This window comes from Segetibacter koreensis DSM 18137, assembly GCF_000374045.1.
Classification (GTDB): domain Bacteria; phylum Bacteroidota; class Bacteroidia; order Chitinophagales; family Chitinophagaceae; genus Segetibacter; species Segetibacter koreensis.
This window is the reverse complement of the sequence record NZ_KB893317.1, coordinates 115,343-173,013: the sequence shown is the minus strand read 5'-3', so window position 1 is coordinate 173,013 and position 57,671 is coordinate 115,343. Positions and strand designations below refer to the sequence as shown.

Sequence of the window (57,671 nt, the reverse complement as noted above, 5' to 3'; positions counted from 1 at the left end):
TTACCCTTCCCTGTCTGTCGGTGGTAATCTTGTATCAAATTACAACATTGGGGAACAAGATACCAATGGCGGGAAAATACCGTTAAAAACGCAATTAAATGATAATCTCGGCCAGAACATATACATAAGTCTTAGTATTCCTATTTTTTCGCAAATGCAAAATGCAAACAAGGTAAAAAAAGAAAAGATAAACATTTCCAATGCAGAACTTGCAATGCAGGATGCAAAAAATACTATTGCGACAAACACACTTCAAATAATTAATGATTTCAATGGAGCTAAGCAAAAATTTACTGCAATTTTATCGGCTTGGGAAGAAAACAAATTATCGTACAATTTATACAAAGAAAAGTACAGGCTTGGCCAAATAAGTTCAGTTGAATTGTTAGCTGCCAGGGACATTTTAAACACTTCAACTTCAAAATATCTCCAGGCTAAACTTCAATTATTTTTTCAATATCAGCTTTTGGAGTTATTAAAAGCGTTTTAATACAACTACCATTAAAAATCCTTAAAATATTTTCACCTCCCTTTACTTTCTTTAAAAATTGCAAGGGCCTTTTTGTTGAATTTCTCTAAAGGAGGCTCTATTTAAAACATCTAAGGTAAAATTATTTTTGTATGTGTTTCCTTTTGACGAACCTCTTGCTTAAAATGATATAACCTCGAAATTAAAAAAAATATTTGCTGAAATATCTTGAAACCCTATTTTTGCACTCCAATTAAACGGATTGCCCGATAGTATAACGGTAGTACGACAGTTTTTGGTACTGTTTGTCGTGGTTCGAATCCATGTCGGGCAACAGCTTTAAAAAGAAGACCTTCATTATCAATAGATTTTGGAGGTTTTTTATTTATGGAAAACAGTTTGTGGTGTAGTTTTTTAAAAGATTATTGGCACTAATTAATATAATTTTTTACTATTATTATGTGCAACCTGTAAAAGAAGTGCTTTTTTAATGGCTTGTTTCTAAGATCAACTTCAATAACGCAAGTGACTGGAGCTATATGTTTAATGAATGGCTATTTAAAGTTACAGTGTAAGATGCAGTCTTTGTAGCTCCACCACCCTATTCATCTTTCTTAATTCCCTTATCGGGGAAAGAAGGCAGGTTCCAGTGAAAATGCAAGCCCAAAAAGCGTAAACCAAAACAAAACACGATTGCTATTGTCGATACGGTTTCTTTTGGATATCCCAAATAATCTCCCGCTACAACAATCATTGCGCCTGCCATTGCAGCCGATGCATAAATTTCCTTTTTTAATATAACCGGAATCCGGGCAAGCAATACATCGCGAATGACGCCACCACCAACGGCAGTAACGATTCCGAGAAGGATGGCAACCTCATAATTATGGCCGAACGCAATTGCTTTGCGTGCGCCGGTAACAGCAAAAACAGATAGTCCCAAAGCGTCGAATAATAACACAGGATGATTTAAAATATTTACGATGCGATAAAAACCGATACTAATAATGGTTGCGGCAAACACCGTTACTAGGTAAAGCCAATTGGTTAAACCGGCAGGTGGAACAGCACCAATGCATAAGTCGCGAATAATGCCTCCACCACAAGCTACAGTAAAAGCTATTGAAAAAATCCCGAATATATCAAGACCCTTTTGTTTGGCTGCAACAGCACCGCTAAGCGCAAATACAAATGTTCCTGCGAGATCCAGGAAAGTATAAATATTATTTACCGTATTAATCATCTATCATGCATTTAGCCAAACAGCGGCGGCAGTTATCATCGTTGCAAAACCTGTTTTTAAGGTAGGATGCAGAACTGGCGCAAACTTAGGTCAATGATTGTTGGGAAAGGTATTGCGGGCTTTGTTTTTTTCGCTTCCACAAATTTTTTTTATCGGTGCCGCCTACAAACCAAGTCGCTAGAAGAAGCGTTATTCACAGTTGCATATTCTTCTAATCGCAAAAGATCGCCTTCATTGTAAACCTGGACGTGATGCTGAAATTGCATCCGCTAATTTTCTAGATGACAACAAAACAAAAACCTAACTTTACTGTAACATTCCTTCCTACATGCAGGAATTTGTAAAAGCCGCTCTGGCAGGTAATACTTCCGCCTGGAATATGTTATACCGGCATAACTACGCCCGCCTCTATGCTAAGGCCTTAAGCATTTGCAGTAACACCGCTGCTGCAAAAGATGCAGTACAGGATACCTTCATACAAGCATACCTGAAACTGAATCAACTAAAAGACCCTGCCGCATTTCCCGGTTGGTTAATGACCATCTTGATGCGCTCCTGCTACCACACTAAACAGGACAATTTTTTGATTAACTATAATAATGTCTTTCCCCTTCCTAAGGAAAAGTATTGGGAGGATGAAATAAACAATAAGATTGAACTATTTGCCCGGCAAGCCAAGCTATATAGTACCCTTTGCTATTTACCTGACACACTGCAAAGCGTCTTACTCCTGCGCTATTTCTCTAACTGGAAATCTTATGAACAAATGGCAAAAATACTCAGCATACCTGTGGGAACCGTTCGTAGCCGGCTTAACCAGGCCAAACAAAAATTAAGGGAACATTGGTTAAAAGACAGTGTTGACAATGAAAAGGCTTTTCAGGAATCTAATGAGTGGAATCACTTTTACAGTAATTACTTTGAAACGGTTCATTTTTCATTAAACAATCGCGAAAAATTTATACAGCATTTTGATAAAAATTTGGAACTTATTTTCACGAGCGGAAAAACTGCATTTGGCCGTAAACTGATAGAAAAGGAGATAGAAGAAGATTTATTGCATGGAAGCGTTTTCGCTGATGTACAAGTAATGACTGCCGGAACCCTTTCAATAGTAGAAGTTCGAAACATTCATTCAAAAGAATATCCTGATCGTTGCCCTGATAGCGGCATATTTGTTTTATACCGCAGGCAGAATAAGGTTAACCGGCTAAACTTTCATAATTCCAAATAATTTTTTTGTTCTTCGAACTTTTCACCTTTTCTACTCCTCCTATATATAAAAGAGAGGGGTGAACTATGATTGCAAAATTGCCATATTACTTCATTGCACTGGTTCTGTCCTCTGCATTGTACGCATGCTACAGCATACATCAACAAAATAATACTGCTATGAATGCCGAAAAAGACGCTTTATTAATTGAACAAACAGAAACTGCCGCATGGCGTGACCTGATAGATGCCGCTCCTGATTCATTCCGCCAGGCAAAAGGATTGAGATATCAAAATATTGGGGAAGGTCTGGCAATTAACTTTCAAAAAGAGCCTATTCCGCTTTTTAACCGGGTCATTGGGTTAGGACTAGCCAAACCATTCAGCCAGGACTTGATAGAGACTATAAAAGCTTTTTACACACACCATGAAAAGTTTATTGTTCATTATTCATTACCAATGAGACCACCACATGTAGATTCATTATTAAAACAAAATGGCTTTTACCTTGCTGGTTCCTGGGAAAGGATTGTAAGAAATAATAAGCCTATAAATGAACGACCCGATACCATTGAAGTTAAACAGGTAGACGAATCATTAAAAGAAAGCTGGGTGAAATTTTTAATAGAGACTTATGGCTTTGATTTTTATGAATGGCCCAGGTCTTTTGCTGAACGTAAAGGATGGAAGCATTATGTTGCTCTCCGAAACGGCAAAATAATTGCGTGCCGTTCATTTTTTATGACAAAAGAAAAGACAGTTTTTTCTGGGGTAGATGCACCTGTACCTGGCGTCATGATTGCTGACCATGCACCTGATTTTGCAATTTGGCAAAAAGCTATAAAGGATGGTTTAAAAGAAAAGGCAATATTGTTTGTTGCAGATATCGAGATGCCCGATAGGGAAAAGAACAAGGAGGCTTATGAGGGTTTTAAACAATTGGGATTTAATATTCCTTATACACGGTATCATTACAGGCTGAATAAATAATTTTACTCACAGCTTAAAAACAAATTTTCTTAAGCTATAGATCGTATACGAGTGGAAAATTAATTTTAGCAATAGTTGGTGGATTAGTTGCTTTCGTAGAATGGGCAGGCCGATTATTACTGGCAACACATATTTAAACCATGCATAAAAAAAAATTATATAGCAATCTTAGATGCAGCAATACTATATCAAGTTATACTTTGCTTTGCAATACTCTAAAAATAGAACCAGTGTGCTGTTGCCATGAAAAGCAAAACGGTTCAAAAACTTATTTTCGGTTATAAAGATTAGCTGAAGCCATATGCGCTTTTGTTAATTCTGTTCTTATAGAGTCTTAAACTGCTGCCGGAAGCTCTATTATAAATGTAGTTCCTCTGCCGGGCTCACTTTCAACATATATTATTCCATTATGTATATTAATTATTTTTTTACAGATGGCGAGACCTATTCCCGCCCCTTCGAACTGGCCTCTTGAATGAAGCCGTTTAAAAGCAATAAATATGCTTTTACTATCTTCCTTATTCATACCAATTCCATTATCGGCAACATAAATAAAAACCCTCTCCCCTTTTTGTTCGCCTCGTATATTGATAATTGGCTGACCAACACAAAATTTTATAGCGTTACTAAGCAAGTTTGAAAAAAGCTGGGTTAAAAATGCCGGATTACCTTTTACCATTGGCAAAGGTCCGCAATGTATAACTGCATTTTTTTCCAGTAATTTTATTTCAAGATCTTCCTTCGCACTATCTATCACATCTACTGTCTGTACGCTAACCATCTCTACTTCTTCATTTATAGTAGAAAGGGTCAAAACATCATGAATCATATTTTGCATCCTTTGAGTCGAACTATTAATTTTTTGTGCAAGTTCTTTACTTCTCTCATCAAATGTATTTTCATTAGCCTTTTGCAATAAAGAGGAAAAGGTGCGAATCTTTCTCAACGGTTCCTGCAAATCGTGTGAAGCTATATAAGCAAATGCCTCCAGCCCTTTGTTTACTTCGCCCAGTTTTTTTTCCGCTTCTTGTCTTTTGGCAATTTCCTTCTCCAGTTCTGCATTTGTTTTTTGCTTAAAGACTTCGGGGAGTATTTTGATTAAATAAAAAAGGGTGGCTAAACTTACCACGCCTGTTACAAACCTGACTACTGCATTTAAGCGATAAACAGGAACCCAAAACATAAGAGCATCGAGGAAATGTGTCGAGCCACACAGTACAATGAAAGCCGCAAAAAGTAAGTAAGCTTTGTGAAATTTAAGACCAGTTCTTTTTTCAGAAGCGTAACGTATTATAATAATGGGCATAAGAAAGTAAGCTGCCCAAACCATCATATCACTAATAATGTATAACCAACCATGAAAGTCAGACCAATAGCCACAATGCCACCGAGCTGGCCAAAGGCTAGTATCGAAAAGTCCACTAAAAAAATCTATAATTTGATTCATACAGTTCATTCAGTCGCTTTCAAAATCAATATTAGTACAGCAGTAATACAAAACTTGATATCAATAAAACTAACAGAATTACTATTTTGTTTAATCAATCTTACATGACCAGCCTATTACTATAAACGCTTTTGTTTTGAAAAAATTGTTGTTACAACACTAGAAGTTTAGAAATAATTATCTGACCAAAACAACTGACCCCATCACAAGTATTTTCAATACAGTAGTAGTAAGATGAAAGAGATATTTTGAAAAATAAAAAGGCAGCAATAATGCCGCCTTGTCTAAAAAAGTTTGTTTCTAAATTAAGATCTTACATATGGGAAATTACGTGATACTTTTCTCATCATTCTTTCCATAACCTCATTAGCTGAACTGGTAATATCTTCGTTCATTTCTTTGTAAAAACGCCAAAGCAGATCTCCATCTTTTCCATTGTAAATCTGCATGGTCAGCGAGCCACTTCCTGTTTTTCCAAAAGATGAACCCAACAAAACAGTTTTTACAATCGCACCGCCTTCGCTTCCTGTTTTTTCGTAGGCGAAGGAACATTTTACTACCGCATCTACACCCAGTGCCTTACAAATAGAGTCCTGGGTTACTTCATTTAGCCTGTCGTACAAACCTTTTTGCTTTAAAAGTGCATTTGTCCTTTCCACATCCTGAAAACTTACTGTGTAGTCAGACGTCTTACGCAAAAGATAAGTGTACATGCCTTGTTGCAGATTAGCCGCCATTGTATTTTGTTCTGCTTTGTTGGCCGTCTCGTCAAAGTTTTTTGGAAGTCTCCTGTAAGAAATAGTCGCGGTAAAAGGTAGTATAGCTACTGTTTTATGAGCCGATATCTCAGCTTTTAGTTTCGGCGATGAGTATACCTGCTTACTACCTTCAAATTGTGCTACAGATGATTTGCATATAACTGCAGCGATAAAAATTGCCAGAATGTTTTTAATTTTCATTTTATTTTTAGATTTAAAATTCTATGCAAAGAGAATATATATCCGGCAATGTTTTGGTACCGCTCATCAACGAAAAGTACTGCTTATCAAAAAATAAGACATAAAAAAAGAGGCTCATGAAAGCCTCTTCAAAAAACCCGGTTTTTATCATCTACAACTTTATTCCTAAAGATAGGCTGAGGACCCTGTTTTTCCCTTTATCGTTTGCGGTGTTATCAGAGCCTGAATTTATTTTTACTAAACCATACCCATAATTAGCACCGATAGAAAACTTAGGAAACTCAATACCTGCAAGAGCATTAACGCCGTAATCAAATCTTTTAAGTTTTCCGTATCCGTAGTTTTCCTCCTGTGAGGTGGTAGGGTTGTCATTGCTGTAAACAATGTTTTTGCTGGAATTGGAAACAAGACCGACAGTGTGTGTTTCTACTTTGTTTTTACCAGCGATACCCGCAGCGGCGTACGGACCCGCTCCTATAAAAAATTTACTGTATTCACCAATAGGGATTTTAGCTACAAAATTTACCGGCAATTCGAGGTACATAGGGTTTGAGGATGCCTTGTAATAAAAATTATCACTTTCCTTACCTAATTGTGTTTTAGCTCCTTTGCCTGTAAATATAAGCCCTGGTTGCAAAGAGAAATAATCACAAAAAGGAATGTCATAACCAAGACCGGCGTGAAAACTGGTTAGATTATTGGCTTTATCAACTCTGCCATTATCAGTAACAGAGATGTTGGAAAAATTAACACCGCCTCTTATTATAAATCCACCTTTATTTGGTGATGTTTTTGACTGAGCCATCGCTCCAAATGACATAACCGCAATTACTGCTGCACTTAAAAAAAGTTTCTTCATATTCATTCATTTTTAATTACTTCCATATGTCCATTTTTATGCCATTGAAGAAAAAAGTTGAGCAATGTGAGTAAATGAAAGTGATTGCTTATGTTATTAACAGCGTTCATAAAAAAGTGCCCTTTCGTTGTTTTCGAAACCGTTATTATTTTCTTCCTGATTCTTTTAATACTCCTTCTCTTTTCGCTGGTTCAATTCTTGTAGCTTTCAAAATAATGGAATATTAAATTTTATAAAAATGGCAAGTAAAAAAACAGTAGTACTAGGAGCTTCTGCTAATCCGTCAAGATATAGCAACATTGCAATTAACCGTTTAAGTGCATACAGGCATCCTGTTGTTGCAGTGGGGCTTAGAGAGGGTAAAGTCGGAGATGTAGAAATTGTAAAAGGTCAACCCGAAGAAGAAAATGTTGATACAATAACATTATATCTTAATTCAAAAAATCAAAAGCAGTATTACGATTACATTTTATCACTTCGCCCCAAGCGGATTATATTTAATCCGGGTGCAGAAAATGACGAATTAGAAGAATTAGCGCATCAAAATGGCATAAAGACTATGGAGGCATGTACCCTGGTAATGTTGAGTACCGGACAATATTAGAACTTTGAATTAATTGTAAAAGCAGGGATGCCGGGAGAATGGACTACCGGCATCTTTATTAAAAGTACAAATGCATAGTTGCCTCTGATTTCATTTTTGTTTGGCTCTTATTAGAGATCCTTCAGTTTGAAAGTATCCTTAACCCTTACCCCTTTTTCAGTCGTTTGAAGTGTACAGCATTCGCTTGCGGGATCATGTTCAAAAAAGAGTACATAATCGTTTTCAAAAGCTTCCTGCAAAAAGCTTTTTCTTTCCTGCAAGGTTTTTAAAGGAAACATATCGTAACTCATAATATAAGGCAAAGGCAGGTGTGCCACGGAAGGAAACAAGTCAGCGACATATACTACTGTTTTGCCCTTGTATTGTATTGTCGGCAGCATCATAGCATCAGTGTGACCATATACAAATTTTACAGTAATCTCCTTATTAAATATCGATATACCTTCCTTCACATCAACAAATTGCAACTGTCCGCTTTCTTTTATAGGTAAAATATTTTCTTTTAAAAACGAAGCTTTTTCACGCTCATTTGGTTCTGTTGCCCATTTCCAATGTTGTTGATTGCTCCAATAAGTAGCGTTCTTAAAAGCAGGCACCAGTTTTTCGCCTTCCCTTAGAATAGCGCCTCCACAATGATCAAAATGAAGATGAGTAAGAAAAACATCTGTAATGTCATCTTTCGTCAAACTTAGTTCAGCAAGTGAGCTACCTATAGTTTCATTTCCATGAAGATAATAATGGCTGAAAAACTTTACATCCTGCTTATCGCCAATACCTGTATCAATTAAAATTCTTTTATCATCCACTTCGATCAACAAGCAACGCATGGCCCATGTACATAGGTTGTTTTCATCCGCAGGGTTTAATTTGTTCCATATGCTTTTCGGAACTACACCAAACATTGCGCCTCCATCTAATTTAAAATACCCGGTATTTATCGTGTAAAGTTTCATTTTGCTATATTTAGTAGCTGTTCCCTTTTATCTTTTTGCAACGTTATAAATAATGTAACCAGGCCTGCTATAAAAAACACGATTAATGCGATAACCGAGTTTCGCATATTGCCCGTTAATTGTTGTACAAAACCAAAGCTAAACATTCCTATAACAATCGCTATTTTCTCCGTCACATCATAAAAGCTAAAAAAAGATGCAGTATCATTTGTTTCAGGCATTATTTTACTATATGTAGACCTGCTCAAAGACTGTATACCACCCATTACCAATCCAACAGAAACAGCGATTATGTAAAATTCTAATTCAGTTGTAATAAAATATGCGCCAAGGCAAATTGCTATCCATATAAACACTACCAGCATTAACACATGAAAATTTCCAAAACGTTGAGATAATTTAGCCATGATGTAAGCTCCGGCAATTGCAACAATTTGTATTATAAGAAGAGAAATAATAAGTTTTGCAGTTGGCAGACCTATTACCTGGCTTGCAAATAAAGTTGCGGCCAGCATAACAGTTTGCACTCCCATGCTATAGAAAAAAAACGATAACAAATACCTTTTCAGCACAGGCATACACTTTACCTTGTTCCAGACTTTATTCAATTCTTTAAAACCATTTGTAAAAATATTATTGTTTGTATTTTCAAAGGCGGGTGTTCCTTTTGGTAAATGGGCAAATGTTATCTGCGCAAAACCCATCCACCACAGGCCTACCAACAGGAATGACAAACGGGGGGCGAAGGTTGTATCTTTTATTCCAAAAAGTTCAGGCTTTAATACAAATACAAAACATATCAATTGCAGCAAAACGCTTCCTATATATCCATAAGCAAATCCTTTTGCACTAACCCTATCCTGATCCGGGCCTGAAGCAATCTCAGGCAAATAAGAATTGTAAAAAACAAGACTTCCGCAATAGCCTATTGCCGCAAGCACACAGCAAATAATACCCAAAGAAAGCCACTCTTTTGTAAACCAATATAAGGCACAGCACGCAAGACTACCAGAATAACAGAAAAATTGCAGAAACTTTTTTTTGTTGCCTTTGTAATCTGCAATAGAAGACAGAATCGGTGAAATAACAGCGATTACCAGGTAAGCAAATGCTATAGCATAATTGTACAAGGAAGCACTTTCAAACGTGCCACCCGAAAATTGAACTTTATGCCGCACTATCCCTCCAATTTTAGTGGTGGTAATAGCATCATAATAAGCAGGAAATATTGTTGTCGTAATTACAAGATTATAAGCGCTGTTTGCCCAGTCGTACATAGCCCAGGCGTTGATAACTTTCTTTTCGGCAGTTTGCATAAAATGCTTTTGTAATGTAAAGTTAGAAGTAGAAAATTATAAATGTAACAGCAGAAATGTCTTAAGGGCTCGGGAAGCCAAGGTTATTATACTTTGAGCCTTTGCTCTAAAAAATCAGACATGTAAGGATATCAGTTTTAAAGACTGACATTGCAAGAAATGAATGTAACCTGTTTTAATACGATTTTCTAAAAGGAATGTCAGATGTCTTGTACATTACACAAGGTAACCCGTAAAAATTAATACAAGCAGCACCGCACCAACAATTATGCGGTACCATCCAAAAAGTCTGAAACCATAGCGCTGTAAAAAAGATATGAAAAATTTAATAGCAATAAGCGCCACTACAAATGCCGCAAGATTTCCAACACCAAGAACTGTAAGGTTGTGAGTATCTTTAACGACTTCGGGGTGCTCTTTAAACGTTTTTAATAGTTTGTAGCCAGTGGCAGCGGCCATTGTAGGTACAGCAAGAAAAAATGAAAACTCTGCTGCCAGCCTTCGCGTAAGTTTTTGTTGCATACCGCCTATAATTGTGGCTGCGCTGCGGCTGACACCCGGTATCATAGCTATACATTGCCATAAACCAATAACAAACGCTTTTCCATAAGTTATATTTCTTTCTTTATCAACTAGCGGCCTGTCAAATACCTTATCGATAAACAATAAAATAAAACCTCCTGCTAATAAACTTACAGCAACGGTTGTGGGACTGTCAAGCAATTCATCAATGCGGTCAGAAAGCAGAAAACCAAAGCCTAATGCGGGTATAACTGCAATTATAAGTTTTACATAAAACTGCCATCTTGCCAAATCAAAAAATCTTTTCCAGTACAAAACAACAACACTTAAAATCGCTCCTAATTGAATGGCTATGGTAAAAAGCTGTGTAAAAGGATCTTCTTTAGGCAACATCAATAGTCGTTCTGCTATAATCATATGTCCCGTTGATGAGATAGGCAAAAATTCGGTAATGCCTTCCACAATCGCAATAATAATGCTTTGGATTAACGTCATAGCAGGTAAAAATAGATGGTTTTATTAGACGGGAACAATTAACTTAGAAAAGGCAATGAGAAGCATCGCCCGACAGACAACAAAAACAGTTATTGGTGAACTTTAGGTCTTTTGAAAATTGCATAGATCTCAATCATCAAACCTGCCAATATTAAAATAGGGGCAATAGTGATACGTGTAGTGCTGTATACTAATTTATAATCAAACTGGTTAGGATTTTGGTTTTTCCCTCCTGCCATTATCAACATACCTATAGCTACAACCGCCGCGCCAATTCCCATCCACATATAATTCTCTTTTTCAAAAAGAGGTAGTCTATGTTTTGGCTTGTTTATATTAGTATTTCTTATAGAAGAAGGTTGGGTAGAAGTGTAAACTTTCTTTTCAGCCATTATTTGTTATTTTAAAAGTGCAAAGTAAAACAATTAAATATATAGTAAGCTCTTTAGCTGGGGTTAAGCATTAATAAAGGTCATCGAGGCTCATTTTTAGATACTTTATAACACTACGGTGTGTACTAAACAATGATATGCCTACACCAACTACTACCATACCTATAATTAAAATGAGGGTAAGTTTCGTATCACGAATAGTTGCTAACGCCGGAAACTGTCGCTCTGCCCATTGTATTAAAATAAATAGTAAAAAAATGGCTATTCCCGCGCTGATAAGTCCATTTAATACAGCCCGGAAATCCATCGGGCGGGCTATAAAACCACGGGTAGCTCCTACCATTTGCATCGTTTTAATTAAAAACCGGTTGCTAAACATCGCCAGGCGTATGGTATTATCAATGCTGACAATTACAATAGTGCACAGCACGACCGCTACTACAATAAATATTAATCCAAGCCGGCTTGCCCGTTCGTTGAGGTTATTTACCAGCAATTTAGGATAAGTGATCTGATCAAGTTGACCGCCCCATTTACTAAGAATATCATCAGAAATTTTTGTAAGGCTGTCCTGGTTCACATATATTGACCTGGCATAAAAATCCACGCTTTCAGGCAAAGGATTATAATCGAGTATTTTTGCCCAGTCCTCATTATTTCCCTCTTTACTCCAGATTGCCTTTGCGCCTTCTTTATTTATATACGCCACATTTTTTGCATAGGGTTGCTTCGAGATATATTGCTGAATCATATTGATCGTGTCCCTGTTGGTGGTTCGCAGGTACGCGCTGATCCGTATGTCTTCTTTAAATGAATTGCCCGCAAAATTGAAATTGAGAAATATCCAACCTAATATTCCCATTATTAAAAGTACGAGCGCCACGCCTACAATACTATATATGTAACTTGGCTTACTCCGTTTGCTCGAGGCTTTTCCGAATTGCGACATGTTGGTTGTTTAAGTTTTTACTATGGCTGCAAATGTAGTGGATTGAGGTCTAAAACCTTAATTTTGCACCTTTCAGATTATTTTGATTATGCTGGTAAATTACACACTTGCTGCATCAAAGGAGTTAAAGAATTGTTAGCATTTTTTGCAGCACGCATAAGAATATCATTTAGCTTCTGTTGCGTCGCACCCTTCAACTGCAGATCACTTTGTACTGGTTATAAATGAGCCGCCGGATGTGTGATAAGGAAAATCAGAAACGATAAGATAAGCAAAGAGATGACAAGTTGATAAAGTACTGTACTTTGCGTTGCCATAACCGTCTATTTTATAGAAGAAAAAGCTGAAAAAAGTTTTACAGTACAAGTGAGTGACACAACGAAAGCAGAATAGAGAGAACAAGCTGGTAACATAAAAATTTAATTATACCAGCTTAAGTTATAAGCCAGAAAAACAGGAATTTTTAAATTTCAGATTAAAACAAATTAAAGAGTTGGGGAAGGTGCTATCGTAAAACATTGCACCGGATACCCTAAACCTATACCCAGAATTTACAACAAAATGGAATACAACTTCAGAGATATTGAAAAGAAATGGCAGCAGTATTGGAAAGAAAGCAATGCTTATAAAGTAAGTAACAATAGCACTAAGCCAAAGTTTTATGTGCTCGACATGTTTCCTTACCCAAGTGGTGCCGGTCTGCACGTTGGTCATCCACTTGGTTATATAGCAAGTGATATTTATGCCCGCTTTAAAAGGCTCAAAGGTTTTAATGTACTGCACCCAATGGGCTTTGATAGCTTTGGATTGCCGGCAGAACAATATGCAATGGAAACCGGTCAGCACCCTGCGGTAACAACTGAAAAGAATATACGGCGATATCACGAACAGTTAGATAATATTGGTTTTTGCTACGATTGGAGCCGTGAAGTAAAAACCAGTGACCCTTCTTATTACAAATGGACCCAATGGATTTTTTTGCAATTGTTTGATACTTGGTACAATCGGCATAGCCAAAAGGCAGAACGAATACCTAACCTGGTTTCAATTTTTGAACAGGAAGGTAATGCAAACCATTACTGCCCAGGAAATGAAAGACTAATATTTACAGCGCAAGACTGGATAAACTATGATGAGAAAAGCAAGGAAGATATTTTAATGCATTATCGCATTGCCTATTCTGCCTTTGGAGAAGTAAACTGGTGCGAAGCGCTGGGAACAGTACTTGCCAATGACGAGGTGGTAAATGGAGTAAGTGAACGCGGGGGACACCCGGTTGTAAAAAAGAAAATGCGCCAGTGGTATTTGCGCATAACCGAGTATGCAGACCGATTGCTGCAGGGATTGGAGCAGGTTGACTTTAGCGAGTCAATGAAGGACATGCAGAGGAACTGGATTGGAAAGAGCCAGGGAGCGGAGATAACGTTTCACCTTACAATCAAGCAACAGAAGGAGTTAACTGATGAACCCACTCTAACAGTTTATACCACAAGACCAGATACCATATTTGGGGTTGATTTTATGGTCTTGGCACCCGAACACGAACTGGTTGCGAAAATTACTTCTGATGAACAAAAAGCAGAAATTGATAAATATCTTGAATATGTAAAAAGCCGGAGCGAAAGAGAACGCTTAGCAGAAGTGAAACAAATTACAGGGGCATTTACAGGGGCGTATGCCATTAACCCTTTTAATGGCAGGGAAATTCCAGTTTGGATCAGTGAATATGTTTTAGCTGGCTACGGTACAGGTGCAATTATGGCTGTCCCTTGTGGTGACCAACGCGATTATGCTTTTGCAAAATATTTTAATATTCCAATCACTAACATTATTGGTGATGCTTATAATGGCGATGAAGCCAACCCAACCAAGGATGCCATACTACAAAACAGCGGGTTTATTGACGGAATGGTAATGCGCAATGCAATTGGTGTCGTCATTGATGAATTGGAAAAAATGGGTATTGGCAAACGAAAGGTAAATTACAAAATGCGCGATGCAGGTTTTAGTCGGCAACGGTATTGGGGTGAGCCTTTTCCTATTGTATACAAAGGAGGAATTGCCTTTCCTTTGAATGAAAATCAACTTCCTTTAGAATTGCCGTATGTAGATACTTACAGCGCCGGACCAGAAGGAGAAGGGCCGTTGGCTAACCTGGCAGACTGGATAGCAGCACCGGGAGGTGGCACAAGAGAAACCAATACAATGCCTGGTTATGCCGGGTCATCATGGTATTTTCTTCGCTATATGGACCCCAACAATGATAAAGTATTTGTTGACCGGAAAGCAGCAGATTACTGGGGACAAGTTGATTTATATATAGGTGGAACAGAGCATGCAGTAGGTCACTTGCTGTACAGCCGCATGTGGACGAAAGCTTTATATGATTTGGGATTCATTTGTTTTGACGAGCCTTATAAGAAGTTGGTTAACCAGGGAATGATACAAGGCGCAAGCAGATTTATTTATAGGATTACGCCAAATTTAAGCGGCGAACAACAATTTGAGACACCGGGAACCACAAATAAAGTTCTTGAGGCCCACCCGCTGTACATTTCGAAAAGTTATAGAGACAAAATTGTCGCAGGCGAAATAAACATAAAAGACCTGTTTTATAAAATATCAGCTTTTTCTAAAAACAATCTAGAAATAATAGAACTATTGGGAGAACGTTTAGAATGCAAATTAAATGAATTACATGTTGATGTAAGCTTTGTGGATGGTGTTGAATTGCATGTTGATTCATTAAGAAATTCACGACCCGAATATGAAAATGCACTTTTTTTATTAGAAGATGGTAAAGTAATCTCGCAAGGAGTTGATTTTGACGAAGTCAATGACAAATACATTTGTGGTGCAGAAACTGAAAAAATGAGCAAAAGCAAATATAATGTTGTCAATCCTGATGAGATTGTTGAACGCTTTGGTGCAGACACCTTCCGTATGTATGAAATGTTTCTTGGACCGGTAGAGCAAAGCAAACCGTGGGATACAAAAGGCATTGAAGGTGTTCACCGCTTCTTGCGCAAGTTCTGGAGATTGTATGTTGACGAACTAAAAGGACTCATTCTAACAAATGATGCAGCAACACCAGCAGAATTAAAAGTGCTTCACAGGGCTATAAAAAAGATTGAAGATGATACAGAACGTTTTAGCTTTAATACTGCCGTAAGTGCTTTTATGGTTTGTGTAAATGAACTAAACGACTTGAAGTGTCATAAAAGAGAAGTACTTGAGCCTCTTGTTATATTACTGGCTCCATACGCACCGCACATTTCCGAAGAATTATACCAACTTCTGCAAGCGTCTTCTACAGAAAAGTTAGAAGCTTCTTCTGTTCTTGATGCCGCTTTTCCAAAATATGAAGAAAAATACCTGGTTGAAAGCAGTAAAGAATACCCGATAAGTATCAATGGGAAAGTAAGGGCTAATATGAATATTTCATTAGATGCAATGCAGCCCGAAGTTGAACAAATCGTTCTTCAAAATGAGATTGTACAAAAGTGGCTTGATGGAAAACCACCCAAAAAGATAATTTTTGTAAAGGGCAAAATGATAAATGTGGTAATCTGATCCTGAATTAATTATAACTTTAGATTTCTTCAAAATGTAACCGCGGCCAACTTTGCCGCGGTTTTTTTTCTCAATCATTTTTAACCTTTTTTGAAGAAATATAGTTAACAGCTATAAAGATAAAAAGTATATAAAACCTTTAAAAGGTTGTACTGTTAGTATAACAAACCATTAATATGTCTAAAGTCTATTCTCTAAAAACCGTTCAGAATATTCCTGTTACTTTAAATGAAGCCTGGGACTACTTCAGCACGCCCGATAATCTTAAAGATATCACTCCCGGCACACTGGGGTTTGTTATCAGAAGCAAACATCACGGAGAAAGAATGTATGCTGGGCAAATAATAGAATATACTGTAAAGCCTTTGTTCGGTATTCCTTTGTACTGGATGACAGAAATAACGCACGTAGAGAGAGGAAAATACTTTGTAGACGAACAGCGTTTTGGCCCTTATAGTTTGTGGCATCACCAGCATCATTTTAAAGAAATACCACAAGGTGTAGAGATGACAGATATCGTTCATTATAAAGTGCCTTATATGTTTTTGGGTGACATCGCAAACACGATTCTCGTAAAGCAGCAGTTAAAAAAAATATTTGATTACAGGTTTAAAGTGATTGAAAACAAATTTGGAAAATGGGAGCAAAAAAAATCAAAAGTATAAGGAAAAATACACAAACCTTGATTAATACATTTTTAGATAGTAACTTTCATTATCATTTTTTTACTAAAACCATTCTATGTGTAAAAATCATCATTCACCTGTTCAGTGCATTATTCCTCCATACATAACCGATAAATTAGCAACAGCCGCAGATAAGGATATTGCAAGAATTGCTGTTAATACAAAATTTCGCAGTTTCCGTTTTCGAAGTGACCGGGTATTTTTTAAAAATGCAAGTCCCGCAGAAAAAGCGATGCTAGGTCTGGTTGGCAAAAAAAAGATTGCAACCACTCCTCAAATGGAAGTGTATAATTGCAAGAAGGGAACGAGCCTTTCTGCTGCTGTTCTTGTATGGAAAGATACTGATACTAAACTTCCAGCTGATAAGGATGCTAAGAATGTCATAAATGCGGGCAAAGACACATGGCAATTCTATTATGATCTCTTTGGCCGCAACTCCATCGATAACCTTGGTATGATCATTCAGCAATACATACACTACGATAAAAAATATGATAATGCTTTTTGGGATGGAAGAAGAATGATTTATGGTGACGGCGATGGAAAAATTTTTGGCAGCTTTACAACTGATATAGACGTTATTGGTCATGAGCTGACACACGGAGTAACGCAGTATGAGGTGAATCTTGACTACCATACACAGGCAGGAGCGCTAAACGAATCATTTTCAGACGTATTTGGTATTATGATAAAACAAAAAGCGCTTAACCTCGACGTAAATCAGTCAGACTGGCTTATTGGAGAAAATGTATTGTTAGGCGATGAATATGCTTTACGAAGCCTGAAAGCACCTGGTACTGCCTATAAAAATCACCCCGAGCTTGGTGATGATCCACAGCCTGCCACCATGGATAATTATGTAAAACTTCCCGATACTGCTGACGGCGATTGGGGTGGTGTTCATTACAATTCTGGCATTCCAAACTTTGCTTTTTATGTTACAGCTTTTAATATGGGCGGGTATGCCTGGGAGAAAGCAGGTAAAATATGGTATGGCGCACTCACTGACACTACAAACCTTAAGCAAAATGCAACTTTCAGTGATATGAGAAAAGTTACAATAAATGTTGCAGGCAAATTATTTGGAGTAAAAAGCGCTGAAGTGAAAGCAGTGAAAGATGGGTGGGACGCTGCAAAAGTTAAATAAACATATATGAAGATCACTCTTCAAAGGACAGGTGGAATTATTCCCTTAAAAAAAATCGCTGATACAGAAGTTGACTGGACTGAGAAGGAAATAGATGAACTGATTAAGTCAGTAAGTACAGTTGATGAACCTGGAAAGATGAGAGATAGTACCCAGTATCATTTAATATATAAAGGGCAACCGGTTTCAATAGATTTAGAAAAAATCCCAATAAAATACCGGGATGTATTTGAAAGATTAAAAGATAACCTGCAGATAGTAAAGCCGGGATGAGTTATCCCGGCATTCTTGATATATACTTTTCAATCTCTTTTATTTGTTCCACAACTTGTTTAGTAGTAGGTTTTAAAGCTTTCGCCTTACGGAAATAATCTTTTGCGGCTCTGAATTCTCTTTTATTCATAAATATCTGGCACATGCTTAAGAAAGCTACGGCCTGGCTTTCCTTATCGGGAATGCCTGCACGTATCGCCTGGCGTACGTAGCTTTCTCCTGTCTTCATATCTCCCTTTTGCAAGGCCATCATCCCCAGTTGCAACTTGTTGGCGCCTTCTGCTTCAGCCATTGGCGAGCCGAGATCAAGACTTTTTTTCATGTGCTTTTCGGCAGCATCATAGTCTTGGTTCATCATCGCAAGGTTTCCTTTCAAAGTGTAATAAGTAGAGCGGATGGGGGTATACAACAGGTTAGGAAACCAGATAGAATCCATTATTTTTTTAACTTCCTCCATATTTCCCTGCTCCATTGGCTCCTGGATCAAACGCATTGGCCCAATAAAAAAATGGCTCGCGAAACCTATAACGGCCAGGAAATACAATATAAAAGAAGCCCAAAAGCCTGCATTTATATTTACTATGATGGCTAGAATAAGGGCAACTATACTTAAGTAAAAACGATATTTTATGAGAAGATTATAAAACTTCATATTTTTAAAAATTGGGTTGCAAAGATACAATGCCGGAAGCAGAAAGAATATTTTAGCAGTAACTTTTGCAAAATGATACATGAATCCTCTATTTTTGCGGCCGGAAAAGGAAAATGTCAGATTAGCCTTTCCAGCAATTCTTTTTTGGCCCCGTAGTTCAATGGATAGAATAGAAGTTTCCTAAACTTTAGATACAGGTTCGATTCCTGTCGGGGCTACTTTTAGTATTGATAATCAGTTACTTATGTAAATGGGGCACAGTTGGGGGTACAGTTTTATTTGTACTTTGGGGTATATTTAAAAAAGGTGGTCTATTATATTTAAGATGAAAAATTGGTTAATACTTAGTTATCTCTACAATTTCAATCCCTCTCTGTATAATTACATACTCTTTAAATTTTATCACTTTCAATTCTGCAGCAAAGACGATCCTACTATTACTGCCTCCTTGTATCTTGATAATCTTGCCGCCGAAATAAAAAATGAAATAGCGGAACAAAAAACAGTCAATAAAAAATCTTTGACTCTTACAGTTGTAGAAAGAGTTCTGGAAAACAAAGAGGCGAAACAGCAAATGATTGTGCTGTTTGAAAAGAAATACAATATTAATAAAGAGGAAATAAAGCATTTATTAATTCAAATAAACGCTTTGCTCAATCCTCCTAATCAGCAGGAGCAAATAAGTTCGTCTGAATTAATTGATCAATCATTACAAGTTACTAGTTCAAATGAGCCTGTGAGTGTTCCAGACTTTCCAGTCCGCGCTTATGTTATTGCTACGCATATTTACTTAGAAATAAATAACAATGAACTGCATTATGAAACGCTTATACGAGACACCAGTGCATTGAAAGAATTTATTTCAGCCAAATTTAAGCTTAGCAGAATACCAGGCAGGATTGAGGAGATGAAGAACTTTTCTTATAAAAAGATTTTGCAAAGCAAAAGTGCGGTTAGTGCAAAAGGACAATTAATACCACAAATCCGACTGATTGCACTAAATCCTGAAATTTTCGGAAAGGATGTTTCAGCATTCGCTGAAAATATTCTTAGGGAGCATTCTCCCCTCAAAAAATAATAACGCTGCGGGTTTATTCCTGAAAAGGTATACCCTTGACCTTTATTAGGGTATACCTTCCTTTTATTTTACTTGATTTTGTTAGCAGATTTGCTTTCTAAAATCAAGTATATGTCTACCACCATTTTATTTAGTGATACTCCAGAGCATTTTTACGAGCAGCTCCGTGATTGCATTCAACAAACCATTAAGCAGGAACTCTCAACGTTCAAAAAAGAGGATAACGATGTTTATCTCAAAAAACACGAAGTGTGTAAGATGCTAAAGGTATCCAAACCGACAGTTGACAGTCATGTTACGCAAGGCTATTATAAGAAGCATTATATAGGGTCAAGGGTGTTTTTTAATAAACAGGAAATACTCGCCTACCTCACCAGAGGTAATAAAAATGTATAGAGAGATTGATCATTGAACATATTAATTATTTTTTATGGAATATGTGCGTATTGGTACTACCTATTACAAGAAGGTACGTAAACCTTTGGCTTCAGGTGATGCCGTTGAATTCTTAGTTCCATGGTCGACAGAATGCATAAAGCAGGATCACGGGAAACATTTTCTATCAACCGTAACCCGCTTTGATGGATTTTGTCTTGTACCCAGTCACCTGGAATACAAAAGAGAGATTGAGAATTTTTATAACCGTTACCACCCGTTCTTACATGAACCCTCGCCAGGTTATCCCAAAAAGATACTTGTATTTCTTAATCACGTCTTTGGTGAACAGCTGGATATCGGTCTGGATTATTTGAAAATCCTCCTCATGCATCCCATGCAGATACTGCCAATACTTTGCCTGGTCAGTACGGAGCGCAATACCGGTAAGACAACCTTCCTGAATTTTCTCAAAGCCATCTTTGGAGACAACATGACCATTAACAGTAATGAAGACTTCAGAAGCAACTTCAATGCAGAGTGGGCACACAAATTAATTATCGGCGTTGATGAAACGTTTCTTGACAGAAAGGAAGATTCGGAAAGGATAAAAAGTCTGAGCACCTCAAAGTATTATAAGATGGAAGCCAAGGGACAAGACAGGCAGGAAATAGAATTCTTCGGCAAGTTTGTTCTCTGCAGTAACAATGAAGATAATTTTATCATGATTGATCCGGGAGAAATCAGGTATTGGATAAGAAGATTACCTATACTGCAACAAGAAAATAAAAACCTACTGGATGAACTCAAACAGGAAATTCCGTATTTCATAAATTATCTGATACAAAGACCTTTTACCACCCACCCAGTTTCCCGAATGTGGTTTCGATCTGAACAGCTTTCTACACCAGCACTTAAAAGAGTAAAAAGATATAACCGGAACAAACTGGAAGTAGAAATGGCTCAGCTGCTTCTATCAATTATCGATATTAAGGAAGAAGTCGAAGAACTTCAATTCACCTTATCGGACATCCAGGATTGGTTAATCAAAAAAGGGTTTAGAGGGTATGATAGCGGAGCGATCAGAAATGTCCTGCAAAACACTTGGAATTTGAAGCCTGAGAACAACTCAATTGCTTACCTGCAATACAGGTTTGGAACTGATGGAAACATTTATGAATTTAATATAAAAGGAAGGTTTTACAGTATCAATAAAAAAAATGTTTTTGACCTCAATAATCTTGATGATTTTGATGCGGTTAGTATAACTTCTTCTTAATCAGAAAGATGTACGCATCAAAAGTCGCATCAAGAGCGCATCAGAAAAATAGGGTTGATGCCGATTTTTAAAGGTTGATGCGGCTTTGATGCTACAATAAACAATTAAAGGACAAGCAGTTATAAAGGTTTTTATCACCGCATCAAAAAAACAACCATATGGCCACCCGTTTTTTAGACCCAAAGGAAGTGAAGCAGATAGACATTGTAGAGTACCTGGAAAAACTAGGATACCAACCAGAGAAAATCAGGAACAATGATTACTGGTATTTATCACCATTAAGAGACGAAAAAGAAGCATCTTTTAAAGTAAACCGAAAACTAAATCTATGGTATGACCATGGTTTAGGCAAAGGCGGAAGTATAATAGACTTTGGGATGTTATACTACAAATGCTCTATTCCCGCATTTATTCAAAAACTATCCCAATCTTTTTCTTTTCATTGTAACCCAAAACTGCTTCAACAGCCGGAGGCAAATGCACCACAACCTGACGAGGCACTTGAACCTGTGATAAAAGTGATAGCCGCAAAACCGATTACCAATCCTATCCTTTGCCGCTATCTCAGTGAAAGAAAAATACCAGTAGCAGTTGCAAAGAAGTATTGTAAAGAAGTCTACTTCGAGCTAAGAGGAAGGAGAAACTTTGCTATCGGATTTGAGAACAATTCAGGGGGATTTGAGCTTAGAAATTCTCTTTTTAAAGGTAGCAGTTCGCCAAAAGATGTTACACTTATAAACACTTCCGCTTCTAACGAAGTTTCAGTCTTCGAAGGTTTTTTTAGTCTTCTTTCTTACCAAACGCTTCAGCAAAATTGTGCGGACCTGACAAATTTTCTTGTCCTAAACTCCCTTTCATTTCTGGAAAAGAGCAGGCCATTGATGGAGCAACACGATAAGATTAACCTCTATCTGGACCGGGATGAGGCTGGTATGAAGAACACTCAGACAGCTCTCAAATGGGATAAGAAATACATTGACAAAAGTCATTTGTACAAAAGCTGTAAAGACTTAAATGAATATCTCGTCAACAAAAGCGTTGACCAGACACGTCAGAATAGATTTAAAAGGCATCTTTAAAAGTTAAGATGTGCTGATTTCCGTCGGGTAATTGATGTACAATTTATGTTTTACAAAAACCCGTATTAAAGTGCTTCTTAACGCACTTGGTTAAATGTCCGTTTGTAATACAAACGAAATTTAACCCTTTCGCTCGGAACTCGCTTGGGGGAAACACCTGACGATTAAAAGTTATAGATGCAATTGATAAAAGTCAAGTAGAGAGCCTTTTCAAAGCTCCCTATATCGACTGATCGCTGATAATATTTCTAAGTGATAAATGAAATTGTGATGGAACAAGCAAAAGATAATCGTACAAGACTCGTAACGCTAAGGTTGACTTTGTCAGAATATAACGAGATAAACAACAGGTTTAAAGCTACCACTTGTCGCAAGTTGAGCGATTATATGAGGAAGGTATTATTAGCGGGAAAGGTAACTGTGCTAACCCGAAACAAATCACTCGATGACTTTATGACAGAGATGATAAACCTGCGAAATGAGTTAAATGCCATTGGAAAGAACTACAACCAGGCAGTTCATAAGCTTCACTTATTTGATAAAATACCAGAGCTCAGAGAGTGGATATTATTGCATTACGTCGACCATAAAATCCTGCTCAATACGGTGGAACAAATCAAAAACCGTATCAATCAATTTGCAGAAAAATGGTAGCCAGGATAAAAAGAACACAAAGTCTTTCGAGGTCTCTAAACTACAATGAAAAGAAAATAGAGGCAGGAGTCGCGGAGTGTATTCAAGCAGCGAATTATCCAAAAGACCTGGAGCGACTGAACTTCTACGACAAGCTCCACCGACTTGAGCACCAGGCCCAACTCAATGAGAGGGTAAAAGCGAACAGCGTCCACATCTCCCTTAACTTTCACGAAAGCGACCAGTTGAATAAAGAAAGGTTATCAGCTATTGCCGAGACATATATGAAAGAGATTGGTTTTGAACAGCAACCTTACCTGATATATCGGCACTATGATGCAGGTCATCCTCATATTCATATTGTAAGCACCAATATCCAAAGCGATGGCAGTAAAATAGAAATGAACAATATTGGTCGAAATCAATCTGAAGTCGCACGGAAAGCTATTGAAATTAAGTTTGGACTGATCAAGGCAGAAGGACGAAACCAAAAGCAGGAAAATGAATTAAAAGTAAGTGCACAAAAAGTTCAATACGGAAAAACACAAACCAAAAGAGCTATTACCAATGTTCTGGACACAGTGCTAACACAATTTAAATATACCTCGTTACCAGAACTAAATGCAGTGTTAAAGCTCTATAACGTCATGGCAGACAGGGGAAAGGAAGATACCAAAATGTTTCAAAAAAGGGGATTAGTATACAGCGCACTAGATGAAAAGGGAAACAAAATAGGCACACCGATAAAAGCTAGTGATTTTTATAGCAAACCTACATTGAAGTATCTGGAACAGAAGTTTGTGCAGAATGAAGCCTTAAGGCAACAGCATCAACAAAGGCTCAAGGTAGCTATTAAATGGACGCTAGTAAAAGAGAAACAAACGTTAAGGGAGTTTACAAAAACTTTAGCAAGCGAAGGTGTCAGTGTAGTATTAAGAGAAAGCATCCAAGGAAATATTTATGGAATAACTTATGTTGACTTTAGAACGAAATGCGTGTTTAATGGCAGCGATTTAGGTAAAGAATTTAGTGCTAAAGGTATATTGGAGCAATTAAGACAAGAACAAAAACACGACGTAGTTGCCGTAAGTCAAAAGCAGTTAAATATTGCAAAACCTGCTGATGCTCTCAAAAAAGATGTACAAGGAAGCCAGAAAAGTGGTGCGACAAGGAAGTTTCATAGCAATATCTTTGAGCAATTATTGAAACCGAGACGATCGGAAGATTTTATGCCTCTGGAACTTCAACAGAATATACAAAACAAAAAGAAGTCGAGAGGGCGGCATTTGTAGAACATTTGTGAATTGAGCAATCTACGGTTTAGAGTACAATTCTGTGCGACGGGAAGAGGACCGCATGCCGACCAAGGCAAAAAGGCAGCGAAGAGGCGAGTTGTTTATAAAGACAGGCCGTGAGCAATGGCAGGCTTATCCATACAACTCCTGTATAAGAAGCAGCAAAACTATTTCGGGGAGATACAGAACATGAAGTTTTTATAGTTTACAAAACCACTTTACGAAACTGTCCTTCCTTTTACCCCGTAATAACAATTTAGATTATTTTTTTGCGTTTTAGTGTAAGCCCGGTTTAAGCTGGTAAATAGTTGTATGCGGATGTCAATGCGTTTGAACAAACTTTTAATCCTGTTTCTTACATTAATTTCATTCTTAAAATCTTATTCTCAGGAAATACACTTTGATTGGGTTAAGCAATTAGATCGAAAAGCAGGATTGTCATATGAAGAAACTTCTTTTATAGGTACTGATGCTTCAAAAAACGTTTACCTCGCGGGTAACTTTGGCAACACTATGGATCTTGATCCTGGAACCAGCACATTTAATGTAAAATGTGAATGGAACAACGTATATATATGCAAACTTGATCCGGCAGGGAACTTTATATGGGGTAAACAATTAGGAGGGTCAAGATTTACAATATGCAAATCCCTTTTTGTTGATTCAGCAGGTAATGTATACACTACAGGTTATTTTAGTGGTACAGCTGATTTTGATCCTGGCCCTGAGGTATACAATCTTTCTGCTGCTGAAAACTACTTCCCTGAAGACCGAAATGTTTTTATTTCGAAACTTGATGCTAACGGTAATTTTAAGTGGGCAAAAGGAATTGGAAGTCCCGGGGAAGACGTCGGCACATCTATTACTGTAGATAAATCAGGCAATGTCTATACAACTGGGTGTTTTTCAGGTATAGTGGATTTTGATCCCGGTCCGGCTTTAGACAATCAGGGAAGCAACGGTATAACAAATACATTTATTACCAAATATGACGCGTCAGGGAACTATAAGTACGCCAAAATCTTTGATGGCAATCACAATGCCGGGGGTGAATTTGTCATGACTGACAATAAAGGAAATGTATATACAACTGGCCATTTTGATGGAACGGTTGATTTTGATCCCGGCCCTGGCGAATTCAATTTAAGTACAGGTTTTTATCTAAATAAAATTTTCCTTGCAAAACTTGACTCGGAAGGAAATTTTGTTTGGGCTAAAGATGATATTAAGGCTTACAATTTAGCGGTAAATTCTAGTGAGGAGATCTATACATATGAAAGGGAACTTTCGAAATATGATATCAACGGTAATCTTTTGTGGAGCAAATTAATGGGAGGAAGTCCAAATACGGCACTCCAATATTCCGATTTAAAGTTGGATAATGGAGGTAACATTTATATCACAGGCTCATTTCGTTATACAAAAGATTTTGATCCTGGTTCTTCGGTTTACAACCTAACAGTTGCTTACGGGGGCTTCGCCTCTGATATTTTTGTCAGCAGGCTTGATGCAGATGGAAATTTTATTTGGGCGAAGGCCTTTGGAGATTATGCAGAGGATTATGCTACCAGCCTATCCGTGGATAACTCAGGCAACGTATATACAACGGGCATATACACAGGCGAAGTAGACTTTGATCCGGGGCCTGACGTCTCTAATATGAACACTTTTTTCGGTGGTGGTATTTTCATTCATAAAATGTCTTCCTGTAAAAACCGAACTTCATCTGAATTAAATATTATTGAGTGCAGTAGTTATACTTTAAATAATATTACCTATGACAGTAGTGGGATTTATACTCAAACAATACCTAACAACTCTGGCTGCGACAGTATCATTACTCTTAACCTGTTGATTAAAGGTTCAAGGAATGACATTGTCGCTTCTAGCTGCGACAAATATTTCTGGCAGGGTAGGCTGCTTAAAACAAGTGGTATATATACTGATACAATGAAATCAGTCAACGGTTGTGACAGTATTTTATATTTAAATCTTACTATAAAAAATCAGTCTTTTTCTTCATTAAAAGCGTCCATTTGTGAAGGTGGGAGTTACGCAGGTCATACTCTCGCCGGCACTTACATAGATACTTTCGTTTCAGCGAATGGCTGTGATAGCATCCGGACCTTAGATCTTAAAGTCGGTTTTAAAAAATCTTCCTCTATAACCTCATCTATTTGTAAAGGACAGTCGTTTTTAGGTTATACTGTAACCGGAATTTATGTCGATACATTTGTAGCTGAGAATGGCTGTGATAGTATTCGCACCCTCCATTTAACCGTGAACCCCTCAAGTTTTAGCGAGATAAATCAAACCATTTGCTCAGGTCAATTTTATCTTGGTCATAACATAACGGGCACTTACATCGATACATTTATTAGCGTAACCGGTTGTGACAGTATTCGTAGGTTAAACCTAATTGTGACCCCACCATACGCTGCCACAATTAATAAAACTATCTGCTATGGAGAGAGCTACTTAGGACATACCGACGACGGTGTATATACTGACACCTTCCATACTGCTACTGGGTGCGATAGTGTGATCACAACACGTCTCGAAGTAGTGAAAAAACCGTTTGTTGATATAGGTTATGATACAGAAATTTGTTCAGGAGACTCATTGCAACTAAGGGCTGGAAATTTCGACACCTACGTTTGGCAGGATGGTTCAAAACAAGTTCAATATGTTGTAAAAAGAGCAGGCATATATTCCGTAACAGTAACAAATTCATGCGGTGAAGGATATGACGAGATAGTGGTTAAAGAGAAATCCTGCAAAATTTATTTTCCTAATGCTTTTACACCTAATGGTGATGGAAGAAATGATCGCTTTTCTGTTTTAAATCCTTATAACTTAAAAGACTTCCATTTATCAATCTATAATAGATTCGGTCAAAAGGTATTTGAAACAAAAGATTGTACCGTAGGATGGAACGGTACGTTTAATGGTGTACTATCTGAACAAGGCGCGTATGTATTTTATTCCGAATTTAAAGAAGTCGGTGTTTTTAGAAGTATAAAAGGAACTGTACTATTAGTAAAGTAAACGGATCGAGAACTCTGTTCTAATTCCTGTTCTATCCTTCTTTGCATGGCAGGTTTCCTTTAAGCATTCTAAAAAATTGCTTGCGTCAGTTCGCGCTTAAATTTTCCCCTGTTCTTTACCTCGGAAATACAATTGGGAAAGGGCTGTGAGTTGTGATGAAGGCGTTAACAGTAGTAAATCAAAAACCATACGAAACTTTTTAGAAAACGAATTGTCATGATGCTACTATGATGCTGCCGAACAAAACTGCTACCAACTAATAGGAAGCGTCTGTTATTGGATAGTACGATCTTATGTAGCCTAACACTAATTATATTACTTTCATTTCCTTTGTTTTTCCCCAGTGAATTTTTAAAATTTTTGCATGTTCAGAGGGAGAAATCTTAATATACCTTAGAAAGGATTTTTCGGTCTTGTGGCCTGTAATAGCCATGATGGTAAGAATGGGAGCTCCTGATAAATATTGATTTGTCGCAAACGATCTTCTGGCAGTGTGCGTGGTCATTAGCTGCCATTTGTCATTTGTAATTGTCACTTTATTTCCTGCCTTGGTATAAGATTGACTAAAAGTGGTACGGAGCGAAGGAAGCATTTTCCCTATTTCCTTTATGTAGTCATTCATTTTTTGATTGCTATTAGCTTTTGGTAATAACCCGTTATATTTTTGAAGTATTCTTTCAACTGTTTCATGAATTGGAATAACTACAGCCCCATTGGTTTTTAGCTGTGTAGTTTCAATAAAGCCGCCGTTTATTTGATCAGCCCTTAATACACTATAGTCACTATACCTTAAGCCGGTATAACAACTTATCAAAAACAGATCTCTAACCTTTTCTAATCTTAAATTATCAGCTAAATCTAGGCTCTCTATCTCCTGAAGTTCCTTTTCGTTCAGGTAAATTGTGTCTGTTTCTTCATTTAATTTAGAAAAGTATTTGCTTCTAAAAGCAACGTTTTTGTTTATTCCTTTTTCAGTAGCCTCATTCAAAATAGTTTTAAGCCTTTTAATATGATCTCCGATAGTACTAAACCTTAATTTCAAATCGTGCATTAAAAACTTGACATAATCATTATAGAAATCAATATCGATCGTATCAAAATCAATTTTCTTACTATAAATGTTTTGAAATTCTTTTAAATGGTTAAGTGTGGTAGTATACCCCTTATTTGTGTTGGTCACAGTCGGCCGCTTTGTTTTGCTATTTACCCTTGTCCCTTCTGTTGACCTGCTAATGAATTTCTCTATGTATTCAAAGAGAGTAACTTCTTTTGGTTTTACAGATTGTATCTTCTTTATTTCAATATCAAGTAAATGTTTTAAAGTTTCAGGTAATGGAATTTCTCCATTATTGTCATTCTGATACTTTCTAAATACATTTCGAATAGCGCTTTCGATATGAAAAAGGCGGTTATTAAATTCAGGATATTCTCTGAAATTTTTTGATCCCTTTGCCCGATGTGTATTTTTATTCCAGTTTGCCGGATTAATCTTTTCCGAGACATAATATTTCAGTTGATAGCCTTTGTATGATATCCTAGCGAAGATGGAAGTGTTTGAAGTTGCTTCAGGTCTTTTGAGGTAATAGGTAACTACCATAAAAGTTCGATTAACTTCTATAAAGGTAATATATAAAACTTAATTTGGGGTACAGTTTGGGGTACAGTTTGGGGTACAGTTTGGGGTACACTTTTTTATAATCTCATTTTTTATAGCTTTTTCTATTAATATTATAACACGTTGATTAACAGTCAAGTAAAAGTAAAAATAAGTAAAATTTGATAAGATTAAGTCAGACGTAAAGTATTCCTGTCGGGGCTACCAAACTGGAAACCTTCGGATTTCCATTATTATGTGTTTTCGCCAAACCCTTATCGGTATTGAGTATTAGGGTAAAAACTTCATTAATTTTTGTGGTTCGATAAGAATTATTTTCAAAGATGATTTTTTCAGGGAAAATCGAACCAATAATCTTTTGTTTGATAGTAAATGATGCATTAGCCTAATTTTTTTTAGGTTTCCTGACAGGGAAACACTGAAAGAAACATACCTATTGAACTCCTTATCAAGGCTAAAGCAATTTGCATGTTTACTGATTAAGCTATTTCGCTCATCCTCAAATCTCTTCTTTGTTTCCTTGTACGTGCCTTCATCAATTGCATCTCTATTTCACCTTCATTGGTTTTAAAAACATCATGCAACACCAATTGGTATAACTCTAAAACTTCAGGTGAGGGTTGAAGCGCGTTATTTCCTTCATGTTTAACTCCTGATTGCTTAACAGCTCTTCTTCAAGTCCTGTAATTGCTGGCTGCAATTCGCTTATAATTGCTGTTGAACACTATTCCATAGAGCTGGCCTGAGCTTCTCTCATTATTTTACTCTCCGGTATGTTTGCTAATACTAATTTTTACCACATCATCTGGCCTAAATTCTGGCATTACGCCATTAACAGGATTCTGATCAAAAGTTGGAGTATGTTCAAAATGTTCCTTGTCAAACTCAAAGAAGAGCTCCCCCTCCTCTCCCTTAACCTTATCAGGAGAAGAAAAATCATTCATGAATGGAGTAAGTGTTAGGTCAATCATATTTGTAGGTTCAAGCAACAACGGAGGATACTCAGGCAATTTTAATACGTTCTCTTTATTGTAAAAGAAAAAGTCTTTCTTGTTTAAGGGTACAGGTATGGAAAATATAAAATTTTGAAAGTATAGAGCTAATACATGCGTATGCATAGGTGACATAGCGTCCTTTTTTTTAAACAAGTAGGCTTGAGGTGGCAGATTATAACTAAAAGGCAAGGTATAACCGGAAACGAAGCAACCTGTCATTTTTATACTATTTGGATGCAACAGAAAGTCTATAGCTAACTGGTAATCTTCATTTAATTCATGTTCCTTAATTATTGACATTGCTATTTTAACAAATGCCTTATATACCATCAATGGAGAGTAAGAAGGCTTTTTGTATCTAACGGTTAGGTTAGATAAGTCTTTGTTTACTTTAATTGCATCATTTGAAGTATCTTCTCTTAAAATATCGATCGTTTCCCCGTTAGCCTTTGCTATTATTTGTTGATCAGGAGATTTAAAGCATGGTACACCTTGTTTTGCGTCTACACCACTTATTGTTCTAAAGATCCCCAAAAAATGCGCTAATTCATTTTCAAATTGACCAAATTGATAGTTACAGTTATCACATTCTGAATAAGACAACAAGTTCTTATTTCCCAACATTTCCGGAATTATATGAGCCTCTTTTTTGAACTTCGTTTGCCCATAGGTTTTTTTACAAAATCTACATCGTCTTTCGGCCTTTGGAATGAGTTTTTGAATTGTCAATGCTGAATGTTGCACAGCTACGAGTTCGAAATTTTTTGTAAACCCATCAACCTTTTCTAAATATCCGTTCGGCATAAACAATTGAAATTGAAATTTCCTACCCGTGTTATTTTCCACACCAGTTACGTTTTAAATAAATCCAATGATTAGGTGAAACTATGATCTTATTTACATAGAAGCAAAAGACAAAAATCCACCGTATGTGAACAAACTGCGGAAAAACATTAATGGCAAAATAATAGCTGCTTTATTGAAAAAGTTTCTTTATCTGAAGCAATCAACACCCATAAGAGAAGAGCTTGTAAGGATATTGAAAAATATGAATTAATGACGTTTGTTCCATATATACTTTCCGGTTGTCCTTTCTACGTCCTTATAATATGCTAAAATATAATTATTCTATTTACTAATATACTAAGGATAAGGGTTTAATACCAGTAGAGAATATTATCATACTATATTTGTTGTCACTGAATATGAAACAAAAGGTTTTAAAGCGGTAATAGGTTCTAAAAGAGGCTGTAATTCATACAAACCTTTCAGATCAAATAAGAATTGGTTCAATAATTCAATAGGTGGGGCCACTTTTAGTACTGATTGCTGATGTGTTACGGTGTTGGGGTACAAAATGGGGTGCAGTAATTTAATCTTTTTTAGTAGTTTAATTTTCACAAACTCATTGATTAGTTAAGATTTAATCTTTTGCTTCAGATTGTCCTGTTGTCTTTCTTACAATCTTCCACAAAAGAATATTTCCATGGTAATCGTCCCTTTTTACTTATTTTTTTACTGGTCTTCTCTTTTCTAGTTTATATTCAAATACACAAACATGGTAAATACAAAGAGGCTTTATTTATATTAAGATGAGTAAGGGGGATATACAATATACGAGTCTTCAATTTACTAAAGACTAACTCCTATGCCGGCATAAAAACTTCTTCCTGTTAACGGAATGATTCCCGGGCCCGGATATTCATCTGTTCTTTGGGTAAAGTATCTTTTGTCTGCGAGATTATTTTAACCCTGCTTTCAATTTAAATTTTTTATGATTAAATGAAACTGAAACATCAATTACCCCGTACCCGGGCTTCTTCCTATAATCGGGTTACTGCTTCTAATTGTGTTTGCAGCATCCGCAAATGCTTCTGTTTGATGCGACAACTGAACTGATGCAGACAAAGCTTTTTTTGCATATGTTATACCTATGCGGTTGATGAGTTTCGGTGCGTACTCTACTTTGTTTCCTTTGAATTCTCCTTGCGTATATCTTGCATTGGTGTAGGCTAAAGAATTATAAACGCTTATGTTTCCTACTGTTTTATTTATTTCAAGCGCCCGTGTAACGTTCAACTCAACGTAGCTTTCAATTCCCTTATGTACGCTACGGGCAGTATTTGTTTGAAAGGTGTAGAGTGACCCTGCTTCATCAGTTCTCTCCACCGTGCCTATCCGGTTGTTATAGGCAAGATAAAATAATCCGATATCATAGTTAAAAAGGCTCTTAACAGATCCCCTTATCCCAAGGTCTGCATGATATCCCTTTGGATCATTAGAGCTAGAGAAATTGAAGGTTTCCGTAATAATAAGCTTTTTGTAGCGGGCAGCTCCAATGGTATTTTTCAAAACAGGATTGGTAGCTAGCTACACACTTGGCACCATAACTCCGGCTACCCCCACAATTACCGCAGCCAAAGTAAATGGGTTAGCAAACGAGCAAACTCTGGCACAAAGGCTTACAATAAAGGCCCGGCCTAATCCTTCGGCTAATTATTTTACCCTATCGCTAAGTGACGCAGGCAACAATCCAGTCGCTATGAGAGTTAGCGATGCATTAGGGAAATTGATTGAAATCAAAGCCAATGTTGCTGCCAATACGGGTATTTATTATTTACAGGTTATGCAGGGGTGATAAAATAGTAACCGTGAAGCTTGTTAAGCAATAGGAAACTAGTTTGGCTCAATGCAACAAAAAGATGCCGTCTCAATACTTCAATGAGTCGGCTTTTTTCACCTATTTTTAAATTAGATAATTTGGAACCAAACGATACGATAAGATAGAACAAATCCTTCCCGCATTCGATATTTTGAAGTAATTGAAGCATCATTTTCATTCCATTGCCCGGCTAAAGGTTGTTCGCAGCCTTCTATCTTTTCACGTATAAAAGTAGAGAATTAACACTAGTTGTCCTGCCACCCTAGCCGCTACAAATGCTTAGAAGTATAAGGACCAAATATATTTTTCACCAGCATATTTTTATTCGTATCATCGAGTATAATTACATAGTAGTTTTTACCACCAGGTAAAACTCGTACCACAATATGCCCTTGCTGGCTTCGATAAGATTGATCTACCAGTGGCCCTATCACCAGTTTGTTAGGCTCTAGCATGTTAGTGGCAAAAAGATCGCGTTTGCCTTCATATAAATATGGAGACGTTGCCCGTATTAATACTTCATGCCCTGGGTGATCTGCTGTCCATGTTTGCTCTATCCATACCCTTGGCTTAAACGTTTTTACCTGAAATTCATTTACTGCGTCCCTGTTCCCGTGATGATCCATTGTGGCTACATCAACCTCTCCGATTACTTTTGCCGCGGGCGTTTCCACATCGCGCCAAGTCGCATCTGCGGCAAATACATTTCCCGAACAATCACCGCCAGTATAATAAGTAAAAGGACCATAATGGATTAACATCACATTGCTTAATGTGTTTTCGTCTGGCCAGGATTTAGGGTCTGCGGTGTCAATGACAGGAAAATGCTGTTCAGTCAAAGTATCCTTGCCTGTCCATATTAAGCCGTTAGACTTGATGTTTTGTATATTAAAATCGCGAAAATTTAATGGATGCCGTAGCAAGGTGATTTGGCTTTTTGCCCCGGCTTTAAATGCTATAACCTGCATCCCTTTTTGCTGCTGAGCCTTAATAAATGAAATGTAATTATTCCATGTTTTTATATAATTATCGTCGTTACCCTTAAACCTTTTCAGCCTGTTTTCAATAGCAACAGGATAGTTATAATCCCGCTGCAACAAGCGATGAATAGGAATAAGTTCACCTACTCCCGTAATGCCTGTTAATACGTATTTCCTCGTTTCAGATAATGGAGCACCGACGTACCAGCTTCCAAAATGATCATCATGAAAATGGGAGATGACAGCGTAATCAATCACTGCTTTCTCCTTCAGCGGTGATACTTTCCTTATGTAATTCACGATCCATTCGTAGGGATGTTTGCTATCGTTTGGACGAATAACAGCGTTTCGTTTCGAAGTGGTTCTTGCATTTGTTGGATCAAGTTCACCGGCATCGAACAAAACAGTTGTACCATCTGGTAAGATATAAAAAGCAGCGTTTCCCCTGCCTGTATTTATATGGTGAAGATCAAGATAACCTTCTTTCCATGCCTGCAACGGTTTGCCTATCTCAGCTATTGGTTGGGAGTAAACTCTAAGACAGGCAATCAATGTCAATAAGCCTAATAACCTTTTCATAAGTAAAAGATATACTTTGATTTTTTATTTTTTTTTGAAGCACATATTGAAAGCGTGTTTAAGCTTTACTTGGCTAATGATATCCTGCGAAACTACACCGGCACCAAAAAGGTTTATGACTAAAACATCAATAACAAAAAAACCAGGATTGCAAGTACGTTTTTTAGAAAGAAATTTTACTGTGGTTCAATTTGGTTAAATCTATGCTTCATAAAATTTATAAACACGGATGATTAGGATTATTACAAATATTTAAAGAATCATCTCATATCTGTCAATCCTAACAATCCGTGTTCCATCATCAGCCTTCTTTTATTTAGAATGAATATCGCACACCAAACTGCACAGAATAATAACTGGCTGTTTTCACTTTGGTACCTGCATTCGCATTCACCTTATAAATGTAAGAATTAGTAGCCTGGTCAAATCCATTAACATTATATAGGTTCGTATTAATGATCTGACTATAACCTCCCCATTTATAATTTAGCAGGTTAAGCACGTTAAATATATCCGCCCGAAAGGTAACCTTATGGGTTTTATGAATTTTAAGATCATAAGCCGCACTCATATTCCACTGCGTGCGCCAGGGCATTAGACCGCCGTTGTACTCAGCAAACTTACCCATATTCTTTGTAAGAAATTCGCGAAACTCAGGACTGGTTGTTTTCAGCAACGCCTGCATTTGTTCCGCTATGTTGGCAGGGGTTGAAGATTTAGCGGGATCATAAATATAAGCAAGGTCAGTACCATCGTTACCCTCACCAATAATATCCCGGTTTACATATGCAGAATAACGACCGTTTTGATACGCCTGAAAAGATGAACTGATGCTGACTCCATAAAATGTTGGACTCAATAGCAAGGCAACCAGTTTATTCGGCTGATCACCTTCACTGTAATAGTTTCTGCCATAAGTACCGTAATCCTGGTAAGAAGAAGCTACACTGAAGTTTGCATTACGGGGATCGCCACTGTCATATGGAGGCGTACCTGTGGCTTTGCCCTTTGCATAAGAAACACTTAAATAACCATCTTTACCCAACTGTGCAGAAGCCTCTACCATTACCCCTGCATATTTTGATGACCAGTTTGTATTAGTAAAATATCTTACCTGGTTAAAGTTGGCAGAGATCCTTGAGTTGACTATTGGCAGTGTTGTCGATACACCTGCAGGAATTGACATAGCAGGTACATATACATTGCGACCTTCATTCGTTACAAACTCAGGTGTATGTTTTAAATTGATGTCGTAGAGGTAGAAATTATCCCAGGTATTATTGTAGTACAAATTGGCACCCATACGAAACCAGCGATTGAAATAATGGTAATAGCTAAGACTTGTTTTGAAGGTCAATGGGTTCTTTAGATTTTTATCCATTACCAACACAGTGGCTGGTTGCTTGGCAGTAAGCGAATTATAATAATCCACTCCGGGCACCTTGCTAAAGTCTTTTTGGTAAGCCTGCCAGTCGGGAACAGGAACGTTTTCACGTATATCAACTTGCCTGAAATCAACGCCATTATCAATATGAGCAAAGGTGATAGGCTGGGTCGTTAATTCAGAGGCAAACAAGCCGGCCCCTATCTTAACCACATCTTTTCCATTACTGTTTACATCCCATACCAGGTTAACACGAGGCTGTACATTCTTGGCATCAAAAGGTACAACATCAGTTCTTACACCAAGATCCTTTTCAAGTAACGGGTTGGCTGTTGGCTTGTTCCCTATTATATTCGCATCCCATCGTAAACCTGCTGTCAAGTTAAGATTCGGTCTCAGATTTGTTTCCATTTGAGCAAATAAACCTAACTCAATTACGGGAACGCTGATAGCAGGATTGGTACCATTTAAAGGAATTTTCCTGTTAAAACGGTATGGATTGTTTCTTTCCATATCTGCAATAGATGCGTAATAAAATTGACCCTGCTGATCGTGCGATAACCGGTCGGTAACACGGTTGATGTTATTATCAGTACCAAAAACAAAATTAAAATTACCGGCTTTGTATCGTAAATTATCTACTATCTGTATTACATCTGAAGCATCTCTCTCCGGTACCCAATTTTGATTTCCAAAAGCAACCGTAATGTTACCGGTAGCGCTATCATTTACAGTTACAAAACCTTCAGGTACATGATTGTTTAAAAAGCTAAGAAACTTTCTGTAGGTACTAAAGCTCAATCTTAAGTCATTGGTTACCGAGTTACTGATCTCCGAGCGTAATCCCAGCATCACAGCATTGTCTATTTCTGTACCTGTGTATTGTGTAGTTAATAATCCCGAACCTTTTAATTTGTTGGGATCAACAAAGTGAAGGTAGTTATACTTCAACGTTAGCAGATTTTTCTTATTAATATTCCAATCAAACTTTGCAAAGGCATTTTTAGTTTCCTGAACAATATTGATCGTACCATATTGAGGACTCGCAGGGAAACCAAATTGATTTTCCATAACACCGACAATCTTATCGAGATTAGCTTTTGTTATACCCAGGTTTTTTTCTGCCTGTGCCTGTGTAGCACCTGCGTAAGTAAAATCATAAGCTCTGAAAGGAATGGTATTTTGGTACTGGTCATAGGAAATAAGAAAATGCACTTTATTTTTTATGATAGGCCCACTCAGGTATGCACCTCCCTGGAATATTTTGTATTTGCTGGTGAGTTTGTTTCCATTTACGTCTTTTTTAGCAGCCAGCGAATTTGCCCCATAGTAACTCCAGGCAGCACCTGACAAAGTGTTGGTTCCTGATTTGGTAATAGCTTTTACTACACCTCCTGACCCGCGTCCATTAGTGACATCGTAAGCATTGGTGGCTACTTCAAACTCACGTATTGTTTCAGATGAAATGGAAAAGGCAGCATCAGATAAACCACCGAATGTTGCTCTCCTGTTACTAACGCCATCTAACATATACCCCGTACCGCCCGCCTTCGCTCCTGCCAATGAAGCACCATTTGCCAATGGAGAAAGCACGACAAGATCAGCATAATTACGTGAGGCCAAAGGTATTTTCTGAATAGCTCTCCCACTAACCGCTGTAGATGTTCCCAACCGATCAATGCTATTGTTAAAACTGTTGGAGGTAACTTTTACCTCAGCCAGTTCGGCAGACTTCTTTCCTAAAACAATTTTGCGTAATACCAGCCGGTCGCCAAGGTTAAGCTGGTTGTCTTTTAAAATTTGACTTTGATAGTTAACTGATGAAATTTCAATGGTATATAAACCTACAGGTAAGTCTCTCAAAACAAAATAGCCCTTTCTGTCTGTTACAGCAAGGGCGACAAAACCCGTTGCCGTATTCTTTGCATTGATAGTTACACCATCCAGAGGTTGGGACTCCTGAGAGTAAACAAATCCGCTGATGCCAGAACCGGACGACTGGCAAAAACCTTTAAGCGAAAATATCGCTGCCATCAAAAAACAGAGGAAGCTTTTGTAAGTAAGCTGCAATTTCATAAATTATACTTTTTCAAATAAGCTGCAAAACTATCGTAGACGGATAAGGAGAAGAGGTCTAAATCTTAAGTTAATAAATTGTTTACGATATGATAATTAAAAGTTAACACGGCATTATAAAAATAGAACGAGTGGTTTTATTAAAATAACGTTTTCGCGAAATGAGGAATGGTAAAAAATTTAGGCCTTGCAAGGCCTAAATAACTGATCGCATTTAATATTGCTGACGAATAATATTATAAGAAACGACAGTATCGAACGTCTTAATTTGTATTTGTTCTATAATGTGAGCAACTGGTTACACTAACGCCTTTACTGTACTTTCTATACGGGTATCGCTAAATGTAAATTGGGGTAATAACATTTGCTTTCCTCCCTGCATTGCAGATTCATGGGCCAGTATACCGACACATGTTATATTTGCTGACTTACGGGCGTTGGGGAATGGCTCTCTTTCTTCAACCAGCGAACTTAGAAATTCATGAACCATATGCGGATGTGAGCCGCCATGGCCTGCACCCTGGATAAAAGATAAGTGCTGGTTGTGTTCTGCATCATACACCCCACCTGTCGTAAAAGATTGAATGGGCTTGGGAAGCAAATGAGCATAATCAGGAATCTTAACATGTTCTGGTTTTTCACCGGTATGTATCACCGGATCTTCATGTTCAATCAATGTCCATTCAAATGTTTTTTTAGAACCGTATACATCAAAACTTTCACGATATTGCCTTGCGGTATTGAACAATGACCGGGTTACTTCCGCCGCTACATCCGAATTTCTAAATTTTATATGACAGGTTTCTATAGCAAAAGGAGAATTATATTTGCTGATCAAATGTTCGTCTATTCTTCCCGACCCTAAACAGGAAACAAATTCAGCATCTGCTTTGGCTAAGTCAACAACAGGACCTACACAATGTGTGGCGTAATGCATGGGAGGCAATCCTTCCCAATAACCTGGCCAGCCGGCCATTTCCTGCTGGTGAGAAGCTCTTAAGAATTGCAATCTGCCTAGCTCTCCTTTTTCATACATTTCTTTTACAAATAAAAATTCCCGGCTATACACTACCGTTTCCATCATCATATAAGTCAGGCCGGTCTCTTCAACAGCTTCTACTATCTTGCGACACTCATCTACTGTGGTGGCCATCGGCACCGTGCACGCTACGTGCTTACCTGCTCTTAGTGCTTTTATAGACTGTTCTGCATGATTTTTAATAGGAGTATTAATATGAACCGCGTCTATAGCTTCATCTTTCAATAACTCATCGTAATCAGTATATCGACCTTCAATTCCAAATGCATCACCAATTTGATTTAGCTTTTCGGTATTCCGCTGACAAATAGCATACATGTTAGCATTAGGATGGTGCTGGTAAATTGGAATAAACTCTGCTCCAAAACCAAGTCCGATAATTGCCACGTTAATTTTATTCTTCGCCATTTACGTATGAATTTAAGTTTGAGTAATTATGGACACTATTTTTTCCGGACGCCCAATTTTTTAAAAAAGAAACTCCTTCAGAAGATATTTTAAAATGCAGCAGCGTTAAGGAAAAAGAAATAGACCCCTTTAGTTCCCCTGATCAAACACTGTGGAATACCTTTTGAAACAGGTATTCAGCCCAAATAGATTTTATACCGGCACGACGTTCGGCACAAGGATCATTCGGACGAGATTTATCTTAATTTAAAGCAGAGGCGACCATCTAGACCTCGATCATTTTTTGAGACATATTCAATTACACTTTTACAAGGTGCACCTGTTGCTATCAACCGAATACGTAATAATCATTTCAAGCAGGTTTCGTTCAAAGAAGAAATAGCCAGGGAACAGTAGTTTAAATATGGAAAATAATACAGCTACATACCTGTAAAAGTAAATAGCTGTATCATTATTGTTCAAACTAGTTTTCTATTTCACTATTAACTTGATCATGTCAGTTTTAGTTGCCGAAACGATCCTCAAGTAATAAAATCCTGGTTTTAAGGATAAGTTTGAAATATTTACTTCCTGGCTTGATCCTCCAGCCTGTAAATTAAATTTTGCAACCTCGTATGTTCTACCCATAGCGTCAACCATTTGCAGATTAGTACTTCCATGGTATTCAGCCGGAAATTTAATATTAAGCATCTTTTCTACCGGAATTGGATAAACCCGCACCTGGTTTAGTTCGCTTTCCGTAGCCACGATATCAGCTGGCCTTGCGCTGGAAGAACGGAAGCTATAGACTTCTACAGCAACAACCATGGGCCTGTTGACAGTGGCAGAAAAGTTAATATTAAGTTTTCCATCATTCACCGTTACAGGTATGTTTTTAACCAGTGCTGTAGCTCCACCTACTTCGTGCGATACATCCAGATTTATTAAACGTAGTTGATTTTCCAGCGAAACGCTCATTACTCTTGAACCTGGTCCTCCTTCAAACCCGCTGCCCGGAGCTCCCCAGTAAAGTTCAGCAAAATGTAATCTCACTACGTAATCACCATTTGTTACCGGAAATTCATATCGGAAAGGTTTTTTATCTCCATTTGAGGATTGTTCTCTTAGATATAAAGCATCTTCATCTGTACATGCAATCTGCTTTAGACTGCTATTAGAATAAGGCTCAAGGTTGTCAAAAGAATATTTGTTATCGGCACTCCATGTTTTGCCATTAATAGTGAGAGAAGTTGATGAACCACTGTTAACCCGGTAATTTGCGGTAACTGTAGTACCTGAAGCTTTTGCAATACCATATAGCGGAACACGAAGAGGTGATTGCGAGTTATTATAATATATTAACAGATCAGCAATTTTTAAACCTTGAGAGGCGGGCTTAAAACCTACGTTCAGCGTTGTACTTTCCTGGGGGTTTAAAGTGGTTTTTACAGGCATAGTCGCTGTAAATTCTGATTTATTTACTCCAACGATTGAAATGGAAGAAATAGTGATTGCCGGATCTTTTGAACCATCAGTATAAGTTTTTCCAAGGCTTGCAAGACTTAGCTGAAGGGAGTTGGAACTTGCTAAAAGCTTTTGACCAAAATCTAAAGCTGAAGGAGAAGCCCGCAGTGCAGAATAAAACGCAGACCCTTTTTCAGGCCTAACATTTTTAATAAAATACATATTATCATTGTAATCATAGTTGGTACCGCTCGTACCTAAATAATCATTACCGATTATGTAAGAGTTAGGAATAATTCTGCCTTTACTATCATAGGCTTTCCACACACGAATGCCTATTTTCCGTCCCGGATTCTTGCTTGCATCTGTAGTATTTCGACTTCCTACATTAAACCCAAAGGCTGTCGTCGGATTTAGTACTCCGGCAGCAACTATATTAGGTCTTGCTTTCCGAGGTAATAATGATTGTGCGTCTACCCCAAAATGCGTAGTAATAGAAATTAAAGTGTCTTTACCCTTGGGAAACCATGTTAACTTCTCAGTAAAAGTACAACAGGCATGATAGGCCGCCATTTGTGTTACAGACACCGGTAAAGAAGCATCAGCCCTAACAAAATAAGAAGGTTTGATTTCATCTCCCTTTAGCTTGGTTGAGTCTCCTTTATCAGGATCTGTTAATCCATACCCTGTTTTAGTTTTAAAACCAAAAGTGTTAATGATGTCTTGTGTGGAAGGTTCATTTACACTTTCCCCTTTTTTCTGCCATAAACCATCTAAATAAATGGCTTTTGAAGGAAACTTGACATCATTTGAAACTATAGTAAGGGTATCATGTAAAACTTTTACTCTTGTGGCGGCATCCAGGGCCACAAACTTTACCGTTAAATCAGCATACGTGCCGGAACCAATAGTAAGGGGTAAAGAGGCTGAGCTATAATCTGCTCCTTTTAGCTTTACAAATTTCCAGGTAGTGTTATTAGATAAAACAAGACTTTTGATAATAAGGTTATTAATTCCTTTATTATGAATTCTTACTGTAAGAGAATCGTGATTAGCGTTATATGTCTTACCATCGCGCGACCATGGAACCTGGATTTTTGAAAAGACAAAATGATCATTTGATGGAAATTTATCCAGATTTTCAACAAACAAATATGCATTGCTCAGAGTTGTAGCAGTTGTTGACGCAGACTGAGCTACCACCCGGGAATAAGCAGAAAGCAGAAGGAAGCCAGCGAAACAATATCGGAAAAGATATTTTAATAGTTTCGGTCTTAAAAAAGAGTAGTTATTCTCCATATTTATTTTTTAATGCAGATTAAATAAAAATAAAATACTTTACAAAAAAAGTTTAATAGTGACCCGGAATTACCGGCAATAGCAGGGGATTAAAATCAAGGGAATCGTAAGTAGTTGCTAAAGTAATGTAAAATCGTCAAATTTTACAAATCTATCATTTGAGGAAGAAAACGAAACGTTGGGCTGAGAGAAGATATCCAGAGGGAGATTATAATAAAAATAAGGGGGTAAGATAGAAATCTCACCCCGTTTTTATCCAATATTCTATGAAAAACCAAGTATAAGAGTAAGGATTTATAACAAAGGTTGCAGTATCTCTTTATTTAAGTGATCTAGTTATTGCCACTAAAAAAATGTATACCTATTCTATCAAAATTATGCAGCAATTTGTACAGTTTTTATTGCACAATATTGAAGCGAAATCCTATTCCATGTATCGTTTCAATCGTTATAGCCGGTTCGGATCTAAGGTACTTTCGCAGCCGGGTCATGTATACATCCATGCTTCTGCCAACAAAAAAATCATCTTTTCCCCAAACGTTTAATAATACTTCTTCTCTCTTTAAAACCTTATTTTGATTTTCACATAAAAACTTTAATAAGTCGGTTTCCTTTGCGGTAATGTTGTAAGTTTCTGACGGTGTAATTATTTTTAAATGAGTTGGAGAAAATACAATTTTTCCTATATTATAATCTGCCGCTGGTTTTGAATGTAACTTTTTGGTTCGCCGCAAAAACACTTCTATTTTTTTTAATAGCTCCGGCATACTAAAGGGTTTTGCTATATAGTCATCAGCTCCGGTATCATAACCCTTTAGCCGATCCTCTTCACGGCTTTTTGTACTCAGAAAAAGCACAGGCATTACATCCGTCTGTTGCCTGATTTTTTTTGCTACAGTATAGCCATCTTTATAAGGCATCATTATGTCAAGTAAACAAATATCAAATTTATCTTTATCAAAAGTATCAATAGCAGTTTGACCATCTGAGCAATGCACAACTTTATAACCTTCTTCTTCCAATGCATCCTTTACCATAAATGCAAGGCTAGTATCGTCTTCTGCAAATAATATAGTTGCCTTATTTGTCAGCATACAATTGTCTTGTTTTTTATTGTGTCGGCAGTTCAATTATAAACTCAGATCCCTTACCTGCAATGCTTTTTACTGTTATAGTGCCTTTATGGCCATCTATCACTTTTTTTACAAAATACAATCCGAGCCCGAGGCCCTTCACATTATGCACATCACCAGATGGTACCCTGTAAAATTTTTTAAATAGCTTGCTTCTTGATTTATCTTCAATACCCACCCCATTGTCTTTTATAGAAATAGAAAACTTGCTGTTGATCGCTTTAGTTTCAATCTCAATCAAAGGCTCTTTTGAATACTTCAATGCATTTGAAATCACGTTTACAATGGCGACGAATAAGCTACTGTCATCAGCATATATGGCAGTATTATTTTTTTCAAGCAAAAGCTTCACTATTGCGTGTTTTTCTTCTACAACTGCATAAAGCTGTACCAGAGCCTTTTCTATCAGTTCATTTGGTATAACTTCTCTTTTATCCATGATCAGCCCATTAGCTTCCGCCTTCAATACCTTCATTAAATTTTCGATATGATGTTTAAGGTATGCAGTCTGTGCACGCATTAATTTTATATATATTTCAAATCTTTGCGGGTGTTCAACTATAGAAGGTTTGGCAATAGCATCCAGTCCCACAATTAGAGTGGTAAGAGGAGTTTGAAATTCATGTGTTACATTCTGAATAAAATCGTTTTGAATTTCGTTTAAAAATTTTTGCCTGTATAAAAAAAATATACTTAGACTGAGCGCGACTAAAACTAATAATAAAAGAACGCCTGAGGTAATCCACCAGGTCATGGAATTTAATATGTATTGGTGTCGGTTAGGAAAATATAAATGGACATAGGCATAATCTTTCTTGTAAGGCTGCAAGTCAATACCGCTACTTTTAGGATGTTTTGTATCTGCAGAAGGCAAATACATTTCATATAAATACTTTTGGCTCTCGGGGCTATATAAAGCAACTTTACAATCAGCAAATACCTGGAAATCCTCAAAATTGTCTAATATATCATCCAGCAGCATTATTTTGGGAGGTATACTGTCTATTTTGAAAAGAAATGTGTTTGGGTCTGGTTGCTCTATAAGTTTTTGTAATTGTGTTGTATTTGAAGTTGTTAATTGCAAATCTTCATATACGCCCTGTATACTTTTAACCACACTTGTGCTAAACTCCTTCTGCTCGTAATTATAAATTTTATTAAGCCAGAATAATTGGGCCGAAACCAGTAAACCAATTGCAAGAGCTGTTAATAAAATAATCCATCTTAGAGTAGCAGACCGCATTTAAGCCAATTTATATATTTTAATCAAAAATGGAAACTGATAAAGTTAATATTAAACGGGTTGTAGTAAGGTTAAACGATGGTTAACGATAATCATAAAGGGAACAATGCATAAATAGCAGGGTAAAACTGTTAGTCTTTTCAATGATCATATTGACGTCGATATGTTACTTCTCTCAACTAAATGAAGGCTTTGCAAATCAGGTAACGTTCTTTGGAGGCGAAGGCATGATAAAATAAAGGTACAGGACCCTCTCAACTACTGTATACATCGTGATAACAAAAAATTGGTTTTGGTTAAACGGTGGTTAACGCCATCAGAAGAAAATAAGACAGTACTAAATTTGAGTATCAACAATAAAAATATAAAATATGAAAAAGGTAATTTTAGCAGCCGTTATGCTGCTTGCAGTAGCTGGAACAACAATGGCTCAAACTGCTAAGAAAGATACAACAAGAACGACCAAAGCAAGGACTCACCATGTTACAAAACATCACAAGATGTCCACAATGAAAAAAGACACAGCAACAAAGCAAAAATAGTGTCAGGATTTGCTTGTACCATTACAAATAAAAATGCCGCAAATAGCTGTGGCATTTTTATTTGTAAGAAGAACGATAAAACTGGTATTGAAATATAAACCGTTATGCTGTAAATCATTTCCAGCTTTTTTCACCCATTTTACTTTCTGCAGTACTTTCACATTTCTACTCTTTTCACAAAAAAAATACCTATTGAAGATCTTTCAAGAGCAGGTAATTAGCAGGATCTAAGAATGAAAATAATCTTTTTAATACTCTTTATGTATTTAATGACCCACCATCATTCCTTCCAGTTCTTCTAAAGTCTGTCCTTTTGTTTCCTTCACCTTTGATTTTATAAACAAAAAGCCAAGGAAACATATTCCGGAATAAAAATAAAATGGGCCATACGTACCCAATTTTGCTGCCAGTATAGGAAATGTAAAAACCAGGATAAAATAGGCGATCCACAGAGAAACAATGGCTACTGAAGATGCTTTACCGCGAACATTATTAGGAAAAATTTCTGAAATCAAAACCCAGGTTACAGGAGCCAAAGACATTCCATATGTTGCTATTGCCAATAATACCACAATAGAAACCAGGGCCGCACTTGCGTGGTTTTTAAGCAAAGTAGAGAGAATAAGATAAAATATAGCGAGGCTTATAGAACCGATCAACATCAAAGGGCGACGACCCAGCTTGTCTACAAGCGCCATTGCGACAAGTGTAAAGACAAGGTTTACAATACCTATCGCAACCGTCTCAAACAATTGACGATCAAGATTTGCACCAACGGATTCAAATATGGTAGAAGTATAATTAAATACTACATTGATACCACAAAGCTGCTGAAAAACAGCTAATGCAATACCTAATACAACTGCTGGCCGTACGGCTTTTTGAAAAACTGCCTTATACGATTGTTTTGAACCGCCTGTTAATGATTGCTCAATATCAGCTATTGTTTTTTGCGCAAAACCCCGAGAGCCAATTTTTTCCAAAACCGCTTTAGCGTGTCCTGTTCGTCCGGCTTTCATCAACCAGCGTGGACTTTCAGGAAGCCAGATAACTCCAATAAAAAACAACAAAGCAGGAATAGTACCTAAACCAAACATCCAGCGCCATGCATCGGGACCATTGTCAGAAAGAATATAATTGACAAGGTTGGTGACCAAAATACCAATAACAATTGTTAACTGATTAATAGCAACATTGCGGCCACGAATGGCAGAAGGAGAAACTTCGGCTATATATAAAGGACTTAACATAGAAGCCATGCCGACACCAATGCCCGCCGCAAACCGCATTGTTATAAATACTGCTATACTATTTGAAAAGGCCATTCCTAAAGATGAAATGCCGAAAATGGCAGCAGCTAACATTAAGCCAGGCTTACGACCGTACTTATCTGCAAGATTACCGGCAATCAAACAACCAACAATACAACCTAATGCAAGAGAACCGGTAAGAAAGCCTTCCCAATACACAGATAAATGAAATACGTTTCTTAAAAAAGGAAGCGCACCTGATATTACAGCAAAATCAAAACCAAACAGGTAACCGCCTAAGGCTGAGATGAACGAAATGCCTAGAATATATTTACTATTAAAAAGGTCGTTTGAATTACTCATGTATTAATTGTATTGTTCTTGTTTAATTCTGCTTATAACCACTTGCTCCTATTTAAATATACTTTTACTTTAAAAGATTGTTTTGCTTTTCCTGCTTTACGCCGATAAAAACTGTATCATTTTTATATGAATTGCAGCTCCAGAGTGATTAACATCGAGCATTAACACCTGTTGAAAATACTCATTAGCCTTTTCGAGGTTTTTGTCGCCTAATCCCAAATGCCCCAGCCCCATTAAATACAGACAATGAATTTTATTCCGAAGGTTTAGATCGGGTTCGAATACTAACAAATCCGGTAACGAAACAGCAAAATAATCTATACTGATATTGTCATTTAAATGCTGACTACCAAAAGATATGAGCTTTTCAAAAATCGATATTGCTTTATCTCTTTCATTCAATTTCAAGCGGGCAAGTCCTTGGTAAAATATCTTATCAGGTTGAGGATCGTTATAGAAAATGGCCTGCACGGGTTCATCAATACCCATTGTAGCTTTTTTGAAATATGTTTCAGCTAATTCTTTATTTCCCTGCTGTTCATACGCCAGACCTTTTAGATACAATATATCATTTTCCTGGGCCCCATACAACTTACCCTCTCCAAGATTAGCAGGATATGTTTCTGCCTGCTCTAAAAGTTGAATTGCTTCTTTACCCTTGCCAAGTTCTATAGCAGTTTTTGCCAGTGCGAGGTGGCTCACCAGGTATTGCCCCACAACTTTACCTTCGCCCCCCTCCCATGGATGAAATTTATACGATGTCATTAACTGTTTAGCTTTCTGATACTCTCCCAACTGGTTGTACAATGTAATACGCTCGAGGTATAGATCTTCACGGGAAGTAATTAAAGGCAAATAAGTTTCAAGGAATGAGAGACGTTGTTGAGGGTGTCTGTTTAATCTCTTATAAAGCTGGTCCAGTTCCATTAAAACACGTGCATCTTTGGTATCTAAAAAGAATGCTTTTTCTAATGATGCAAGTGCTTTCTCGGGTTCATTTAATTTGTTGTAGTATGCAAGGGAAAGGTTACGGTGAGCAGTAGGAAAAGTATCATCAATTTCAACTGATTTTTCCCAACATTGTATCGCGTCCTGATATTGTCGTTTATCATACCACAAATTACCGAGGTAATAGGGCGCTTTGGCATCCGCAGGATTAAGTTCTATAGCCTTTTGCAAAACCACTACATCTTCAATACGATTCGGGAAACAAAAATCAGGATTTGCTGTTGCCGCTTTATTAATAAATTCAAGAGCTTTTTCAATTTTATTTAATTGATAGCTAAACCAACCCAGGTAACAGTAAATCATAGGGTCTGCCTCTTCACCACTAGAAAGATATAATTGCAATAGTTCAATTGCCTCGTCATATAAACCAGCATGGGCAAAATCTATAGCATATTCAAGAAAATTGTGAATCCATTTATGTGATAGTTCAATGAGATTTTGCAACGCTGCATTTACTTCATCATGCTTGTCTTGCATCTTTAGAACCAGGTATTTCTCAAACAAACAACCGAAATTAAAAGGGTCAATTGCCATAGACTCAGCAACCATAGTTAATGCTTCTTCATTCATGCCCAGTTTTCTTAAAATAGCAGTTTTAAGATGTCTTGCAGAGTGACTATGATAGTTTTTTACTAGTGATTTATCAATTAATTCTAAAGCCTCTTCAAATTCGCCACTACCGGCAGATATTCTTGCAAGTTGTAAATACCCCGCGTGTTGCCATGCATCATTCCACACGCTTTTATAAAATGCATCAAAAGCCTCGTCATTTCTACCCTGCATTTTAAGTGACCAACCTAAATTATAATATGGCTCACCGTCGTACGGATTTGGATTTCTTTCAGATAGCGTAGCAATAGCTTTTCTAAAATAAGGTTCGGCCTTTTTAAATTTGCCTCTTCTAAGATACCATAAACCTAACGCATTATTATTTCTTACATCCTTTTCGTCTCTTCTTAAGGCTTCTTCATAATAATCGCTTGCAATATAAGTCGCGTGCCTATATTGCTCCAGGTGAAGGCCGGTGAGGTAAAGTTGTTCGTTGTTCTTTACATCCGCCGGTCTTTTTGCTGCCTGTGCTGGAGATGGCATATCCTGTTTCACCGCTTTTTCCTGTATATAACTTACCAGGATTTTACCGGTTTTAATATCCGTTATTATGGTCTGAATTTCTTCGGGAGCTTCAACTTTAGACAGCGTTAGTCTTTTCAGGTAAGGATTTTCGGGAGAGATAGTGATTATTTCACTAATTAATTCCTGCTTGTTTCGCAACAATGCAACTTTTACTTTTTCATAAGGAGAGGTAACATAAAGCCTGATTTCGACATGAATGCCTTCAAATTCTACACCCAAGACTGCTTCTTTTGTAGCATTTTTCACGACGCCAACTTCTGCATAAGGCATGAAATACTGCTTGAAAGTTTTTTCTTCATACGGCTGCATCCATGAAAAGTCCGGTTGGTTATCAGTATAAACACCCGTCATCAATTCAATGTAAGGACCATCCTCATCTGTAAGATTTCTATCCCATGCCTGGCCAAATTCACCATGTCCCCAAGTCCATTGCTTTTTACCAGGTGATATGTGGTGGTCTGCTACGTGAAGCAGTCCTGCCTGTGTATCATGCTCATATCCGCCTATAAAATCATACTTCGAGTTTATCGCCATGTACGAAGTAGGAACAGGAATATTTCTATATCTCGAAATATCAGTACCTGGGGCATAATCCACCTTATAATACACTCCTTTTGCTATCGGAAAAGAAGACACATCACGCTTACCGTGGTCAAATACAGCATATACATCGGGAGGAAATATAGATTGATAATTATCATTTACCTTAACAGCAGGATTCGCCCACCATAAAAACGTTTGTGGAAACGGTGTCCGATTATACAGTTTTCCCTTTATTTCGATAAAAGCCTTCTGAGGGTACAATGTAAAGCCTGCCATTCCTTTTGTTCTGAACATTCTTTCAACTTCATTTACCCAAATTGTTTTACTACCATCCTTATTTTCCTCAATGGTAAAATCAACAGGTTCGAATGTACTTGGACGGTGATGTTGAGGCCAGTTAAACTCTATTCCGCCTGAGATCCATGGGCCTGTCAAACCCACCAAAGCCGGCTTAATAACCTGGTTATAATAAACGAAATGTCTTTGTTTTACTTTATCGTAAGCCATTTGAATTCTGCCGCCTAATTCAGGTAAAACCATTATTTTAATGTATTCATTTTCAAGGAATACACCTTTGTAAACTTTATCAACTCTTTCATCTGAAATTTTTTCAATAACTGCATGTGGATAGACAACTCCACTGCTGCCCTGGTAAACCCTCTTTTCGAGGAACATAGGATTTTTTTCAGGCTGACCGGCGGGATAAGTAGGGATTACAACATTTTCTACCCATGCTTTTACCTGTTCTTTCATATCGCGGATTCTGAAATTTTTATTATTAAGTAAAAGTAAATCCACTTACATTTTTAATTAATGGAGAAACTTTTGCATTTGATGGATTATTCAACTATCAGTTCTATTTTTAAGGTCGTGTAAACTGTTATTCACACATAAATCTTATGGATCAGGACTTGAGAAAAAAAGAAGGTTTCCAGGGTCAGAAAGCTATAGTGATACCAAGGAAAATTTTATCAGATCTCGTTGCTGGGAATAATGTTGTTAGCACACTCTATATAACTGATATTGGCTATTATCCTAAAGCACAATTTCATTATCGCGAACGGTATGAAGGTGCTGAACAACACATTTTAATTTACTGCCTTGAAGGCAAAGGGCAAGCTTTTATTAACAATGCCACTTATACAATCGAAGCCGGAGATTTTTTTATAGTGCCTATAGGAATCCCTCACAAATATCAAGCTGATGAAAACAATCCCTGGACAATTTATTGGATACATTTCAAAGGCTCTATAGCTAATTCCATTGTTACGTCGATGGTTCAAAAATATAATGGATACAAAGGTTTTAACCTCGATAATAAAAATTGTATAGCCCTCTTCAATGAAATTTATAGTCAATTAGAAAGAGGTTATAGCAGCGATCATCTGGTATATTCAAACATGTGTTTGTGGCACTTTATTGCCGGCTTTATTTACAATAGTAATTACAATGCAGACAGTAATTCACACTTTAAAGATTCGATCGACCTTGCTATTGACTTTCTTAGAAAAAATGTAAACCAACTGCTTACACTGCAACAGATATCAGCTTCCGTAAATTTATCGCCTTCACATTTTTCATCCATTTTTAAAAAGAAGACTGGCTTCACTCCTATTGAATATTTTAACCACTTAAAAGTACAGCAAGCCTGCCAATATTTACTTTTTACAAGTATGAGAATCAAAGAAATTTCACTGGAATTAGGAATTGAAGACCAGTATTACTTCTCACGTCTTTTTAGCAAAGTAATGGGAATTTCCCCCATAGACTATCGCGAAAAAAGAATTCATTAGCTTATTGATATTAATAGAAAAATTACTAAAAATCTTCCTTTGCTATTTATCTCTTTAAATCATTTTTATTTTCAAAGCAGTATAAAATCTTCTCATTGTTGTGCCTTTACTTTTACCCCTTACTTTGTCAAGCCTTCTATGCTTGAGGCTGCAACCTTTACTACGGGCTTAAACTGCTCTTGAGCCATATATGTTTTTAAACTGTGCAAAAGCTGTCGTGCTTCCGGTCGTTTACCGGCATCAGAAACTAGATCTATACCTGAAACAATTAATTTTCCTTTTCCTACCTGGCATTCGAAAATCAGCCCAAGAGAGCGTGCGGTAACCCAATCGTCAATCACCCTTACTATTGGCTGCAAGCCTTTTGACACCGAGTCAAGAAGAATGGGCTGCGAATGACTCATTCCATCCCACCACTGCCAATTGCTGTAAAATTTTGTAGGGAAATTCTTTAATGCAGGATGTTTTGGATTACATAAAATACCTAAGGTAGTGGGTGGTTGTCCATGTGTCCACGCTGTGTTCCAGAATATACTTGAGAAGCCTATTGCTACATCTCCACCTTTCTCAGGTTTCAATGATCCTTTTTTTATTGTAAGCAGAACTTTTCCGCCACTGTTAAGAACCTGCATTGCCTTATCAACGTCCTGTGTTACCACAACATCATTATTCTCTGCAGGATAAGACGCAGGATACACAAAAATATCCCATGAATTTTGGTGATTGCCAATAGAAACTGTTAGAACCAGTTGAGTTGCCGTTTTCAAGGAAGATAATGCTTGCTGAATATTTCCAAGTTTAAAACCATTTCCTACAGGAATAGTTGTTTTTGCCAGTGTTCCATTAAACAATGTTTTACCTGAAGCATCTTTAATGGTCCATTCTGGCGTAATGTTATTTATAGGAGCTTCGCCAAAATGAGCAATTTCTATGGGAACCAATAGTTCCTCGTTGTTTGTATAAATCATTTTTGGAAGCCTTGCCAGGGGAACTGTTGAATTACAAAACTGGCTGTATTCTTTTGATGTAATATATCCCTTATCTTCCCAGAAAGGATTTAAAACACCAACTAAAGCTGTGCCCTGCCCGGGAAAATCATGAAGGTCTAGCAGTTGAAAACCACCAAAGCCTGGAGTACGCAAGGCGGCTTCTATATCAGCTTTATAACATAATGCCTGCAGCTTTCCCGATGACAAAAGAAAAGAATCGGCAAGGTTACCAAGTCCGTTACTAACAAGCTTGTCTCGGAAGATTTCAAAATTTTTAGCTTTTAATACACCTGTATATTTTGCTATTTCTTTAAAATCAGGATATACACACCACTGACCAATTTCATGACTTACTGTAGGATGTTGCCATTTTGAAATAATATTTGACCAGTCATAATCACTTTTGGGCGGCTGACTGTTAATGATACTTTTCAAGCCTGCTCCCCATGCCTGTATGCGAGGGTCCGGTGTACTGTTATAATTGCTTTCAGCAATTATTGGCCAGCCTGCTCCCGTGGTGTAAAGTCTGCGGGAATCTCTTTGCTTCCAGTAGTTTACAAAATCAGTAAGATATTTTACATGGTTTTTGCCGGCAGGTTCATTACCATACAGCATCATTACAAAAGATGGATGATTTCCATAAGCTTTTGCCATACGGCGACTTTCGTCATAAATGTATTCATCCAATGGCTTACCATCACCAATAGTAGCGTCCTGGTTTGCCCATGAAGAGCATTCAACCTGTATGTAAAAACCTGACCTGTCTGCAGCTTCAAAAGCCGCCTCCGGCGGGCACCAGGAATGAAAACGCATATGGTTGAGACCGTAAGACCGGCATACTTTAAAAACATGCATCCAGGATGCGGTATCAGTTGGAGGAAAACCTGTTTTAGGAAAAATGGCACATTCTAAAGTGCCGCGAAGAAAAGTAAGATTGCCATTGATCGTAAACTGAGTTCCCTTTGCCAAAAATTCACGCATACCAAAGGTTTCGTTCCTTTCTTCAGCATTTTCTCTTCCAGATGTCAGCCGTACTTTAAAAGAATATAGGTTAGGATGAAATTCATCCCACAATAAAGGGTTATTACCCATAGGATATACCGCATCTACAACCGCACTATCAGCTTTTACCTCAATTTCCAATTTCCGCCCCTTCAGCTTTTCGGCTTTAGAATTATCTGATACTGCCAAAAGCTCAAGAGTTGATTTAACAGGTGCACCAGAACTGTTTTTAATAATGATATGGACCGCTACTTCCTTATTCTTTAAATTTGGCAATAATTGAATGTCATCAATATAAACAGATGGACGGGCAGCAATAAAGAGCTTTCCTACCATGCCGTTCCAGTTGCTTTGGGTGTGATCGGATATGCTGTGTGAATTTTCGCCTACATTAAACTCTTTAACCCTGTTGTCAACCCTGACGGATATTTTATGAGACCCGGGAGTTAATGCTTTTGTAAGATCAAAGACATGTGAAGTACCTAGGCTGTTCTGCATTCCTATTTCCTTGTTGTCAATCCAGACAGTAGTTTCCCAGTGACTCCTTTCTATGAAAAGTTCAAGATGTTTCTGTTTCCATGATGAGGGAATGTTGACAGTTTTTTGATACCATGCAGCACCTTTATAGTACTTTATAGGCTGCAGCCAAAAAGGCACTTTAATATTCCCTTTTTTACGGTATTGGGCATACTGAGGTTTAAAAAACCATGAAGAATCTACAATACCTCCCGTCCAGGGAGTATTAACATCAACATCGTTTCCTTTACCATTTGTTGTCATTGAACCAGGCAAATGAATTTTATCTTTTAAATTTTTATTGAACCATTGCTGTTGTACGCCTTCATCCAACGAATCAACCTGGAAAAGCCAACCACCTGAAAGATCAATTTTGTATTCATTTTTTATTTGCGGGTCTTTTTTTACTTGTGCCACCAGTGATATATTCCCAAGAACAAATGACATGGAAAGCATTAGACTGTATTGTACAAATTTTTTCATAATAACGTTTTGATTATTGATTCTTAAAACAACTGCTTAAAAGCGGAGAATAGGATTATTAATCTATAAAAAAGCTTCCCGCCAAGCAACGGTTCGCAGGGAGCTTTTAGAATTATTTATACAAAAACAATTTTTTGTTTTTCAGAAAATTTGACACTTAATTATTGTAAGAAAAAAAACAGTCTATTATAATCTCCGTATCTCCGGAAGTTACCTTTTCTGTAATCGTTTGCTGCGCAAAAAGAACAGTAGAAAAAAATGTAGAGAAAATAAAAAAAAGAAAACGGGAATTTTTTAAAAGATGATTCAAATATTCCTGTTGTGTGACAATGCTCTCCTTTTTTGAAAAGTCATTTTTCATGGCGATTTTGTTTAAATGAGACGTTAGAATACTGAGAGCCATTTTTATGAAAAGCACTGTGGTGCTACCAATACAAGCTGTCATAAAAATCACTCCAAAGATAAAAACACAGTCAATTTGAATTAATGGAGTAACTTTTGTTTATGATGGATTATTTAACGATTATTATTTCCATTTCCTACGCCGGCTCCTGCATTGGTCGGAGGTGAAGTATAAGTGAAATACCCGATTATTTTAAGTTTCCCCTTTCTATACATTTTAGTTCTTAACTCTTACCTGCTACATATGGTTGTATGTTTCTTTAGCTGGGGCACATGAAACATTTTTTTTGTACATTCCCACCTTATATGAAAAATACACTTCTGTTCGTACTATTTCTAATATTGTTTAATAATGTTTCTTATTCTCAATCAATCAATGGCTGGATAAGAATTAACCAGTTAGGTTATTTGCCAGGCGGCGTAAAGGTTGGAGTTTTTGGTAGCAAAGTGCCTGTATTGATTAGTGATTTTGAACTTGTTAGTGCATCTATAAATAAGACTGCTTATAAGGGGAAAGTAGACAAGGCGTTTGGAAAATATGGTCCTTTTGCCAGTACTTACAGGCTCGATTTTTCTCGTTTTAATAAACCAGGCAAATATTTTTTAAAAGTCGACAACATTATTTCACCAGTATTTTCCATTAATAAAAATGTGTATGACGGAGCCGCAGACTTTTGTTTGCGATATATGCGGCAGCAACGAAGTGGCTTTAATCCATTCCTCAAAGATTCCTGTCACACTCATGATGGTTATACACTCTACGCACCCGTGCCTGACAGCACACATATAAATGTAGTAGGCGGTTGGCATGATGCAAGTGACTACCTGCAATATTCAACAACAAGTGCCAATGCTACTTATCATTTACTGGCCGCCTACAGGGACTTTCCAAAAATGTTTAAAGATGAAAAACTTTCGAATGGTTTAGAAGGTAAAAATCAGGTACCGGATATATTGGATGAAGCGAAATGGGGTTTAAACTGGCTGCTAAAAATGCATCCGAAAGATGACTGGCTATTTAACCAGTTAGGTGATGACAGAGACCATAAAGGAATGCGCATACCAAAGGAAGATACCAATTATTACGGTAAAGGGCTAGAACGCCCGGTTTATTTTTGTACAGGTAAACCGCAGGTACGTGGTAAGTTTATGAATAATACAACCGGGGTTGCTTCAACTGCAGGAAAATTTAGCAGTGCATTTGGATTAGGCTTTCAGTTGTTCAAGACAATTGAAAAAAAATATGCAGTGCAACTACAACAAAAATCAGCAACTGCAATACAGTTGGGTTTCGATAAACCAGGAGCCTGCCAGACTGCTTCTGTACTTTCTCCTTATATATATGCCGAAGATAACTGGGCAGATGATATGGAACTAGCTTACGCAACACAATATAACTTACACAAACAGAAAAAAAATGCTGGTGATCTTCTTACTAAAGCTTATAAATATGCTAAGCATGAACCTGTTACTCCCTGGTTAGGTACCGATACAGCAAAACACTACCAATGGTATCCTTTTATAAATGTCGGGCATTATGAATTAGCAAGGCAGTTAAAAGATAAGCGAAGAGATACAATTATACAGTTCTATAAAGAAGGTATTGACAGAGTCTGGAAAAAAGCCGGCTCAAATGCTTTTTATCGAGGCGTTCCGTTTATATGGTGCAGTAATAACCTGACTGTGAGTTTCGCAATTCAGTGCTATTGGTACAGGCAGCTTACTCATGATAAAAAGTATTTGCAACTTGAACAGGCATCTTTTGACTGGATTTTTGGCTGTAATCCTTGGGGAACGAGCATGGTATATGGCTTACCCTCAACAGGAGATACACCTGTAGACCCACACTCTGCTTTTACCCATCTTAAAAATTATCCTATCGATGGTGGTTTAGTTGACGGGCCTGTGTATACCAGCATATATAGTAACCTTATTGGTATACAATTACATGAAGATGATGAATATAAAGAATTTCAAAGTGACCTGGCTGTATATCACGATGATTATGGTGATTACAGCACTAACGAACCCACGATGGATGGAACCGCCTCATTGATTTACCTTCTTGCGGCAGAGCAGGACGCATCAAAAGGGAAGGAGCCAATTATCAAACAATGAGTGCTTCTCTTTAATAAAATTTCACTTCAAATACTACAAGTACTTAAGAAGGTTTTAAATATTAATTTTATTCATTACATACTATTATCTGGTTTTTACCGTAAGGCTACACTTACTGTCAGTTGCAGATGATTTATTACTTTTATAACTTTGGTTAAACTTAAACTTATGTCAAAACATTTTCCGATTAAATTCATTTTAGAAGATGGGGTTCATGTTGAGGTAAATAAAACAGGAGATAACAGCTTCCACTTTATCTTAAAACAAAAAGACGGACCAGAACGACACTTCACATTACTGGATGACGACAGGCCAAAAGACGAAATTGAAGAGTCATTGGATTTTGATCAGCTAAATGCAGTGCGGGCTTTTTGGCTGAAAAAAGATGATATATTATAATGTATAGGAATAATTTTTAAATTGCCAATTGTATATTTATAATAGATATATCTATCGTTCTTAAAAACAGTTAAACAGCGCAGGAAGCAGTTAACAAAACAAAAAAAATTGACGATTTTTTACTATCGCATTATATACTAAAAGCACTAATTTTATTGCTTCATGGGTATTGATTGGGGGATTAATATTTGTGGGAACGATTAAAGGGAAATGAGAAAAATCATTTCCCTTTTTTTATTTAAAAAACCTTTTAAATATGGTATTTTATAGTAAAATGCCTAATTTAAATTTTGAAATAATCTTTAATTCTATGGCAAATAAAAAGCCCGGTATAACAACCGAAAAAGAATGTAACGGTATTAATGAATCCCGAAGGGATTTTTTGAAACAATCTTCGCTATTAACAGGTCTTGCTATTACGCCCGCTGCTGTATTAAAGGCGGCAGAAGAAAAATGGGATGAAGAGTTTGCCTCTTCACTTGAAAAGATGCCGTTGAAGCTTGAAATTAATGGAGTAAACCATGATCTAAGCGTAGAGCCGAGAACTACCCTACTCGACCTTCTTCGCGAACAACTGGCGCTTACCGGCACAAAAAAAGGCTGCGATTACGGACAATGCGGTGCGTGCACAGTACATGTCAATGGAAAACGGGTTCTCTCGTGCCTCAGCCTCGCGGTTATGCAGCAGGGCAAAAAAATTACTACTATTGAAGGTCTTGCAGATGGAGAAAAACTGCATCCGATG

The 57,671-nt window shown here is 37.2% G+C and carries 43 protein-coding genes and 2 tRNA genes (2 of these 45 running past the window's edge); 23 read left to right on the top strand and 22 right to left on the bottom strand.

Going from position 1 to position 57,671, the window contains the following annotated elements:
- Together B154_RS0106055 and B154_RS0106050 are read left to right on the top strand one after the other, a co-directional pair.
- Positions 1 to 490, top strand: the end of a protein-coding gene (locus B154_RS0106055) for a TolC family protein (protein ID WP_169337646.1). It extends 968 nt beyond the left edge of the window; only the last 490 of its 1,458 coding nucleotides appear in the window; the start codon falls outside the window, past its left edge; the stop codon is at positions 488 to 490.
- A gap of 242 nt (positions 491 to 732) precedes the next feature.
- Positions 733 to 803 (top strand) — tRNA-Gln (locus tag B154_RS0106050).
- 267 nt (positions 804 to 1,070) lie between these two features.
- On the opposite strand, the gene B154_RS0106045 is transcribed toward B154_RS0106050, so the two are convergent.
- A complete protein-coding gene (locus B154_RS0106045; protein ID WP_018612564.1) occupies positions 1,071 to 1,712 on the bottom strand; it encodes a trimeric intracellular cation channel family protein in 642 nt (213 codons plus the stop codon).
- A gap of 328 nt (positions 1,713 to 2,040) precedes the next feature.
- On the opposite strand from B154_RS0106045, the gene B154_RS0106040 reads away from it, so the two are divergent.
- Complete coding sequence (locus B154_RS0106040; RefSeq protein WP_018612562.1) at positions 2,041 to 2,946, top strand: RNA polymerase sigma factor; 906 nt, start codon at positions 2,041 to 2,043, stop codon at positions 2,944 to 2,946.
- 65 nt (positions 2,947 to 3,011) lie between these two features.
- Positions 3,012 to 3,914 carry a hypothetical protein gene (locus B154_RS0106035; protein WP_018612560.1) on the top strand — a complete coding sequence of 301 codons (903 nt, stop codon included), beginning with the start codon at positions 3,012 to 3,014 and terminating at the stop codon, positions 3,912 to 3,914.
- Positions 3,915 to 4,248: 334 nt separating this feature from the next.
- Here the strand turns inward: B154_RS0106035 and B154_RS0106030 are convergent, their stop codons facing one another.
- The 3 genes from B154_RS0106030 to B154_RS0106015 form a co-directional block, all read right to left on the bottom strand.
- A complete protein-coding gene (locus B154_RS0106030; RefSeq protein ID WP_018612558.1) occupies positions 4,249 to 5,361 on the bottom strand; it encodes a sensor histidine kinase in 1,113 nt (370 codons plus the stop codon).
- A gap of 305 nt (positions 5,362 to 5,666) precedes the next feature.
- On the bottom strand, positions 5,667 to 6,320 hold the full coding sequence (locus B154_RS0106025) for a hypothetical protein (protein WP_018612556.1): 654 nt from the start codon (positions 6,318 to 6,320) through the stop codon (positions 5,667 to 5,669).
- Between the two features lie 151 nt (positions 6,321 to 6,471).
- Positions 6,472 to 7,179, bottom strand: coding sequence for a porin family protein (locus tag B154_RS0106015; RefSeq protein ID WP_018612555.1), 708 nt, complete (start codon positions 7,177 to 7,179; stop codon positions 6,472 to 6,474).
- A 238-nt stretch (positions 7,180 to 7,417) separates the two neighbouring features.
- On the opposite strand from B154_RS0106015, the gene B154_RS0106005 reads away from it, so the two are divergent.
- Entirely contained in the window at positions 7,418 to 7,783 is a 366-nt protein-coding gene (locus B154_RS0106005) for a CoA-binding protein (protein ID WP_018612552.1), read from the top strand.
- Between the two features lie 110 nt (positions 7,784 to 7,893).
- Here the strand turns inward: B154_RS0106005 and B154_RS0106000 are convergent, their stop codons facing one another.
- The 5 genes from B154_RS0106000 to B154_RS0105980 form a co-directional block, all read right to left on the bottom strand.
- Complete coding sequence (locus B154_RS0106000; RefSeq protein WP_018612550.1) at positions 7,894 to 8,736, bottom strand: MBL fold metallo-hydrolase; 843 nt, start codon at positions 8,734 to 8,736, stop codon at positions 7,894 to 7,896.
- On the bottom strand, positions 8,733 to 10,052 hold the full coding sequence (locus B154_RS0105995) for an MFS transporter (protein ID WP_018612548.1): 1,320 nt from the start codon (positions 10,050 to 10,052) through the stop codon (positions 8,733 to 8,735). Before B154_RS0105995 ends, B154_RS0106000 begins: the two co-directional genes overlap by 4 nt.
- Positions 10,053 to 10,268: 216 nt before the next feature.
- Positions 10,269 to 11,069 (bottom strand): undecaprenyl-diphosphate phosphatase, encoded by an 801-nt coding sequence (locus tag B154_RS0105990; protein WP_018612547.1) that lies wholly within the window; start codon positions 11,067 to 11,069, stop codon positions 10,269 to 10,271.
- 89 nt (positions 11,070 to 11,158) lie between these two features.
- Positions 11,159 to 11,461 (bottom strand): DUF3098 domain-containing protein, encoded by a 303-nt coding sequence (locus B154_RS0105985; RefSeq protein WP_018612546.1) that lies wholly within the window; start codon positions 11,459 to 11,461, stop codon positions 11,159 to 11,161.
- 70 nt (positions 11,462 to 11,531) lie between these two features.
- Positions 11,532 to 12,410 (bottom strand): cell division protein FtsX, encoded by an 879-nt coding sequence (locus B154_RS0105980; protein WP_018612545.1) that lies wholly within the window; start codon positions 12,408 to 12,410, stop codon positions 11,532 to 11,534.
- Positions 12,411 to 12,971: 561 nt separating this feature from the next.
- Between B154_RS0105980 and B154_RS33295 the strand changes: the two genes are divergently transcribed.
- The 4 genes from B154_RS33295 to B154_RS0105960 all read left to right on the top strand — a co-directional run bounded on the left by B154_RS33295 (position 12,972) and on the right by B154_RS0105960 (position 18,089).
- Positions 12,972 to 15,983 carry a leucine--tRNA ligase gene (locus tag B154_RS33295; RefSeq protein WP_018612544.1) on the top strand — a complete coding sequence of 1,004 codons (3,012 nt, stop codon included), beginning with the start codon at positions 12,972 to 12,974 and terminating at the stop codon, positions 15,981 to 15,983.
- 176 nt (positions 15,984 to 16,159) lie between these two features.
- Positions 16,160 to 16,648: an SRPBCC family protein gene (locus B154_RS0105970; RefSeq protein WP_018612543.1), complete on the top strand. Its 489-nt coding sequence runs from the start codon at positions 16,160 to 16,162 to the stop codon at positions 16,646 to 16,648.
- A gap of 76 nt (positions 16,649 to 16,724) precedes the next feature.
- Complete coding sequence (locus tag B154_RS27815) at positions 16,725 to 17,816, top strand: M4 family metallopeptidase (protein WP_018612542.1); 1,092 nt, start codon at positions 16,725 to 16,727, stop codon at positions 17,814 to 17,816.
- A gap of 6 nt (positions 17,817 to 17,822) precedes the next feature.
- On the top strand, positions 17,823 to 18,089 hold the full coding sequence (locus B154_RS0105960) for a hypothetical protein (RefSeq protein ID WP_018612541.1): 267 nt from the start codon (positions 17,823 to 17,825) through the stop codon (positions 18,087 to 18,089).
- Position 18,090: 1 nt separating this feature from the next.
- Here B154_RS0105960 and B154_RS0105955 read toward each other — a convergent pair whose 3' ends face one another.
- On the bottom strand, positions 18,091 to 18,741 hold the full coding sequence (locus B154_RS0105955) for a hypothetical protein (protein ID WP_026260002.1): 651 nt from the start codon (positions 18,739 to 18,741) through the stop codon (positions 18,091 to 18,093).
- A 146-nt stretch (positions 18,742 to 18,887) separates the two neighbouring features.
- Between B154_RS0105955 and B154_RS0105950 the strand changes: the two genes are divergently transcribed.
- From B154_RS0105950 to B154_RS0105915, 8 genes are all read left to right on the top strand, one after another.
- Positions 18,888 to 18,959: transfer RNA gene (locus B154_RS0105950), tRNA-Arg, on the top strand.
- Positions 18,960 to 19,066: 107 nt separating this feature from the next.
- Positions 19,067 to 19,819 (top strand): hypothetical protein, encoded by a 753-nt coding sequence (locus B154_RS0105945; protein WP_018612540.1) that lies wholly within the window; start codon positions 19,067 to 19,069, stop codon positions 19,817 to 19,819.
- A 111-nt stretch (positions 19,820 to 19,930) separates the two neighbouring features.
- Entirely contained in the window at positions 19,931 to 20,215 is a 285-nt protein-coding gene (locus B154_RS0105940) for a helix-turn-helix domain-containing protein (protein ID WP_018612539.1), read from the top strand.
- Positions 20,216 to 20,249: 34 nt separating this feature from the next.
- Complete coding sequence (locus B154_RS0105935; RefSeq protein ID WP_018612538.1) at positions 20,250 to 21,473, top strand: primase-helicase family protein; 1,224 nt, start codon at positions 20,250 to 20,252, stop codon at positions 21,471 to 21,473.
- Positions 21,474 to 21,631: 158 nt separating this feature from the next.
- On the top strand, positions 21,632 to 22,552 hold the full coding sequence (locus tag B154_RS0105930) for a toprim domain-containing protein (protein WP_018612537.1): 921 nt from the start codon (positions 21,632 to 21,634) through the stop codon (positions 22,550 to 22,552).
- Positions 22,553 to 22,822: 270 nt separating this feature from the next.
- Positions 22,823 to 23,206, top strand: coding sequence for a plasmid mobilization protein (locus B154_RS0105925; protein WP_018612536.1), 384 nt, complete (start codon positions 22,823 to 22,825; stop codon positions 23,204 to 23,206).
- Positions 23,200 to 24,477, top strand: coding sequence for a relaxase/mobilization nuclease domain-containing protein (locus tag B154_RS0105920; RefSeq protein ID WP_018612535.1), 1,278 nt, complete (start codon positions 23,200 to 23,202; stop codon positions 24,475 to 24,477). Before B154_RS0105925 ends, B154_RS0105920 begins: the two co-directional genes overlap by 7 nt.
- Before the next feature lie 333 nt (positions 24,478 to 24,810).
- Complete coding sequence (locus B154_RS0105915) at positions 24,811 to 27,528, top strand: SBBP repeat-containing protein (RefSeq protein WP_169337645.1); 2,718 nt, start codon at positions 24,811 to 24,813, stop codon at positions 27,526 to 27,528.
- A 310-nt stretch (positions 27,529 to 27,838) separates the two neighbouring features.
- Here B154_RS0105915 and B154_RS0105910 read toward each other — a convergent pair whose 3' ends face one another.
- The 3 genes from B154_RS0105910 to B154_RS0105895 all read right to left on the bottom strand — a co-directional run bounded on the left by B154_RS0105910 (position 27,839) and on the right by B154_RS0105895 (position 32,490).
- A complete protein-coding gene (locus tag B154_RS0105910) occupies positions 27,839 to 29,125 on the bottom strand; it encodes a site-specific integrase (protein WP_018612532.1) in 1,287 nt (428 codons plus the stop codon).
- Positions 29,126 to 29,904: 779 nt separating this feature from the next.
- Positions 29,905 to 30,984 (bottom strand): HNH endonuclease, encoded by a 1,080-nt coding sequence (locus B154_RS0105905; RefSeq protein WP_018612531.1) that lies wholly within the window; start codon positions 30,982 to 30,984, stop codon positions 29,905 to 29,907.
- A gap of 954 nt (positions 30,985 to 31,938) precedes the next feature.
- Entirely contained in the window at positions 31,939 to 32,490 is a 552-nt protein-coding gene (locus tag B154_RS0105895; protein ID WP_018612529.1) for a TonB-dependent receptor, read from the bottom strand.
- On the opposite strand from B154_RS0105895, the gene B154_RS0105890 reads away from it, so the two are divergent.
- On the top strand, positions 32,477 to 32,776 hold the full coding sequence (locus B154_RS0105890; RefSeq protein WP_018612528.1) for a T9SS type A sorting domain-containing protein: 300 nt from the start codon (positions 32,477 to 32,479) through the stop codon (positions 32,774 to 32,776). The two genes, B154_RS0105895 and B154_RS0105890, sit on opposite strands and share 14 nt — an antisense overlap.
- Before the next feature lie 293 nt (positions 32,777 to 33,069).
- On the opposite strand, the gene B154_RS0105885 is transcribed toward B154_RS0105890, so the two are convergent.
- From B154_RS0105885 to B154_RS0105860, 6 genes are all read right to left on the bottom strand, one after another.
- On the bottom strand, positions 33,070 to 34,359 hold the full coding sequence (locus B154_RS0105885; protein ID WP_018612527.1) for a ComEC/Rec2 family competence protein: 1,290 nt from the start codon (positions 34,357 to 34,359) through the stop codon (positions 33,070 to 33,072).
- Between the two features lie 316 nt (positions 34,360 to 34,675).
- Positions 34,676 to 37,819, bottom strand: a complete 3,144-nt coding sequence (locus B154_RS0105880; RefSeq protein ID WP_018612524.1) for a TonB-dependent receptor — start codon at positions 37,817 to 37,819, stop codon at positions 34,676 to 34,678.
- 298 nt (positions 37,820 to 38,117) lie between these two features.
- Positions 38,118 to 39,266, bottom strand: coding sequence for a Gfo/Idh/MocA family protein (locus tag B154_RS0105875; RefSeq protein WP_018612522.1), 1,149 nt, complete (start codon positions 39,264 to 39,266; stop codon positions 38,118 to 38,120).
- 471 nt (positions 39,267 to 39,737) lie between these two features.
- Complete coding sequence (locus tag B154_RS0105870; RefSeq protein ID WP_018612520.1) at positions 39,738 to 42,008, bottom strand: malectin domain-containing carbohydrate-binding protein; 2,271 nt, start codon at positions 42,006 to 42,008, stop codon at positions 39,738 to 39,740.
- Between the two features lie 398 nt (positions 42,009 to 42,406).
- Positions 42,407 to 43,102, bottom strand: coding sequence for a response regulator transcription factor (locus B154_RS0105865; protein ID WP_018612517.1), 696 nt, complete (start codon positions 43,100 to 43,102; stop codon positions 42,407 to 42,409).
- 16 nt (positions 43,103 to 43,118) lie between these two features.
- Entirely contained in the window at positions 43,119 to 44,384 is a 1,266-nt protein-coding gene (locus B154_RS0105860; RefSeq protein ID WP_018612515.1) for a sensor histidine kinase, read from the bottom strand.
- A 371-nt stretch (positions 44,385 to 44,755) separates the two neighbouring features.
- On the opposite strand from B154_RS0105860, the gene B154_RS32175 reads away from it, so the two are divergent.
- The gene (locus tag B154_RS32175; protein WP_018612514.1) at positions 44,756 to 44,926 is read left to right on the top strand and encodes a hypothetical protein; all 171 of its coding nucleotides are present in this window, start codon (positions 44,756 to 44,758) and stop codon (positions 44,924 to 44,926) included.
- 266 nt (positions 44,927 to 45,192) lie between these two features.
- Here the strand turns inward: B154_RS32175 and B154_RS0105845 are convergent, their stop codons facing one another.
- Positions 45,193 to 46,539: a sugar porter family MFS transporter gene (locus B154_RS0105845; RefSeq protein WP_018612510.1), complete on the bottom strand. Its 1,347-nt coding sequence runs from the start codon at positions 46,537 to 46,539 to the stop codon at positions 45,193 to 45,195.
- Positions 46,540 to 46,635: 96 nt separating this feature from the next.
- Complete coding sequence (locus tag B154_RS0105840; RefSeq protein ID WP_018612508.1) at positions 46,636 to 49,977, bottom strand: DUF5107 domain-containing protein; 3,342 nt, start codon at positions 49,975 to 49,977, stop codon at positions 46,636 to 46,638.
- Positions 49,978 to 50,123: 146 nt separating this feature from the next.
- Here B154_RS0105840 and B154_RS0105835 point away from each other — a divergent pair, with 146 nt between their 5' ends.
- Entirely contained in the window at positions 50,124 to 51,017 is an 894-nt protein-coding gene (locus tag B154_RS0105835) for an AraC family transcriptional regulator (protein ID WP_018612506.1), read from the top strand.
- 119 nt (positions 51,018 to 51,136) lie between these two features.
- Here the strand turns inward: B154_RS0105835 and B154_RS0105830 are convergent, their stop codons facing one another.
- The gene (locus B154_RS0105830) at positions 51,137 to 54,007 is read right to left on the bottom strand and encodes a glycoside hydrolase family 2 (RefSeq protein ID WP_018612504.1); all 2,871 of its coding nucleotides are present in this window, start codon (positions 54,005 to 54,007) and stop codon (positions 51,137 to 51,139) included.
- A gap of 708 nt (positions 54,008 to 54,715) precedes the next feature.
- On the opposite strand from B154_RS0105830, the gene B154_RS0105820 reads away from it, so the two are divergent.
- From B154_RS0105820 to B154_RS0105810, 3 genes are all read left to right on the top strand, one after another.
- Entirely contained in the window at positions 54,716 to 56,527 is a 1,812-nt protein-coding gene (locus tag B154_RS0105820) for a glycoside hydrolase family 9 protein (RefSeq protein ID WP_083934927.1), read from the top strand.
- A gap of 168 nt (positions 56,528 to 56,695) precedes the next feature.
- Positions 56,696 to 56,926 (top strand): hypothetical protein, encoded by a 231-nt coding sequence (locus tag B154_RS0105815; protein WP_018612498.1) that lies wholly within the window; start codon positions 56,696 to 56,698, stop codon positions 56,924 to 56,926.
- 310 nt (positions 56,927 to 57,236) lie between these two features.
- Positions 57,237 to 57,671 carry the 5' portion of a (2Fe-2S)-binding protein gene (locus B154_RS0105810; protein ID WP_026259998.1) on the top strand. 210 nt of this gene lie beyond the right edge of the window, so the window shows 435 of its 645 coding nt (coding positions 1-435); it begins with the start codon at positions 57,237 to 57,239; its stop codon lies beyond the right edge, outside the window.

Bases quoted from the DNA above. Each gene is read 5' to 3' on its own strand.
- B154_RS0106045 (WP_018612564.1), bottom strand. From the start codon at position 1,712: ATGATTAATACGGTAAATAATATTTATACTTTCCTGGATCTCGCAGGA.
- B154_RS0106040 (WP_018612562.1), top strand. From the start codon at position 2,041: ATGCAGGAATTTGTAAAAGCCGCTCTGGCAGGTAATACTTCCGCCTGG.
- B154_RS0106035 (WP_018612560.1), top strand. From the start codon at position 3,012: ATGATTGCAAAATTGCCATATTACTTCATTGCACTGGTTCTGTCCTCT.
- B154_RS0106030 (WP_018612558.1), bottom strand. From the start codon at position 5,361: ATGAATCAAATTATAGATTTTTTTAGTGGACTTTTCGATACTAGCCTT.
- B154_RS0106025 (WP_018612556.1), bottom strand. From the start codon at position 6,320: ATGAAAATTAAAAACATTCTGGCAATTTTTATCGCTGCAGTTATATGC.
- B154_RS0106015 (WP_018612555.1), bottom strand. From the start codon at position 7,179: ATGAAGAAACTTTTTTTAAGTGCAGCAGTAATTGCGGTTATGTCATTT.
- B154_RS0106005 (WP_018612552.1), top strand. From the start codon at position 7,418: ATGGCAAGTAAAAAAACAGTAGTACTAGGAGCTTCTGCTAATCCGTCA.
- B154_RS0106000 (WP_018612550.1), bottom strand. From the start codon at position 8,736: ATGAAACTTTACACGATAAATACCGGGTATTTTAAATTAGATGGAGGC.
- B154_RS0105995 (WP_018612548.1), bottom strand. From the start codon at position 10,052: ATGCAAACTGCCGAAAAGAAAGTTATCAACGCCTGGGCTATGTACGAC.
- B154_RS0105990 (WP_018612547.1), bottom strand. From the start codon at position 11,069: ATGACGTTAATCCAAAGCATTATTATTGCGATTGTGGAAGGCATTACC.
- B154_RS0105985 (WP_018612546.1), bottom strand. From the start codon at position 11,461: ATGGCTGAAAAGAAAGTTTACACTTCTACCCAACCTTCTTCTATAAGA.
- B154_RS0105980 (WP_018612545.1), bottom strand. From the start codon at position 12,410: ATGTCGCAATTCGGAAAAGCCTCGAGCAAACGGAGTAAGCCAAGTTAC.
- B154_RS33295 (WP_018612544.1), top strand. From the start codon at position 12,972: ATGGAATACAACTTCAGAGATATTGAAAAGAAATGGCAGCAGTATTGG.
- B154_RS0105970 (WP_018612543.1), top strand. From the start codon at position 16,160: ATGTCTAAAGTCTATTCTCTAAAAACCGTTCAGAATATTCCTGTTACT.
- B154_RS27815 (WP_018612542.1), top strand. From the start codon at position 16,725: ATGTGTAAAAATCATCATTCACCTGTTCAGTGCATTATTCCTCCATAC.
- B154_RS0105960 (WP_018612541.1), top strand. From the start codon at position 17,823: ATGAAGATCACTCTTCAAAGGACAGGTGGAATTATTCCCTTAAAAAAA.
- B154_RS0105955 (WP_026260002.1), bottom strand. From the start codon at position 18,741: ATGAAGTTTTATAATCTTCTCATAAAATATCGTTTTTACTTAAGTATA.
- B154_RS0105945 (WP_018612540.1), top strand. From the start codon at position 19,067: ATGAAAAATTGGTTAATACTTAGTTATCTCTACAATTTCAATCCCTCT.
- B154_RS0105940 (WP_018612539.1), top strand. From the start codon at position 19,931: ATGTCTACCACCATTTTATTTAGTGATACTCCAGAGCATTTTTACGAG.
- B154_RS0105935 (WP_018612538.1), top strand. From the start codon at position 20,250: ATGGAATATGTGCGTATTGGTACTACCTATTACAAGAAGGTACGTAAA.
- B154_RS0105930 (WP_018612537.1), top strand. From the start codon at position 21,632: ATGGCCACCCGTTTTTTAGACCCAAAGGAAGTGAAGCAGATAGACATT.
- B154_RS0105925 (WP_018612536.1), top strand. From the start codon at position 22,823: ATGGAACAAGCAAAAGATAATCGTACAAGACTCGTAACGCTAAGGTTG.
- B154_RS0105920 (WP_018612535.1), top strand. From the start codon at position 23,200: ATGGTAGCCAGGATAAAAAGAACACAAAGTCTTTCGAGGTCTCTAAAC.
- B154_RS0105910 (WP_018612532.1), bottom strand. From the start codon at position 29,125: ATGGTAGTTACCTATTACCTCAAAAGACCTGAAGCAACTTCAAACACT.
- B154_RS0105890 (WP_018612528.1), top strand. From the start codon at position 32,477: ATGGTATTTTTCAAAACAGGATTGGTAGCTAGCTACACACTTGGCACC.
- B154_RS0105885 (WP_018612527.1), bottom strand. From the start codon at position 34,359: ATGAAAAGGTTATTAGGCTTATTGACATTGATTGCCTGTCTTAGAGTT.
- B154_RS0105880 (WP_018612524.1), bottom strand. From the start codon at position 37,819: ATGAAATTGCAGCTTACTTACAAAAGCTTCCTCTGTTTTTTGATGGCA.
- B154_RS0105875 (WP_018612522.1), bottom strand. From the start codon at position 39,266: ATGGCGAAGAATAAAATTAACGTGGCAATTATCGGACTTGGTTTTGGA.
- B154_RS0105870 (WP_018612520.1), bottom strand. From the start codon at position 42,008: ATGGAGAATAACTACTCTTTTTTAAGACCGAAACTATTAAAATATCTT.
- B154_RS0105865 (WP_018612517.1), bottom strand. From the start codon at position 43,102: ATGCTGACAAATAAGGCAACTATATTATTTGCAGAAGACGATACTAGC.
- B154_RS0105860 (WP_018612515.1), bottom strand. From the start codon at position 44,384: ATGCGGTCTGCTACTCTAAGATGGATTATTTTATTAACAGCTCTTGCA.
- B154_RS32175 (WP_018612514.1), top strand. From the start codon at position 44,756: ATGAAAAAGGTAATTTTAGCAGCCGTTATGCTGCTTGCAGTAGCTGGA.
- B154_RS0105845 (WP_018612510.1), bottom strand. From the start codon at position 46,539: ATGAGTAATTCAAACGACCTTTTTAATAGTAAATATATTCTAGGCATT.
- B154_RS0105840 (WP_018612508.1), bottom strand. From the start codon at position 49,977: ATGAAAGAACAGGTAAAAGCATGGGTAGAAAATGTTGTAATCCCTACT.
- B154_RS0105835 (WP_018612506.1), top strand. From the start codon at position 50,124: ATGGATCAGGACTTGAGAAAAAAAGAAGGTTTCCAGGGTCAGAAAGCT.
- B154_RS0105830 (WP_018612504.1), bottom strand. From the start codon at position 54,007: ATGAAAAAATTTGTACAATACAGTCTAATGCTTTCCATGTCATTTGTT.
- B154_RS0105820 (WP_083934927.1), top strand. From the start codon at position 54,716: ATGAAAAATACACTTCTGTTCGTACTATTTCTAATATTGTTTAATAAT.
- B154_RS0105815 (WP_018612498.1), top strand. From the start codon at position 56,696: ATGTCAAAACATTTTCCGATTAAATTCATTTTAGAAGATGGGGTTCAT.